The organism is Halomonas cibimaris (genome assembly GCF_039537045.1).
Classification (GTDB): Bacteria; Pseudomonadota; Gammaproteobacteria; order Pseudomonadales; family Halomonadaceae; genus Vreelandella; species Vreelandella cibimaris.
The window spans coordinates 1-55,991 of the sequence record NZ_BAAAZT010000015.1 but is presented as its reverse complement, the minus strand read 5'-3'; the positions used below and the strand labels follow the sequence as shown (position 1 = coordinate 55,991).

Genomic DNA, 55,991 nt, shown 5'->3' with positions numbered 1-55,991 from the left:
GTATAAATATCAGGTGGTGATGGAACCTTCAACCCCGGCACCGCGTTGCGGTGCGCGCTTTTATCACCGCCCGCATGGGGCGATGCTTTACGCGCTATTTGGTAACCCGTTCCATCAGGCGTGTCCGGCGCCTGGGCGCCACCGCTTATTTCAGGTAATAGTCCACCGTGGTGACCACGCGGACGGTCTTTTCCGCCTGCTGGGTCTGGCTGACGCCGGCGGCGTGGTCCCGGGCGCGGATCTGGAACACGCCCTGGTTGGCACGGCGAAGCTTGCCCACCTCGGCGTTGGCGTCTTCGGCAAACTGCTCGGCGGACTGCCGGGCGGCGGCGGTGGCGTTGGCGATCATTTCCGGTTTGATGTCGTTGAGCCGGCTGAACAGATAGCTAGGGCCGCTGTCGCCGTAGTCGGACGACAGCACCACGCCGGCATCCACCAGCTCGCCGATGGCCTGTGCGGCCCGGCGCACGCGATCGATATTCTGGCTGCGCACGGTGAGGGTCTGGTTGATGATGAAGGTCGGCCCGCCGTCGCTGCTCTGGTAGGGGTCGGCGCTGGTATCGTTGACGCTGAGTTTTTGCAGCTCTACTGCGTCGGTGTCGATCTGCTGGCGGTCCAGAAAGGCCATGACGGCGCGCTGGCTCTCCCGGGCGTTGGCCTGAGCGTTTTCCAGGGTGTCGCCGGTTGCCACAAAGCGCAGCGGCCAAAGGGCGGTGTCGGCGGTGACGTCGCGCTCGGCCAGGCCTTTTACCGTCACGTAGCGGTCGCCGGTGCCCAGATCGGTCAGGCCGCTGCCGATGAAGGTAGCGGCGATAATGCCGGCGGCGCCTAAAATCAGCGCGGGAACGATACGCATAGCGACCCTCTGTGTTGGGCTGGATGGATGCTGGATTAGCCAGTGACGTGCGGGGGGCCGATCAGGCGTCGGGAATCTCCAGCGCGTCCTGCACGGCGGGCCAGGCTTGCTGCTCGCCGCTGCGGGTAGTTACGCCGTCGACAAAGGTCTTGACCTGCGCGGGGTGGTTTTGCAGCCACTGGCGAGCGACGTCGTCGGCGGGCTTTTCGTCAAAGCTGTAGCCGTAGATCATCGCGCTCTGGTCGTCGGCGCTGAAGCGCAGCTGGTTGAGAAGCCGGGTGGCGTTGGGCTGCTGCTCGGCAAAGGTCTGGGTGACCAGGGTGCGCACGTTGCTGCGGCCGCTTTCGTCGCCCCAGAAGTTTTCAGGGTCGTCAAGGTAGCGCACGTCGTATTCGATGTTCATCCAGTGCGGCGTCCAGGCGGTGAAGACGACCCACTCTTCGCGCTGTAGTGCGGACTTGACCGTGCTCAGCATGCCCGGAGTGGAGGTTTCGGATACGTTCCACCGGGTCAGATCGTAGGTGTCCTTGTCCCTGTTATCGTCAAGAATCTCACTGATGCCCGAGCCTACTTCGATGGCATAAATCGTATCGCCAAATTTTTCGCGCAGCTCAGGATCCTTGAGGTCCTCACCCGAAGTCACGCCGGCATCATAGACGTAGGTGGGCACGGCAAAGCCCAGCCGTGCGCCGTCGACGTTGTTGCCCAGATCGTTGATCACGCCCTCTTTCATGGCGGTATCGTAGGAGGCGCTCTGGCCGGGCAGCCAAGCGGCGAGGTAGACGTCCACATCGCCCTGGTTCAGCGCTTCGTAGGCAATGGTGGAGCCCAGCTCCTGCTGCTGGGGCGCGTAGCCCAGCGCTTCCAGCAGCTGGCCGGCAAGCTCGCTTTTGACGGTGACCCCGGGCCAGGAAGGCACGGCAAAGCGCACCTCGGCGGGCTCTTCGGCTGCGGCGGCAGCGCCGGCGGCAAGCGCGCCGATGAGCACGGCGGCGCCCAGGGCGGGCGGAACAAAGCGTTGGTGGGAATACATGATGGCTCCTTGAAAATCCGCGAATGAAACGTCCATGCACCGAACGTTGACGAAGAAAAGGTCAGAGCCAAAGCTTACCCGCCCAAGCGCACGGAGGGCAAAAAGCGGCTACAGCAGCAAAAGCGACAGCAGGTAGACCAGCACAATGGCGGTGACGCCCTGTACCAGCGTCGCCAGGGTCTGGGCGCGGTAGGCAAGCCCCACGCTCATGCGGCTAAAGCGCGAAACCACCCAGAAAAAGCTGTCGTTGGCGTGGGAAACGGTCATCGCCCCGGCGCCGATGGCCATCACCGTCAGCGTGCGGCCCATGTCGCTGCCCAGGCCCAGCGCGTCAAGCATCGGCGCGACCAGCGCTGAAGTGGTCACCAGGGCTACGGTGGACGATCCCTGAGCGGACTTCAGCCCGGCGGCGACGAGAAACGGCATGAAAATGCCGATGCCCAGGGCGGAAAGCGTGCTGCCCAGATAGTCGCCCAGCGGCGAGGCGCTGAGCACCGCGCCGAACGCCCCGCCGGCCCCGGTAATCAGCAGAATGGGCGCGGCAGAGACGATGCCTTCGCTGATGCGCTCGCTGAACTCGCTGATCTTGCTGTCGCTTTTCAGCAGCGTTGTGGACAGCAAAAGACCGATGAGCAGGGCGACCAGCGGCTGGCCCAGCAGGCTGAGCACGGCCATGACGCTGCCTTCGCCGAAGGGCGCGGCGGGCAGCCGGGCCACGGTGCCGATGCAGATCAGCGCGATGGGCACGATGATCGGCGCGAACGCCGCCAGCGGCCGGGGCAGGCGACCGTAGCTGGCCTTGAGCGCTTCCCAGTCCTGGTGCTGGTGGCGGGCATCAACTTCCGTCAGGGTATCGTCCACGTCCGGCTGGGTATTGACGAAGCGCCGCGCCCAGAACATGCCGGCAAGGGCGGCTACCGCAGCCACGGGAATGCCGGCGGCAATCACCAGCCCCAGGTTGGATTCAAGCCCCAGGTTGCCCGCAGCGGCAATGGGCCCCGGCGTGGGCGGAATAAAGGTGTGAGTGGCGTAAAGCCCGGTGGCCAGCGCCACGCTCATGGCGATGGGCGAGGTGTCGAGCTTTTTGGCCAGCGACTCCTTCAGTGAATTGAGGATAATAAAGCCGGAATCGCAAAACACCGGAACGGAGACGATGTAGCCGATCACCGACATGGTCAGCGTAGGGAAGCGATCGCCGAGTTTGGCGATCATGACGTCGGCCATGGTGATCGCCGCGCCGCTTTTTTCCAGGATCACTCCGATAATGGTACCCAGCACGATGACCAGACCGATGTAGCCCAGAATGCCGCCAAAGCCGGCGGTGACGGTCTCGACTATCGAGTCGATCGGCAGCCCGTAGGCAAATGCGGTGATAAACGCCGCGCCCAGCAGAGCAAGAAACGGATGCAGCTTGAACTTGCTGGTGGCCAGGATGATACATCCCACCACCAGCAGTAATGTCACGATCAGACCCATGGTGATCCCCGGCAGGTTGCGTTTTTCTGTTGGGCGGCGGAGTCGCCGCGTCGCCGGATGCTTTAATACGCATCCGCCAGGAAAAAGTAAAGAGGCGGCCGCGTTTTGTGCCCGCACTTTGGCGCGGGCACCCGGCGCTTAAAACGCCACGGTAAGGCCTAGATTGTAGCGGCGGCCGTCGAGGACCTTTTCGAAGTCGGCGTAGTTCACGTTTTTGTCCAGGGCGTTGTACACGCCGCCAAACAGCTTGGCGCTGGGCGTGAGCTGATAGGTGGTGCCCACGTCAACGAAGGTGTAGGAGGGGATTTCCCGGCCGCTGCTGCCGTGAAACTGCGGCGCGCCGCTGGAGCGGCCGCGGAAGTTGACCCGGGTCCAGGCGGAAAGCGGGCCTTGCGGCGCCCAGTCCAGGGTGGCATTGGCCATGTGCTCGGGCAGGTTGTTGAGCGATGCGCCCTTGTCATCGCCGCTTTTCTGCTCGGAGTCGGTATAGGTGTAGCTGGCGGTAAGCGAGTAGGTCTCGGCCAGCGGCAGGGTCAGCGTGGCTTCAATGCCCTGGGTCACGGCCTTGTCGATGTTCTTGCGGGTATCGATATAGGCGTATTCGTGGTCGTCGCCTGCCACGATGCACTCCGGTGCTACGTCGTCGCCGCGGTAGGCGCCGCTGTAGCACACCGGGTCCTCGGCGATTTTGTCTTTGAACTTGTTGTGAAAGACGGTGAGCCCTGCCTGAACGCCGCCGTCACTGTCCCAGCGCACCCCCAGCTCTTTGTTCAGGCTTTTTTCCGGCTCCAGATCCGGGTTGCCGATGAGCAGGGCGTTGCCGCCGGGCCCGCCGGTGGCCTGGCCCCAGCTCGGCGCGGTGTAGCGCAGGTCCGGGGCGCGATAGCCGCTGGTCACTCCGCCTTTTATTGTCCACTGCGGTGTTGTGTTCCACACGCCGTAAAGCCGCGGCGTCCAGTGGGTGCCGTAGTTTTCATCCTTGTTCAGGCGCGCGCCGCCGGTAAGGGCGAAGTCTTCGGTGAGCATCCACTCGTCTTCAACGAACAGCGCCCACTGCCAGCGGTCGATCTGCCCTTCGCCGTCTGCCAGGGTGTTGCCCTGGCTGGTGAGCTTTTGCGCCCCGTACTGGCCGCCAAGCGTTAGCATGTGCATGCCCAAAGGCAGCACCGTCTGGGTGTTGAACACGGTGTTTTCGTAGTCGATGCCGCCCCGGGCGCTGGGGTTGCGGACCTTCTCGTGCTGCACGTAGCTGTCTGAGGTGCCGATATCCCAGCTGCCTTGGTGGCTGAGCGTATAGTGGCGGCGGTCGTATTCATCCGTGGAGCGGGTGTTGGGGCCGCGCCGGCCTTCTTCGGCGATGGACTTGCCGGGATTGGTGGTGCGCTCCTGCTCGCTATAGCCGGCTTCCAGGGACAGATCGTGATCCTCGGAGACGTTCCAGCTCAGCTCGGCCGTGGCGTTGGCCAGGCGCTGGTCGCTGTAGCCGTTGACGATGCGGTCTTCGTCGCGCTGTGTGTACTGCCCGTAGACCTTGAGCCCGAGCACGTCTTCTGTGAGCGGCCCACCCACGTAAAAGCGGCTCTGCTGGCGGTCGCCGGAGTCGGCGTCTTCCTGAATGGTGGTGTCGACGGTGACGCTGCCGCCCCATTCCCGTTCGACGCTGCGGGTGATGATGTTGATCACCCCGCCCAGCGCGTCAGAGCCGTAAAGCGATGACATCGGCCCGCGGATGACCTCGATTCGCTCGATGGCGGAAAGCGGCGGCAGCCAGCCCTGCTCGATGCCCGGGCCGTCGCTGCCGGGGCGCGTCTCGCGGGAGCCCTGGCGCTTGCCGTCCACCAGCATCAGCGTGTATTTGGCGCCCATGCCGCGCAGGCTGATGTCCTTTGAGGAGCCGCCGCCGGTGACGATGACGCCGGGCACGTTTTTCAGCGCGTCGGTGACGTCGCGGTAGGCCTTGTCTTCAAGGGTTTGGCGATCGATCACGCTGATTGAGGCCGGCGCATTTTTGGTCTGCTGCTGGTGGCCGGTTGCGGTGACCACCACATCGTCAAGCTTGGCGGTGTCTTGGGCCTGGACAGCGGCGCTGGCGAGTCCGGCCATGGCCAGCGCCAGCCCGCGCTGGGAAAACCGGGAGTGGGGACGTAAGGCCTGCCGGGGCGGAAGAAATGACATGAGGTTCCCTGACGGATGCGGTGTGTGAATTAGCAACGCGCTATAAGCTAATGGGAATACTTTTTATTTGCAATAACTATCGCATCCATACGGGAATTTTTCGTGCTACAGCGCCGCCGCGACGGCGTGGAATCGTTGCCCAGCGTTCGCCGCAAACGTGTGCCGCAAACGTGTGTCGTAAACGTCGAGCACAAAAAACCGGGCCGCGTTGGCGGCCCGGTTAGAGGAACGGCGTTACGCGCTGTGCCGGTTCGCGTCAGCCGGCGTTGCGCGGTGCCGGCTGGGAAAATACCGTGACCTCGGGCAGGTCACCGGTAAATTTCTCAACGTCGGCGACCCCGGTCTGCCCGCAGTTGGCCTGGGCCAGCTTGGAGGTGGCAATGCCCGGCGTCAGCACGTTGACGTCGCCGTAGCTGCACAGGCTGCCGATATTGCGGGGAGTGACCGGGTCGAACCAGCCGCCTTCCTGCACGCGGATGACGCCGGGCATGATGTCTTCGGTGACCACCGCGCCGGCGAGCAGCTGCCCGCGATCGTTGAACACGCGCACAACGTCGCCATCCTTGATGTCGCGCGCGCTGGCATCCCGAGGGTTGAGCCAGCAGGGCTCGCGCCCCTGCACCGCGTAGGTCTCGCGGAAGGAGGTGCCGCAGATTTGCGAGTGCAAACGCCCGCGGGGGTGGTTGCTGGCAATGCTCAGCGGGTAGCGGGTGGTGGGGCCGTCAAGCCGCTCGATGGGCTCAAGCCAGGTCGGATGCGGCGGGCAGTCGTCGTAGCCGTACTCGGCGACGGCGCGGGAGTAGATCTCGAACTTGCCGGTGGCGGTGCCCAGGGCGTTGAGGATCGGGTCTTCGCGGAAGGCTTCGTGCCTGACGAAGTATTTCTGTTCGTCCTTTAACGGGAAAGCCAGCGGCTCGTTGGAGTCCCAGAACACGTCAAAGACCGGCATTTCCATGCCCTTGGCGCGGGCCTCGATCTTGGCGCCTTCGTAGAATCCGCGAATCCAGTCCATCTCGGTGCGGCCTTCGGTAAACTCGTAGCCCTTGCCCATCTTGTCGGCAATGGCGGCGAAAATGTCGAAGTCGTTGCGCGCCTCGAACTGCGGCTCGACGATCTTTTTCATCGCCACGACATGGCTCAGGGCGTAGTCGCCGAGCTGCTCGATGTCGTTGCGCTCGTAGGAGGTGGTGGTGGGCAAAACGATATCCGCGTGCCGCGCGGTGGCGGTCCACTGGAAGTCGTGCACGATAAAGGTGTCCAGCTCCCGCCAGGCGCGGAGCATCTCGTTGCGGTCCTGGTGGTGGGCAAAGGGGTTGCCGCCTGCCCAGTAGGCCAGCTTGACCAGCGGAAGCTCAATCTCGCTGCCGTTGAACTGCATGGTCTCGCCGGGGTTGAGCAGGGTTTCGACGAAACGCGCCACCGGGATCATGATATCGCTGCCGGACTCGTCGACAGAGCCGCCGTCACCGCCGCCGGCGGCATCGCCGATGGCCTTGAGAATCGGGCTTTCGTGAGTCGGTGCGCCGCCGGACGAATAGTGATAGCTAAGGCCGTAGCCGCCGCCGGGCAGGCCGATCTGGCCGAGCATGCAGGCCAGGGTGACCAGCATCCAGGTGGACTGCTCGCCGTGGTGCTGGCGCTGCATGGAATAGCCCAGCGCCAGCATCGTGCGGTGGCCGGCAAAGCGCCGGGCCAGATCGCGAATGGTGTCCGCCTCAAGGCCGCAGATCTCCGCCGCCCAGTCGGCATCCTTGGGCTGGCCGTCGGTCTCGCCGGTCAGGTAGGGGAGGAACTTGTCAAAGCCGCTGGTATAGCGGTCGAGAAAGGCCTGATCGTGGAGGTCTTCGCTGTACAGCGTATGGGCAATGCCCAGCATCAGCGGCACGTCTGTCTGCGGCTTGGGGGCGATCCATTCGCCGTCCAGGTACTCGCAGGTCTGGGTCATCAGCGGGTCGATGGAAATAGCCTTGACGCCGGCTTTCTTGAGCGCCTCCATGCCCTCGAAGGCCCCGTGGTCGGCGATCTGCCAGGAGATCTGGGAGTTGTTGCGCGGATCGCAGCCCCAGTACACCATCAGCTCGGTATGCTCGGCGAGCACCGGATAGGTGGTGCACTGCTCGTAGACTTCGATGGAGCCGCTGACGTAGGGCAAAATCACCTGGGCCGCCCCGGTGGAGTAGTCACCGATGCTTGAAGTAAAGCCGCCGGTCAGGTTCAACATGCGCCGCAAAAGCGTTTTGCAGTTGTGCAGCTTGCCGGGGCTTTTCCAGCCGTAGGAGCCGCCGTACACCGCCTGCTGGCCGTAGGTGTCGCGCACCCGGGTAATTTCCCTGGCGACCAGGTCAACCGCTTCTTCCCAGGTAACGCGGACGAAGTCGCCGTCGCCGCGGCTGTCCGGGTCGGCCCCCGGTCCCTGCTCCAGCCAGGCGCGGCGCACCATCGGGTAGCGGATGCGCGAGGCGGAATAGATCGAATCGCGCACGCCTGCCAGCATCGGGGTGGGGTGGGGGTCTTTGGCCCAGGGCTTGAATTCGATGGCGCGGCCGTCTTCGACGATGCCCTTGAAAGCCCCCCAGTGGCTGCCCGAAAGAATGGCCTGCCGGCCGCTTTGGGCCCAGGCGCCGCGGCTTAGCAGCGACATCGAAAACGGCAGAGAGCCCAGTGCCGCGGTGGCGGCAGAGCCCTGGAGAAAACGGCGCCGGGAGAAGGCGCTGACGGAAGCGTCGGAAAACTTGGTACTCATGCGGACTCTCCTTCAATTCGTTCGGTCGCTATCGCTTCTTCTCCCTCAAGCGCAGCGGCAGACTCACCGATCAGGGCAAGCACTAAATCGCCGGCGGCGGCGTAAAAGCCGTCGGCGTCCTGGCGGGACAGCGCCGCGCAAAAGGCCGGCACCCAGCCCTGAAGCCGGCGGGTCATGGCCCGGGCGAGGGCGGTCTGGCTCTCGCCCAGGGCCATGGCAAGGGCGGCAAGTTCAACGGACAGGTGGTCCGCCGGCTCGCGGTACGCGCCGCTGACGTGCCGGTCAAGGGCGCGCAGGGTGGCTTCCATCTCGGCCACCGGCGTGCCGCCGAGCACCGTGCCATCGGTGCCCGGCTGCCAGGCGCTTTCGTAGGGCAGCACGGCGCTGGGCGGAAAGATGCCCTCGAACAGCGCCGTATAGCGACGCTGCAGCGTGACGGCAAGCGCTGCGGGGGCTTCCCGGGTAAGGGCCCGGTCAATGGCCCGGGCCGTTTCTTGGGCGCGCAGCCGCTCACCGATTTGCGCCCGCGCATCGCGCCCGGCCGGGGCGGCGTTGGCTTCAACCCATTCTGCGTCGGGCGGGGCGGCAAAGGCCCCGCCAAGCCAGTCTGCCGCGGCCATCAGCGTGGCGATGTCGGCTTCGCGGCTCATTGCGGCACTCCTTCGCTGGCGTGCTTGGGCACCGGCTTGCCGGTTTGGTCGGGCGACAGATCGCTTGAGTGGTTTTGCAGGTAGGCAAGGATCAGGCGGTATTCGTCGTCGCTGAAGGTGGTGAAGCGCTCCATGGACTTGAGCGTACCGACCCACTGGTTGGCCGTGTAGTGCTCCTTCGCCGGCAGCGTATGGCAGGACGAGCAGCTGGTCTGGTAGGCGTTTTTGCTGTAGCTCCAGAGCGCATCGAGGTCAACGTTCACGTCGCCGACGTCAGACCAGGCCTGCAGCGTCACCGGGCGCCATAGCTGATCGGTGTCAGGATCGGTTTCGGTTTCGCCGCGCTGGGTGGCCTCAATGGCGTCGTCGCCAAGGGCGGCCATGATGACCCGCTGGCCTTTTTCCTGATAGATCACCATGGGGGAGTTGGCCGGCTGCCAGCCTGTGATCTCGAACTTGAGCCTGTCGTCTTTGCGATCCAACACTTCAAGCGAGGCGCCGCCAAGAAGCTTGCCGTCTTCGTTTTCACCGCGGGAGGCGTCTGCAGAAAGGTACAGCGACTTGGTGCCGGCAACGTAGATGCGCTCGCCCACGTCGATTTTCTGCGGCTTGCTGGTGGGCAGCGGCGGGCGGTTGTCCACCACGTTATCGAGCATCACCACTTCTTCGGTGCGGTTGGGTTCAGGCATGCCCGGCGCCGGATTATCAATGGCCGGCAGGTGGTTCAGGTAAACGGCCATGGCCTGCACGTCTTCCCAGGGGAGCTGGGAGGTGTTTTCGATCACTTCTGCCATGTCGCCGCCGGCCTTGCGGCCGATGGGGCTAATGCCGGTATGCAGGTAGTTGGCAATGGAGGCGGCCGACCAAAAGCCGATGCCGGTTTCGTCCGGGGTGATGTTGGGGAAGTAGCCGGTGCCTTCGGGGTTTTCGCCGCCGGCGTAGCGCATGTCGCCGGGTACGTTACCCATGAAGGTGCGCGGCGAGTGGCATTCAACGCAGTGGCCGGCGCTTTCCACCAGGTAGCGGCCCTTCTCGAACTGCTCGTGGTCCACCCCTTCCGGCAGGCTGTCCGTGCTTACGCCGATCTCTTGGGTGCTTTTGTCGTTAAGAAAGGCAAGCCGCCAGACACCGATGCCCCGGCGCAGGTTGTAGGGGAACTTGAGCTCGTGGTCGGGCACGACCTTGTCGCTTTCCGGAAGCGCCATCATGTAGGCGTAGAGGTCACGTACGTCTTCCGGCGCCATGCGCACATAGGACGTGTAGGGAAACGCCGGATACAGGTTTTTGCCGTCGGGCCAGGGGCCGCCGGGGCCGACGCCTTCGCGCAGTGCGCGGTCAAACTCGGCCAGGCTCCAGCCGCCGATGCCGTGCTCCGGATCGGGCGAAATGTTGGGCATGTGAAACTTGCCGAAGGCGGTATCCAGCACCATGCCGCCGCCCAGCTGTTCGTCGCTCTCTTGGCCGGTGGTGGCGTGGCAGGTGGCGCAGTCGGAGGCGACGAAAATGCGCCGGCCGTTGTCGAGATCGGCCTCGCCCTTGGCGCTTTCAATATCGGGAATGTCGTGTGTCGCCGACCACATCCAGGGGGAGGTGAGGACGAGGAATCCGGCGACGCCGACGGCGGCAAGTGCCACCACCGTCACGGAAATTTTTTTGCCTTTGCTTGGCATGGCATGCTCCCTTGGTTGGCGCAAGACGGTTGCGCGTCGCTTACGCAATACGCGTCTTTACGCAATACACAGCTCGAATAATCGAACTTGAAAAATCGGCTATTGTTGTATTTTCTTAATAGACGGTACGAGTTTTTACGTATTTATGAAACAGTATATAATAGTATCTTAATAAATTACGATGCTGGCGGCAGGTGCGATGCCCCATAAACTGCACTTTGGTTGATGCGCGTCAACGGTGCCGTTTTACTATACGTATTCAGTAAAACAATCCGAAAAGTAAAAGATGCTTTTTATATATGTTTTATTATCAGTTTCTTTTATGTTAGCTGAGAGCGGCCCGCGCGGTGTGCATGAGCCGCTATCGGCAGAAAGGCCAGAACTCCAGCAGGCCGTCGCACCGAAACTCTGCCTCGCAGGCCGCCAGCTGACGCTGATAGCGTGAGGCGCTGCGCGATACCTGACGGGCCGCTTGACGGACCGCCGGCTTGCGCCGATAGGAGCCGCGCTGATAGCCGCCCTGTCCTTCGTGATAGGCCAGATACAGATGCTCGGGGTTATGAAGGGAGAGCCCTGTCATGCGGTGCGTGCGGGCGTTGTACCAACCGATGAAGTCGGTGGCGTGCTTCATGTGGGTGCGGCGTGCAAAAAGGCGCCCGGCGTCGTCTTTGTATTCTCCCCAGACCGGGTCCTGAGCCTGCGCGTAGCCGTAGGCCGACGAGGGGCGCGTCCAGGGAATAAAGCCCAGCAGCCGCCTTCGCGGCGGTTTTACATGGCTGCGAAAGCTGGACTCGCGCTGGATAAATGCCATCTGCGTGGCGATAGGTGTGCCCCATTTCGCCTGCGCGTCTCGGGCGTAGTCGTACCAGTCGGGCTGTTCGCGAAAGATCTCGCAGATATTTTGCTGGTTGGGCGGCGGCGCCGGCGCCAGCATGGCACAGCCGGTCAGCAGGGCGGCCAGCGCCGGCACGCTGACCGTCTTTAAAAGCGATGCCGGACGGCAGCGGGATTGCATGGTCGTAAAGCTCCTTTTTTGCAGCGCACTCGCTTGCAGGCCGGGTATGTTCAAAGGCCTGCAAACAGACCAGAGTGCTTATAATAGGTTAGGATGCTTATAATAGACCAAAGCACTCAAGACGGGCGTTGAAAACGCTGACACTCCCTGCCCGCCGCGCTACGCGCTCATCGTCTTTGACGGCGGATTTTTAATCGGACGCCTTTAGAGGCGATTTGTAATGAACACACGTTACCGAATCGGAGCTGACCATGCCTGCCATGCTGCACGTGTACTTTCCCTTTAACGGCCCCTTTGGCGAGGCCATGCACGAGATGATGGCCGAACTCGCCGCCAGCATCAACGAAGAGCCCGGCCTGCGCTGGAAACTCTGGACGCAGTCTCCTGAGCGCTGCCAGGCCGGCGGGGTGTATCTTTTCGATGATACGGCCAGTGCCGAGGCCTACCTTGCAAAGCACAGCGCGCGCCTTGGCGAGATGGGCATTGCCGGTATCGAAGCGCAGATCTTTGAGGTCAACGAGCCTTTGTCACGCATCAACGGTGGGCCGCTCGGCCGGTAGGCGGCGATCACCCGGCTGGAAAGCAGGCCGGGTGGGCCCGCTGCATCAGTTGCGGGGGTCGTCTACCGGCTTGTTCGCCGCTGCATCGCGCGGTGGCGTAGCGTGGTCATCGGGGCGCACATAGGGGCGGCGCAGGGCAATACGCAGCGCCGGGATGAACGTCAGCAGCAGCAGACCAAACGGCAGCCCGCTGGCAATGGCCGCCGACTGAAGCGCATCCAGCCCGCCGGCGCGCAGTAGAAAGGCGGTCACCAGCCCCACCGCCGCGACCCAAAAGAAGCGCTGCCGCCAGCTGGGGGCGTTACCGTTTGAGGTAAGCGTTGAGACCACCAGCGCGCCGGAGTCGGCCGAGGTGACGAAAAATATCAGCACCACCAGCACGGCCACGCCCGTGGTAAAGGTGCTGAACGGGAGATAGTCGAGCAGGCGATAAAGGCTCTCGTTGGGGGCAACGGTGACGATCTCGGCAAAGCCGGCATTTTCGAAAAGCTCCAAAAACAGCGCGTTGCTGCCAAACACCGTCATCCACAGAAAGTTGAACAGCGTCGGGACAAACAGTACGCCAAGCAGGTACTCGCGAATGGTCCGGCCCCGGGATACCTGAGCGATGAACATGCCCACAAACGGCGACCAGGAAATCCACCAGCTCCAGTAGAAAATCGTCCACTGCGACTGCCATTGGGTGCCGGTGTAGGTTTCATTCCACGTAGACAGCTTAGGCAGGTCGTTTATATAGGTGCCCAGATGCTCACCCAGCGCCTTGAAAATGAAAAGCGGCTGGCCGGCAAACAGTACAAACAGCATCAGGCCTGCCGCGATGATCAAGTTGAGCTTGCTGAGTAGACGAACCCCGTTACCCAGCCCGCTGAGCACGCTGACCATGGCAAGTGCGCACACCACGCCGATCACGCCAAGGTTGAGCCCCAGGCTGGCGTCCAGCCCGGTGAGCTCAGCGATGCCGGCGCTGGCCTGGCTGGCACCGAGCCCGAGAGAGGTGGTGATGCCAAAAATCGTACCGATCACCGCGGCCATATTGGCCACCCAGCCCACCCGGCGCGCCCAGGCGGGGGGCAAAAGCTCACGCAGCGGCGCCTCAAAGCTGAGCCTGTGACCGGTGTTATAGTGAAAAAACGCCAGCGTCAGCCCGACCAGCGCGTAGATGCCCCAAGGGTGCAGCCCCCAGTGCAAAAACGTCATCTCCATAGACACCTGGGCGGTTGCGGCATCGCTATCCAGGTACGGGCCAAATGAAGCGTAGTGCTGCAGCGGCTCGGACACGCTGTAGAACAAAAGCCCGATGCCCATGCCGGCAGCAAACAGCATGCCAAACCAGTCAAGGCGGCTGAACTCGGGGCGTGCGTCAGGCCCGCCCAGGCGAATCCGAGCCAGCGGCGTAAACAGCAGATACAGGGAAAACAGCAGCACCGCGTTCATGATGAGGATGAGCAGCCAGCCGGTAGAGCTTGCCATGGTGTCCTGCAGGCGGGAGAACAGCGCCGCTGCCACGTCACCCTGCCAGCCTACCCACAGCAGCAGCAGGGCAATAACGGTGGCGGAGGTGATAAACAGGCTCATTTTCTTGAGCGATGGCATGGTATCGGGCTTCCGTAAAGCGAGCGTGTTGCGCGCCAATCGCCTGTTTCAAAAAGCACAGGGCACAGAGCATGGCGCCGGCGTCCGAATACTATATCAGACCAACAGAATATATCAGACCAACAGAATATATCAGACCAACAGAATATATCAGACCGGCAGAATACATCAGGCCGGTGAAACACGGCGGCAAGATTTGGGGGGGCGGCTTGAAATAGCGCTTGAAAGGGCAGACGTTGGGGGTAGCCCGGCGCGCCGCCGATGCATCGTTTGCGTCGCCGCTACGCGCTCGACCATCCACAAGGGAGGACGACATGGCAAAGACACATCAAACCATCAACCCGGCCACCGGCGAGCCCATCGCCACCTATGAAATGCTCAGCGACGAACAGGCGCTGCAAGCGGTTCGTGACTCACACCAGGCCTTCCTTGAATGGCGCAAAACCAGCCTTGAAGAGCGCGGCCACATCCTGCGCGAAATCGCCCGGCGGCTGCGGGCCAACAAGGAGGAGTACGTCGCTCTGATGACCCGGGAAATGGGCAAGCCGATTGCCCAGGGCGGCGGCGAGATCGAACTGTGCGCGGCCATCTGCGAATACAGCGCCGATAACGCAGGGAAAGAGCTGGCGGATGAAGAGCGCGAGCTGCAAGGCGGCCGAGCCCTGGTCAGCTACCAGCCCACGGGCGTGATTTTGGGCATTCAGCCCTGGAACTTCCCGTTTTATCAGGTCATACGCTACAGCATCGCCAACATCATGGCGGGCAACACCGTGCTGCTCAAGCACGCCCCCAACGTCTGGGGCTCGGCGGTGGCGATTGAAAAGCTCTTTTGCGCGGCTGGCCTACCGGACAACGTGTTTCGCAACCTGCTGATCGACGCGGATCAGGTCAACCCGCTCATCGAGCACGAATACGTGCGCGGCGTCACGCTGACCGGCAGCCCGCGCGCCGGCAGCGCCGTGGCCGCCAAGGCCGGCGAGTGCCTGAAAAAATCCGTGCTGGAGCTGGGCAGCAACGACGCCTTTTTGGTGCTGGACGACGCCGACATCGACCAGGCAGCGGAAATCTGCGCACAGGGGCGCATCTACAACAACGGCCAGACCTGCGTGGCGGCCAAGCGCTTTATCGTGGTGGATTCGGTCTATCAGCAGTTCCGTGACAAGTTCGTCGAGAAGATGCGCCAGATCGAATACGGCGACCCCACCGACGCAAATACCCAGCTCGGCCCGATTGCCCGGGAAGACCTGCGCGACACCCTGCACGACCTGGTCAAGCGCTCCGTGGACGCCGGGGCGACCTGCGTATTTGGCGGCGAGATTCCCGACGGCCCGGGTTATTTCTACCCCAGCACCGTGCTGGAAGACGTGAAACCCGGCATGCCCGCCTATGACGAAGAGCTGTTCGGTCCGGTGGCCTCCCTGATTCGCGTGAAAGACGAAGCCGAGGCCATCCGCGTGGCCAACGATTCCCGCTACGGCCTGGGCGGCGGCATTTTCTCCAGAGACGAAAAGCGCGCCGTCGACATCGCGCGCAACCTGTTCGATACCGGCATGGTCAACGTCAACGGCTACAACATCGCCCAGCCGCAGCTGCCCTTCGGCGGTGTTAAAGACAGCGGCTACGGCCGTGAGCACGGCGGTTTCGGCATGAAAGAGTTCGTCAACGTCAAATCCGTGATGATTGCGGACCAATAAGCGACGCTTTTCGACAAATTAACGTCGCTTTTTGCACTTTTGTTATAACCTGGACAGGGGACACTGGCATCAACGTTTTGCCAAGAGGTCCCCATGAACCGCAATGTCATCCTCACCTGCGCCGTTACCGGCGCCGGCGACACCACCGGTAAGAATCCCAACGTACCGGTAACGCCCCAACAGATCGCCGACAGCTGCATCGAGGCCGCTCGCGCCGGTGCCAGCGTGGCGCACATCCACGTCCGCGACCCGGAAACCGGCGGTATCAGCCACTCCACCGACCACTTCCGCGAGGTGATGGAGCGGGTCCGCGAGGCGGATACCGACATTGTCATGAACATCACCGCCGGCGGCGGCGGCGACTGGACCCCGGATCCCAACGACCCCACCCGCGGCGGCCCCGGCACCGACATCCAGACCCCGGCCCAGCGCCACGAGCCGGTGGGCGAGCTGCTGCCGGAACTCTGCACCCTGGACTGCGGCAGCCTCAACTTTGCCGACATGGTCTACATCAACACCGCCGACTGGCTGCGCGAGCATGCCCGCCTGGTGCAGGCTGCCGGCGTCAAGAGCAGGATTCGAACCTGCGACCCTCGGCTTCGGAGGCCGGTCTTTCCCAATTTTACTGAGCTCTATTTTGTTCCGAGGTAGTTTCTGAAAACCTGAAAACATCCATTTATCAACTGCTTATAATAAATTTTTGTAAAAACTACCTTTTTTAAGAACCGTATGCAGCACCGATTAACGCCACCCTTCGCCATACGGCTGGACACAGCGTGGCACATAATGTGATTTGGGCGTGTCCGATTTCCGGACACTTTTGACCCTTGGCCAAGCTGTTTTTTGAGGGAAGCGATATCGTCGCACCAAAAAAAATGGTGACGTGATTCCAGCGGTAGCCATTCGTTGCGCTTCGGCCTGTCGCCCGGCAGATTGATATCTGTTTTTGAATGGCCAGCTCGCAGTCTGCGGGCTAGCTTTCGTACACAGTCGAGGTGCTTAATCGGAACGTCACAAGAAGCCACCAGCTATGCCGGCGGGTGAAAATAGACGAAGCATGGACAGTCTGCAAGCCCAGCTTGATAGCTATCGGCCGCTGCTGCCACCGTGCGCAAGTAACTGGCCATAGGTATATGGCCGGCTGACAGGGTGATAATCAGCACGTCGCTGATGCGGCCGTTAAACCGCTCTACCATACCGTTCGTCTGCGGACTCCCCGGTGTATTGGTCTAATGAAACCGGACACTCACTTGGGTGGTAAGCTTGCCACCCTGAACGAGGTGTCTCATGACCAGAAAACGACGTTCCTTTTCCACGGAATTCAAGCAGGAAGCTGCTATCCTGGTGCTGGATCAAGGCTATTCGATAGCGGCAGCCAACCGCTCTCTGGATGTTGGCGAAAATACGTTGCGGCGATGAGCGCGGTGGTATTACACCGGCCTCCAGAACATTGACCCCGGAACAACAGCGTATTCAGGAGTAGGAAGCCCGCTGCCAGCGGCTGGAGCAGGAGAAAAACATACTAAAAAAAGCTACCGCTCTCTTGATGTAGGACGGAATGAATCGTACGCGCTAATAGACCAGTTGAGTGAGCAAATGCCGGTTTCCATGGTCTGTGATGCGTTCAATGTCAGTCGCTCAAGCTACTACGACTACCGCCAGCGGCGGCAAAACATCGATGCCAATCGACTGTCCCTGAGAGCGATGGTTCGTCGCGTGTTTACCCAGAGTCGAGACTCAGCCGGTAGCCACACGATCAAGGTGTTACTCAATCAGGTCGGCATCTCCAACGGACGCTTCAAAGTGCGTCGTCTGATGCGTGAGCTTGGCCTTGCCTCCAGACAGCCAGGGCCATATGCCTATTGGACGGCAACGGTGGAAAAGCCGGATTTTCCCAACTTGCTGGCTCGGGAGTTTACAGTTAGTCGCCCCGACCGTGCCTGGTGTGGCGATATCACTTACATCTGGACAGGGCAGCAATGGAGCTATCTGGCGGTGGTCATGGATCTGTATGCACGACGTGTGGTGGGCTGGTCATCAAGGCGTTGGATCATGCCTGGACATCGCGCGGCAAACCGGACGGTGTCATGTTCCACCCGGATCAGGGTAGCCAGTATGCCAGCCGGTCGTTCCTTCAGCGGCTATGGCATTATCGCATGCAGCAAAGCATGAGCCGTCGTGGCAACTGCTGAGATCCACCGGTGTCTCAAGCGCTACATTGTTCGTGAGCTCTATCCGCCCATCATCAAGGATTTACAGGCTGCCGGTGCCGTGCTTTGACATAGGAGCATCAACGCCCCGATGGAGCTCCTGTTCCGCAGTCTGAAAACGGAATGGATACCTGCGCTGGGTTATACGGCGCTGCACACGACTCGTCAGGATATTGGTGACTATCTGATGGGCTATTACAACCGACAGCGTCCTCATGCCTTCAACGGTGAGATATCGCCCGTGGTAACTGAGGAAAAACTTAACGTACTGTCCGGAATTAATTGACCACTACAGCAAGACGCTGGAAGTTTATGCGGGCGTGCTCAAGAAATCGGTCGCAGGCACAAGTACTCTTCAGTAGCGTTACATGACTGTGTGGCCGAGCTGGGCGACATCAGCCGCTTTGACTCACCGCGACAGCTGATGGCCTACCTGGGCTTGGTGCCCAGTGAGCANGCAGCCTCAGGCCGCACAAGCATAACGGTGGGCTGCCGCCGAATGTGGCAGAAAAGAACTACTGGAATGCTCAAAACTCAGTGGCCAAAAACACTTGACCACTACAATCAGGAGTCAGTAGCACTATGTTGGGGCATCGGACTGGCTAGCCTTCAAGGCGGCGTAGAGGGCCGTCTTGCTGACCTTGATCCGTGCAGCGGCCTCGCGGACATTCAGCCCATTGGCCAGGTGCTCCATTGCCCGCTTCAATTTGTCGTCGGTGACGACGGGTTTGCGGCCTCCTTTACGGCCACGAGCGGCGGCAGCGACCAGTCCCGCCTTGGTGCGATCCCGAATCAGGTCGCGCTCGAACTGCCCCAGGGCGCCGAACACGTGGAAGATCAACCGCCCACCGGGCGTGGTGGTATCGATGGCTTCGGTCAACGACCGGAACCCGACACCACGCATCTCCAAGGTGCTGACCACCTCGATCAGATGCGGCAGCGAGCGCCCCAGTCGATCCAGTCGCCACACGACCAGCACATCCCCGTCGCGTAGGAACTCCAGGGCAGCCGTCAGGCCGGGGCGTTCCGCCTTGGCCCCAGAGACGGTGTCATCGAAGATTCGCTCGCACCCCGCCTTGTGAAGCGCATCGGTCTGCAAGGCGGAGTCCCCCCCAGTGTCAGGATGAGTGTCGTGCCCTCTGGTACCCTGTTCTTATAAACCGATCAGGGGGCAAAAGGAGACGCTCATGCCTCGCTACTCCGAGGAACGCCGACAAGCCGTGGTGGCCAAGCTGCTGCCACCCCACAACCTGACCCCGCACGAGGTGGCGGAACAGGAAGGCATCTCAGTGGCTACCGTCTACAAGTGGCGCAAGGAGGCCCGTGCCGAAGGCCGTTGCCTGCCGGATGCCCTGGGCAAGGGCGCTGACGGCTGGTCCTCTCGAGACAAGTTCACTGCCGTGGTCGAGTCTGCTGCGATGAATGCCGAGGAGATCGCCGAATACGGCCGGCGTCGTGGCCTGTACCCCGAGCAGTTGGAGCGGTGGCGCCATGACTGTGAGCAGGCAGCCAGCCTGTCGCATACCGAACGCCAGCGTGAGGCCGATGAAGCCAGGCAACAGCGCAAGCGCATCAAGCAGCTGGAGAAGGAGTTGGCCCGCAAGAACGAGGCTCTGGCCGAAACCGCTGCGCTGCTGGCCCTGAGAAAAAAGGCGAGGGCGATCTGGGGGGGCGAGGACGAATGATCAGCGGCCCGGATCGCCAACATGCTGTCGAGCTGATCGACGAAGCCCGCGCCAACGGCGCTCGTCTCGAGCCTGCCTGTCGTGCGCTGGGGCTCACCGCCCGTACGTATCAACGTTGGACGCGTGACGGTGGCCTCCAGGAGGATCAGCGCCCTTTTGCCGAACGGCCGGTGCCCGCCAATGCCCTGACGGCCGTTGAGGAGCAGGAGATCCTCGACGTGTGCCACCGGCCGGCATTCGCCAGCCTGCCACCCGACCAGATCGTCGTGCGGCTGCTGGACGAAGAAAGCCGCTACATCGCCTCGGTATCGACGTTCTACCGGGTATTGCGACGGCATCACGAGGTCGTCCCCCGCGGGCGTGCCAGAGCGCCGAGGCACCACGCCAGGCCCACGACCTACCTTGCAACCGGCCCTAATCAGACCTGGTCCTGGGATTGCACCTGGCTCGGTGGGCCGATCAAGGGTGAGCATTATTACCTGGTGATGATCCTCGATATCTTCAGCCGCAAGATCGTTGGCTGGGAGGTCTTCCTGGCCGAGTCAGAGCTCAACTCGCGCACCGTCATCGAGCGGGCCGTGCTGGCCGAGAAGGTGGTCAACCAGCCGCTGGTGCTACATGCCGACAACGGCAGCCCGTTCAAGGGCGCCACACTGCTGGAGAAGCTGCACGACCTCAACATCACGCCGTCCTACAGCCGGCCACGGGTCAGTAACGACAACCCCTACTCCGAGGCGGCGTTCCGTACCTGCAAGTACCGGCCGGATTACCCGGTGGACGGCTTTGCCAGCGTCGCTGAGGCACGGCAATGGGTGCATGGCTTCGTCCACTGGTACAACCATGAGCACCGCCACAGCGGCATCCGCTTCGTGACACCGGCCGAGCGCCATGCTCGTCAGGACAAGGCCATCCTGACGCGGCGTCACGCGCTGAACCTGGCGGCCCGGCAGGCCAACCCGTCGCGCTGGAGCGGAAAGACTCGCAACTGGACACCCATTGAAACCGTCTCGCTCAATCCGGAGCGGGAACCCCAGGTCACGCTGGCTGAACCAGAAAAACAGGCGGCGTGACAATGATCAGACACGACAACTTGCTTGACATCTACCGGTCCTGCTCCGCCGTCGAGACCCGCGCATAGCCGATCAGTGCCATGGACCGCCTTTTTGTCCGTTTATCCGTCCGCCTATCATATTGTCCGAAAACCCATCAAACAAGGTTATTCTCGGACAATGTCCGGCTTGGCCGTCTAATGATCGTTTTCTGGACACCCTTCGTTGCATGTAACGGAAGGGAGCGCTACCCTGTTACATGAAACGGACGGAGGATTCGCCATGGTAGCAACCGACAACGTGAACAACCGGGTGAAGAGGCACCGTGCCGCCTTGCGCGCGGCCGGCCTGCGCCCGATCCAAATCTGGGTACCGGATACTCGCCAACCCGGCTTCGCCGAAGAGGCCCGCCGCCAGTGCGCTGCCGTCGCGGCCGCCGACGCCGGGGATCAGGATCTTCAGGACTTCATGGATGCCGCTCTCCTGGACCTGGACGACGACGAGTGTGACGCATGAGGCGTGGCGACCTGGTGACCATCGCCATTTCGGGTGACTTCGGGAAGCCGCGTCCCGCCCTCATTATCCAGTCGGATCAGTTTGCCGGAACCGGCAGTGTGACGGTGCTGTTGCTCTCCAGTACCCGGGTCGATGCCCCACTGATCCGCCTCGATGTGGCACCCACCCCCGAGAATGGTCTGCAGCGACGCTCCCAGATCATGGTGGACAAGCCCATGACGGTGAAGCGAGAGAGGGTGGGAGAGGCCTTCGGCCACCTCGATGACAGCACCATGGTCGCCGTCAACAGAGCGCTGGCTGTCTTCCTGGGCTTCGCGTGAGCGTGGACCACCATCGCTGCCCCATGCCTTCCTGAGACCTACCCAACGCTCAGCCTGATTGTCTTCTCCAATCGGGATGATCAGCTTGGTCCGAAATTTGGGGACCGCTTCACTGGACCCGATATCTACATTAGCCAGGCCAGCAGCAGCGGCAGGTAGAGCAGCGAAAGCAGGGTCGAGCAGAACACCAGACTGGCGACATACTCCGGTCCACGCCGTGCCTTCTGGGCAAACAGGTAGTTGAACACCGCCACCGGCATGCTCATCTGCAGCACCACGATGCTGTGGGCCAGCGGTGGCAGACCCAGCAGCGTACCGATGCCCCAGGCCAGCGCCGCGGCGACCGGGATGCGCAGCAGGCTGAAGCCGATGCCGGAACGCAGGCTCTTCACCTGAATGTTGGCCAGCGAGACGCCCAGGGTGATCAGCATCAGGGGTACGGTAAAGCCCGAGATCAGCTCGACGCTGTTAGAAAGCCAGCGGGGCAGAGCGGTGCCAGTCAGCAGCAGGGTCAGCGACAGCAGGATGGCGTAGACGGTCGGCGTGCGCGCCAGGGTACGCAGTGGGTTGTCGCTACTACTGGCCATCACCGAACCCAGGGTGAACTGGAACAGCGAGACGGTGACCATTACCGTGATGCCGTAAGCGAAGCCGGCGCTGCCGAAGGCATAGAGCACGACCGGCAGGCCCATGTTGCCGGTGTTGGGATACATGGTCGGGGCCAGCAGCACCCGCCAGTCTTGGCGAAGCAGGCGTGCCAGGGGCCAGGTCATCGCCGCCATGGTGCAGATCACCAGCGCCGTGGCCAGCATGGTGCGGCCGAAGTTGCCGGCCTCAATCTCGGCACCGGAGAGTGAGGCGATCACCAGTGCCGGCGTGCCGATATTGAAGACTAGCCGAGTAACGAACTCTACCGGGTAGGGTTGGCCGAGGCGAACCCAGAAAAAGCCTAGGCCCGCCCCGGCCAGTACCGGGGCCATCACGGCGAAGAGTTCGGCAAGCATGCAGGCGCCTCAGAGTAGTGAAGGGTCCGCCATTGTCTGGAATCGGCACAGAGTTTGGCAAGGCGGTGTTTATAGGGGGGATGCCACGTCGTTAGCACTGCCCGGCGCATCAAGCCAGGCGTCCAGGTGGTGGGGCGTTGGCCATCGAGATAGAGCAGGATGTTCGCCAGCGGCCGAGTTGATCAGCGTTACTGCTCAAAAATTTGGTGTGGTGATAAAGCATCCTTCATAAACCAAACGGGCCAAAGGTCAAAAGTGTCCGACATCCGGACACCCCAAAATCACGGTGTGTGCCAGCTTGTGCCAGGCCGGAAGGCGAAGGGCGGCGTTAATTGGTGCAAAAAGCCGCCGCCGGAAAAGATAAACCCATAAAATTTATGGCGTATTATGCTGATATATATAAGTTTTTGCGTTTCTAGGGTTTATGGAAGCCGGCGGCGCAGGTTAGAAGATGGTGCCGCCGAACCGGCCTCCGAAGCCGAGGGTCGCAGGTTCGAATCCTGCTTGGGCGCACCAGATTTTTCAAGGTCTTACGTTAACGCGTAGGGCCTTTTTTTATGCGTGTGTCAAATCTGTGTCATTTCTGCGCCACGTTTGCTGACACATCGCTTTTCGCTCCATGTTCATCTAATGACCTTTGGCTGCGTTATGGTACGGGGATTGGCACAAGAATCTCGGCGATAGCGAGTCAGGAAGCTGGCATTCACGCCATGGTTTTCGATACACCTGCGACTGCTTGTTGGTCAGCTACACTCCCTCCACCTCAATACCATGACGAGCGAGCCAGCTCTTGCGCTGCTCGTAGTCCGGCATTGCGTGTTCGAGGCGGCGCCAGAAGGCTTGGGTGTGGTGAGGCTCGTGCAGGTGAACCAACTCGTGTACGACCACGTACTCGGCAATATGGCGGGGCAGTAATATGGTCTTCCAATGGAAATAGATCCGGTTGCCCTTGCCGCAGGAGCCCCAGCGGTAGCCAAGATCCTGAACTGCCACGCCGGTGGGCGCGGCATTCATCCGCTGAGCATGCTGCTTGACCCTGGCGCCAAGCCAGTCTCGGGCGCGTGCGCTGTACCAGTGGATGAAATGCTCGCGGGCATTGGTTAGACAATCCTCGCGCAGATAGAAGCGCCCAGCGACTAACTTAAGTGGGGCATCTTGTGAATTGTTGGGCACTCGCTTGAGCCGATAGCTGCGCCCCAGGTAGAGAAAACCCTCACCGTTGACGTACTCCTTGTGGGGCAGTTGGCGACGGCGTTCGGCCTTTTGCGCCAGCTTTTGGTAGATCCATAGCCGTTTTTCGAGCACAAAGTCGCGAAGATGCTGCGCATCAGTGCCGGTGGGCGCTGCGATTATCAGTTCGCTGTCGCGGTCCACGGTAATCTCTAGCGTTTTGCGGCGAGAGCTCTCGCGCACGTCAAAGGTCAAATCGTCCACGACCAGCTGCGTCATGTGTTCACCAGCCTGTTATGGTTGCTGCGGGCCAAGTCAAAAAGCCGTTCGGCGGTGGCTTCGGCTTGATCCATGGGCACTAGGCTGCCCATCATCAGCTGGCTGAACAGCTCCTGCTTGAGGCGCTCCTGATCTGGGATGTGAGATGGCTTCCAGAAATCGGGGATGGCAATCTCCTGCTGGATCGTGGCCACCATGTCCTCAGTAGTACTGAGCAACTTTTGTGCCGTGGCAGCTTCTATCGTCTTCATATCCAGACTGGCGCTGGCCAACAGCTCGCGCCAGAAGGGCTCCGCGTGAGCGGGCATTTCGGGGACTGTCTCGCCATCTAACGTGGCACCATCCCGTAATTGATCGATCAGTGCCTTGAGTGCCGCCACCTGTTTGTCCCACTGGCCATCGAGCTCATCCAGCAGCTGCTCCAGGCGCTCGCTCAGCTGGCCATACTTCACCGGGTCCTCGTCCAAGTGCTTGCGTACGTGGGAGCGCACGGCGTGCTCCATCTCCGAGGCCTTGGCGCGACCGCCCACTTGGCGGCCGATATGCTCGTCGAACTCGGCGTCGGTGAGCTGTACCGGCGGGATGCGTGGGTTGATGCCAAGTGAGATAACGTAATCGTCGATCAGCTTGCGTACCTTGTTGCCGATGTCGCGACCGGGCTCCTGAGTGTCCTTGTAACGGTTGCGCGCCAGCGCGTGGATATAGGCGAGCCGTTTGGCGTCATTGACGAACTCCAGCCCCTCAGGGCGCGGCAGCACATCATCCAGGCTGCGGTTGAACTCCTTGAGCTTGACCAGGAATTCGGCCCGCAGTCGTTCGTCGGCGAGCACCTGCACCGCCTCCTCGGCGTCATCCAGGCTGTCCACGCCCTGGGCGCGAAATACATCGACTACCCGAAGGTGACGGTCACGCAGTAACGGAATCTCGTCCTTGAGGCTCTGCAGGGCGCCCTCGATGTCCTCCTCGCTGTAGGCGGCCAGCGCCTCCTTGAGGTGGTTGGCCACACCGAAGTAGTCCACCACGATGCCGTGGGTCTTGCCATGGCCGGTGCGGTTGACCCGAGCAATGGCCTGCAACAGCTCGGCCTCGCGCAGTGATCGGTCCAGGTACATCACCCCCTCGATAGGCGCGTCGAAGCCGGTGAGCAGCATACTCTTGACGATCAGGAAAGCTAGCGGGTCGTGCTTGGTGGGATCCTTCGGGGACGTGCCACCCAACGGCGGCAGCGGCTTTTTGAAGCGCTTGACGTGGTTCTCGACGGCGGCGCGGTCGCTCCACTTCGCCCAGCTGGGATCGTCGTTGTTGCCGCTGCTGAATACCACCGCAAACTCAAGCTCGCCGAGCACCTGACGATAGCGCCAGGCCTGGATCGCTGCCTTGACCCGCAGGGGCCGATTCAAAAGCTGTGTATCGTCCAGCGCCTTGTCTTCGGGAGAAAGTGCCACCGCCTCCTCCAGCAGATCGACCTTGGCTTGCTCAAGGGCTTCGAAGAAGCGCAGCGCCGCACGGCGGCTGTAGGCTACCAGCTGAGCCTTGTAGCCGTTGGGGAGGATGTGGGTAACGTAGTGACGCAGAATGTCATGGGCTTTCTCCTGAATCAGCTGCGGCGCCTCGAAGATCTGCCCCTTGGTGGCGTACTTCTTCTTGATCGCTTCCAGCTCCTCCTTGCTGTGATCACGGAACAGGTCTTCGAACAGGCCGTCGAGGCTGGCGCCGTCCTTGATCGCCCCCTTGGCAGTGCGCCCCTCATAGAGGATCGGTACCGTGGCACCGTCCTGCTCGGACTCCTTGATGGTATAGCGGTCGATGTACTCGCCGAAGATGTCGTGGGTGCGCTTTTTGTCACCCATGATGATGGGCGTGCCGGTGAAGCCGATGCGCGCAGCGTTGGGCATGGCGCGCATCATATTGGCGTGTAGATCGCCGGCCTGGGTACGGTGAGCCTCGTCCACCAGGATCAGGATGTCCTCGCTGGTATTGAGCACCTCGAAGGGCTCGCTGAGGGTCGGTTTCTTGGTGGGTTCGGCGGCATCACGGCGGCCGCTGTCTAGTCCACCAGCGGGTACGTCATTGCCCGCCTCAGCTTCCGCTTCGCTTTCGGTATCAGAGTCGTGATATTGCTGGTCTCTGTATTTCTGCACCGTACCGAACACCAGACCGGGACCATCGCGGCTCAGCAGCTTCTTGAGTTGGGTGGTATTGCCCGCCTTCTCGACGCTCTCGCCGGTGAGTGCGGCGGTGGCGGAGAGCTGGGCCTGCAGGTCCTTGCGGTCGGTGATGACCACTACCTTGAAACGGCGCAGCGTCGGATCGGTGCGCATCTTGCGCACCAGAAACACCATGGAGAGGCTCTTGCCACTGCCTTGGGTGTGCCAGACGATGCCGCCACGGCGATCGCTCTCACCATCCTCGCGGCGGGTCTTGCCGCTTTTCAGGCGCTCTATGGCTCGAGTGACGCCACGGAACTGCTGATAGCGGCACACCAGCTTGATCGCCTGGCCGCCAATATTCATGAACAGCGTGTAGTGGCGCACGATATCGAGCAGGCTGGTGCGGGTGAGCATGCCGGCGATCAAGCGCTGCTGGGCGGAGAGTTCGGCCACGCCCAGATCGATGGCAACCTCCGCTTCTCGCATCGGGGCCACCGTCTTCCAGCTCAGGTAGTGAGCGAAGCGAGCCCCAACGGTGCCAACGCGGGCCTCATCGAAGTTGCTGGCCACCAGGAACTGGCAGGTCGCGAACAATGCCGGAGCACCTTCGTGCTCCCCGACCTCGTTCTCTAGAAAGCGCTGGTCGTGGTAGCGACGTAGTTGATCCGCCGCCTCACTAAGCCCCTCCGGCACGGTGCGGCTTTTGCACTCCACCACCACCAGCGGAATGCCATTCACGAATAGCACCAAGTCCGGGATCACGTGGCCCTTGGCGGAGTCGTGGCCGGGTGGGCACTTCACCTTGAACTGGTTGACTACGGTAAAGACGTTATTGTCCGGCTCGTCCCAGTCGATATAACGCAACACTTGCCCGCGGCCGCCATCCCAGCCCTTGAGCCCCTCCACCGCCAAGCCATCATGGAGCAGCTCGGTGGCCTGTTTATTGGCCTCCAGCACCTTGCTGGCCGACAGCCGGGTGATGGCCGCTACTGCCTGATCCAGGCGCGTTTCATCGAGCCAGGGCTGGCCATCACGCTGGTTGATCGCCCGCAGCCGCTCGCGCAGCACTGGCTCCATCACCACTTGGGCAAAGCTCTCGCGGTGGGTCACGGCGGGATCATCCACCGAACCGGCCAGGTATTCCCACCCCTGGTGTACCAGCTGGTCGATAAAGGGCTTTTCGACATCCGTGTATTCGGGGGACGACATGGCGGCTCCGTCGTTTACATGAGCGTTATTATATAGTAGCGAAAGCAGTGCTCAGCGGGAACGGCTCGGTGATCTTGCCTGCCTTTTCGCCTCACAGGCGATAGCTCGCTTGACCTCTATCGCGGGGGCTACAGCATTATCGATGGCCTTGGGTGCAAGCTGCTATGCTTGTGTATAAAATAGACGCATCAGATCAGGAGATAGCCATGACGGTACCCAACAAGCAAAACGAACATCGCAAGGTTAGCCGTGAGGCCTTGTTGGCGGCGGTAGCCTCTTCAACCGCCGTTGAAACCGGACAGTCAAGCCAGGATATCCAGGCTCAATTACGCGCTGAGAAGTCTCGCTTTAAGTCCCTGCCGCTTGCCTGATCTGCTCCACCATCGGCTCGTAGTCGCCTGCTAAACCGGCATGAATCGCGCGAATATAATCCATCTTATTCGCCGTCCAATCGTCATAATTCAGCAGCCCCAGTCCCGCCTGGAACGCCATGGCATCTGCCAGCAGGCGAGCCAGGCGACCGTTTCCTTCCCGAAACGGGTGCACCAGAATCAGCTCGACATGCACCTGCGCAATGGCGCGTATCGCTTCCTTGCGTTGCATGCCATGGCAAGGCGTCAACGGCATCAGCCATTTCTTATCCAGCTCGCACAGCAGGTAGGGTAACTGAGCCGCCGCTGCGAATGGAAAGCCATCTTTTTCCATGTTGACCTGTCGCTCTTCTCCGGCCCAGTCGTAAAGGGTGCCAAGCCAGCGGCGATGCCACTGCTTCAGCAGTGCAACATCCAATGGCTTGTCTTCCTCCAGTGACGCGAACACTTCCTCGTAGAGCTTGAATAGAAGCACGGCCTCAGCTTCGTCCAGGCTATCCTGATCGGTGATGCCGAGTTTGTTAGCCATGACTCGGCCATCGGAACCGGGTTCGGCACTGCCTTGGGCCCCTGCGGTGCGATATCTATTCATTCAAGCTCTCCTGAAGACAGAGTTATCTGTGGCTTGCCATCATTTTTAATCGCAGACGGAAAACGCTGGCAAATGGCTTGAGCCGTATCCAGCTCCGGCTCAGGCCTCGGCATTACTGAACGAGAGCATCTTCAGCCATCTCGGCGCCTTCATCCGCCCCCGCCAGCGGCTGTTTGCCCATGGCTTTTGCGATGATTTCCAGCAGCAGGCGCTTACGCTGCTGGTAGAAGGCATCGAAGTCGTCAGCACGCAGGGCGTCGGTAGGAATACGGTGCCCCTCGAGGATGGTGTTCATCGCTGCGTCATCAAGCTGGACCTGCTCGTGGTTCTGCAGGCGGGCCAGATACTGCGACGGCGCATCGCCACCGATCATGCGGTTGGTGCTGGCAGAAATCGGCGTTTTGTTGATGATGGCGTTGTAAACCCGGTGGGAGATTCCCCGAGCTTCGCACCAGGCACGCGGGAAAATATGGTGAATATCGAGATTCACGTCCTGTTTATCCAATTCCTGAATATCGCCCTTCCAGAAAAAATCCTCGGCACCCTCACGCAGGACCAGCACGTTGATGCCCTTATAGGCGGCACTGTTGCGGCTACGCAGGGATTCCAAGCGGGTGGGGTCGAAGGAGGCGTCGGTCACGGTGCGCGGCAGGTCCGCACCGTCCTCGATCCAGTTCATTAGCTCCTCTAAATCAAGGGCAATGCGAGTATCAACGGAGCCGCCGTAGAGCTCGCCCAGCACGCCGCTCCAGAACCAGCGCGAGAGCTTGGCGTGGATAAGCGGTTCGCGCCAGCGGTTGCCGAGCAGTGTCACCACCGCCGCCAGTGGCACCAGCTGGGTGGCGTAGGGCAGTTCGCGTCGGTTATAGAAGCATTCGCCCTTGAGGAAGTAGGCTGCCTCGATAAAGCCTTTCTCCACGGCATCGGCCCAGCGCAGGTAAGCATCGAGCGGCAGGTCGAGCACCGAGGCACGCTTGGCACTGACCGGGCGCACCTGCTTGCCCGTCTTGCCGGCGGCCAGGTCGTCCTGCTTGCGTTCACGGGTATACAGCAGGGTGATGGCCTGCAGCAGATCGGTACTTTCAACGTCTTTCAGCAGTTCATGTTCTGCGAAACGGGCCTTGCGCGAAGGCACTTTGCGGATATCCGAGCCGTACCAGTCGTCGCGCAGGTTGTAGCCTTCGGCGGCGTAGCTGGCGGTGATCAGCTCAAACACCGAGAGCTGCACGCCGCCGGTATTGACCTTCTCGAACACCAGGCAGACGGCTTCCTTGGAGGTCTCCTTCTTTAGCTCAATTACCGGCAGCTGGTAGGACCGAAAAGCATTAATGACACCCTTGCGAAACTTCATATAGGTGCTGAAATTTTCGGGCGCAAATTCCTGCAGCGCCTCTTCATAGTCATCCGAGTTGATGATCTGATCGCAAGGAAAGTAAAGCTGTTCGCACTCCAGCTGACGGGTGGACAGATCCAGGTCCACGTCGCGGGCGAAGTTTTTGCGCGTCTGGCGGTTACTGTCTACCGCGATCACGGCATCTTCCAGGCGATCTTCGCCTTCCAGCGCCATTCGGATATCAAAGTAGTAATGCCGTTTTATGTCCTTGCCTTTGGCGGTGCGAGTATCCACCGGAGAGTCCAGGCCTACCGCCTGGGTTAAACTGGTCAGGCGCTGCTGGCCGTCGAGGATCAGATGATCCGGATCTGCGGTAACCGTGTTCGGGTCGATGCCCTCTACCGGGCGCGTTTGGAAGCGCACCTCGCCGCCGGTTTCCATTAACATCACCGCCCCCACAGGGAAGGAGCGCGCGATACTGACCAACAGACTCTTAACATGGTCGTTGTCCCACACCCAGCCGCGCTGAAAGTCCGGAAGCTGGATCTTGCCGGTGGTGATGTCCTTTAGAAGGTCGGGTAGCGAGCGCTTGGTGCTGTCGAAGGTGGTCATGGCAGCTCTCTTTGCGGGGTGATCCTGGTGGTGTGATATTGATGAAAAAGCCTCGGTCTATGCCGAGGTCTGGGCCTGATCGAGTAGCGGGGTGACACGGACGCGGCCGGTAAGGAGGTCGTCCATGAGAGCACCTTTCAACTGTTTATCCTTTTCTAAAATTTCTGTTTCAGAATTTATTTTGGTATCGACCTTCCTAAGCCTATCAATGATTTCTATCTGCTCTTTCTCAGGAGCTATTAATGTCAGTGTTTTAATAAAATCTTTTTGAGATAAGAAGTCTCGCGCTGACCCCTGGGACATTCTCATATGACGGGAAATAGCGTCAGGTAGTATTGAATAAAGATAGTCTCTTGACATTGGATGTTGCGGCTCTAACCTCCACATGTTCTGGTTTTGTAAGGCGGGACAAATTGAAGCCGGAACACGTCCAAGTTTCCCTGTGGTGGCACCGACCATGACTAACACTATTTCACCACCCAAAAGCTGTTGCTGCTTTTGCATCTCAAAGAAGGTCGAAGGTAAGAAGACCATTTCATCTCTATTTATACTGCTTTTTCCTATATCTGATACACGAAAACTAGGCGTCCCAGAAGAGCAGTAATCAGATGCCGAAAAAGCAAAACCCAAGTTAATAGTCAATATCCTTTCAAGGGGTAGGCACTCCCACTCCCTCGGAATCAGCCCCAGCGGCGATTCCTTGTAGAGCCCTGGCGCCTGCTCGGGGCTGGGGCGCAACTGGCCGTTTTCGTCGATACCGCGGGTCAGCAGGTCGTGGAGCAGGCCCTCCTTGACTTTCTCCAGTTTGGCGATCAGCGCTTCGGTTTTGTGGATCTGGGTGTCGATAGCTTCAAGCACGTCAGCTATTTTTGATTGCTGCTCAACTGGAGGCGCAAACAGCTTGAAGCCGCGCACGTCATTATCAGTGACAGCAGGATAGTTTGAACCGACAGCAGAATTAACCGATTGTCGCAGTATGCCATTGCCAAGCAAGGAGAAAAAAAGGTACCTGCCTTCAGCCGATTCGCAATGAGGACGGATAACAGTAAAGCCAGTGGATGCGACAAGGGGTTCAGTTTGTTTGTTTGGCATATAGCCATGAGATTGGAGGTTAGGCCTAACAGTGCCAAAGAGGGAGTCGCCTGGGTTACAGACGCGGCGAGCACGGCTTGGCGCTTTCTTAAAAGAGAACCTCTGTAATTTTCCCCAGTCAATGCTTCCATTACCAACAGAGCCAAGATCAATGTATAGGAATGCAAAATCCTGATCAGTGTTTGCGGAGAGTGTATCTGGATTGATATCTGCTAGTTTTTCAATTGTCTTCCACTCATACATATCCCAGCCCCTCCAGGTACTGCTGCAGTTCTTTGGCAGCGGCGTCGCGCTTGGTTTCGATGTCGGCGTGGGTGACACGGTACTTGTCCCACCAGGTCTCGAAGGCGGCGATGACGTGCTGGCGCTGCTGGCGGATATAACGCTCGAGGATGCTCTTGAGGTCGTTGAACAGAATAGTGCCCACTAGCTCAGCGGCGGCGTCCTCGTTCAGCGCATCGACGGCAGTATTGAGCTGTTGCTCGAAGCTAGCGATCTTGGCCTTGTGCTGTTTACGCACTTGAGTACGCTCCCTCTTCCACGCTTTGATGTCTTCCGGCATGGGAGCGTCGTCCTCGCTGGCTTCGTCTCCGTCGTCACTGCCTTCGGGGGCGGGCTTGGCCTCGGCGGCCTTGATGCGGGCGTCTAGCTCAGCGGTGTGGGCGGCGAGCGCTTCCAGTTTAGCCACGTAGTCTTCCAGCAGAAAATGCACCAGACGATGATTCAGCGGGTTAGCTTTGCTCTGGTCGTCGTCTAGCAGGCTTGCGATGGCGGTGCGCCAGGCGTCTACCACACCCAGACAACCGCGAGCCTGCAGGGTGCGAAACTCGTTCTTGTTGTCGAACCAGAAGCCCGCGATGATGCCGCGCACCGCGAAGCGGTCGAGCATAGCGGTGGGCTCCAGCGCCGCCGAGAAGCTGCCCAGCAGCACGTCGCGCAGTTGGGTGAGGCGGCCGCCATTGCCGGAAAGACCGGTGATACTGCCGCCATGTTCGTCCCACCAGCGCTCAAAGGCCGTCATCACCCTGCCCTCCTTGGCGATGAGCCCGGTATTCTCCTCAATGGCGGGCTTGAGGTCGCGCTTCTCGCTCAGGTCCTCGGCGAAGTCCACGTAGTCTGGCTCTTGCTGGCGTTCGCTGAAGAGCACCATGGGGTCAAGGCCCTGGGCGTCGAATAGCGCTCTCTTGGCCTCAATCTCAGCCACCGGCACGCCACCTTTCAGGTGGGCGCGCACGTCCTGGGGCTCCGGCGACGGGGTGTTGTCGGCGTAGCGGCGGATGTTGAGGTTGTAGTCGTTCTCGCGCAGCTCTTCGAGAGGCACGGCGCGGGCGAAGCCGGGAACCTCTGTAAAGGACTCGAAGGTGCTAGCGGTTTTCTCGATGTGCTCGGGCAGCAGGTGGTTCTGGGCGCGGCCTTCGTAGTATTCGCGATCGGCGTTGATAAATAGCACCTTACCTCTGCGCGCCTCGGGCTTGGCGTTCTTGGCGCGTAGAATAAGGATGCTGGCCGGAATGCCGGTGCCGTAGAAGAGGTTGGGGGCCAGGCCGATTACCGCTTCGACCAGATCGTCCTCCAGCATGCCCGCGCGGATGCGCTTTTCATCGCCGCCGCGGAACAGCACGCCGTGGGGCATGACGGTGGCCAGGCGGCCGTCCGACTTGAGGCAGGCGACCATGTGTTGCAGAAACATCAGGTCGGCTTTCTTGGCGCCCTCGGGCACGCTGCCGTAGTGGAAACGTTCGGGGAAGTTCTGGCTCGGCGTGTAGCCAATTGAGAAGGGTGGGTTGGTGAGGATCCGGTCAAAACGCACCAGTTCGCCGCCCTCGACGTGCTGTGGGTCGGTGAGAGTGTCGTCGTTGCGTAGATCCGCACTGCTCACCCCGTGCAGCAGCATGTTCATCTTGGCGATGGCCCACACCGAGCCCGACGCCTCCTGACCGAACAGGTTGAGTCGGCGGGGATCGCCGCCCTGTTCCTCCAAGTATTCTTTGGCGTGGATCAGCATGCCGCCGGACCCCATGCAGGGATCATATACGCTGTGATTTTCCTGCGGATCCATTAGCCGCACCATCATGCGGACCACCGGGCGCGGGGTATAGAACTCGCCGCCTTTCTTGCCCGCGGAATCGGCGAAGTCACGGATCAGATACTCATAGGCGGCACCCAGCAGGTCGGGGAACTCGAAGTCCTCGTTGCGCAGCCGGTACTCGCTGAAGTGGCTGATCAGGTCGCGGAGTTTCTTGTCTGGCAGCGTGGTCGAACCCACCTTGCGGGTGAAATCGATGTGCTCCAGCACCCCGGCAAGGCTGGGATTGTGTTCTTCCAGGCCGGCGAGCGCCTTGTTCAACACATTGCCGACGCCCTGATGGGCTTCATTGAGCAGATACGGCCAGCGCGCCTGCTTGGGCACGTAGAAAGTGGCCTTGTACCAGCTTGGCATCTCGATGACCTGGACGATATCGATCTCGCCCTTACCGGCCTGGGCGAGCTGCTCGCGCACTTCCTCCTGACGCTGTTCGAACACATCCGAGCAGCGCTTGAGAAACAGCATGCCGAAGATGTATTCCTTGAATTCCGAGGCGTCCATGCGCCCACGCAGGATATCGGCGGCCTTAAACAGGTGCCGTTCGAGTTGATGAAGGGTGAGAATCATGGAGGTCCTTGAGGAATATGCCTGGGGGAATGCTTGCAGCGCTACTCGGGCTGCTCGTTCATCGGAACGTACTCGATAATCTCTTCAACGCGGCAGTCAAAATAGGCGCATAGGCGGTCTACCTGCTCCGTACCGGTGTTGTATCCACGCTGGTTGGCAATTTTGGAAAGCGTCGTGCGGTGTATGCCGGTGGCCTTGGCTACCTCATCCAGCGTTACCCGGCGGTTTTCCTGAAACCCCTTCTCGGCCAGCATCTCTTTTAAGCGGAATCTAATCATAAGCTTACCTTGGTTGACTAGGCATAGCCTATCAAACTCATGGCGCAACCGCATCTTATGTAGCGATGAAGCAACAAAAGATGCTTGACACCTTCTTTCTGTCGCCTACTATGTAGCGTGAAGGCTACGTAAGGCCACTAAGGAGGACATACGATGTCTACTAGCTACTTAACCACCAGCGAGCTCGCCGAGCGGATCAAGTACGACATCCGCACCATTCGCGAGTGCCTGAAAGACGATGTGCTGATCGAAGGCATCCATTACATCCGCCCATTTGGCGGCCGCAAGATTCTGTACCTGTGGGAACCCATCGAGCGTGATATGCAGTTGCATTCCAAGGAAGAAAGCCTTGGCGTGCCAATGGCGGGTGGAGGTGCATGCCATGGGTATTGCCGTACGTAAAGAGACGGGAAAGCTGTTTTTCGATTTTAACTATCTGGGCAAGCGCTGCCGTGAGCAAACGGCGCTATCCGATACAGCAGCGAACCGCAAAAAGCTTGAGCGGATTCTAGAGAAAATCGAGGCGGAAATTACGCTTGGCTCGTTTGATTTCGGCCGCTATTTCCCTGATAGCCCGCGTGCCACAACGCTAAGCAAGCGCGCGTTGACCAGCGTAGGCGGCTATCACGCGACGCCGCTGTTGCGCGAATTCGCCGAGACGTGGTTTGCCGAGAAGGAGATTGAATGGCGTGATACGCAGATCGTGACGGTGCGGGGGTGCTTAGATCAGCACATTGTGCCGGCCCTGGGGAATAAAGAGGTCGGCAGCATCACCCGCGCAGAGATTCTTGAGTTCCGAGCCTCGCTCGCCAAAGTCCGGTCCCGGAACGGCAAGACGCTCTCTGCTAGCCGTATCAACCACATCATGACGCCTTTGCGCATGATGCTGAATGAAGCCGCCGACCGCTACGATTTTAGCTCATCGTTTCGCGGGATTAAATCGCTCAACGTGCCGCGCACCGACGTGGAGCCTTTCACGCTGGAAGAGGTGCAGCAAATTCTCCACCGGGTGCGTCCGGATTTTCGTGAGTATTACGCCGTGCGCTTTTTTACTGGCATGCGTACCGGCGAGATCGACGGCCTGACCTGGGAGCACGTGGACTTTTCTCGGCGTCAAATTCTGGTGCATCAGGCGCTGGTCGCGGGTGAATTCGTCCCCACCAAAACCGACGGGTCGTTTCGTTCCATCGATATGTCGCAGCCGGTGTTTGACGCTCTCAAAATGCAGTACGAGGTGACCGGCAAAACCGGACTGGTATTCACCACGCGTAAGGGCACGCCGCTCTCGCATCGCAACGTGACCAAGCGGGTGTGGTACCCGCTGTTGGAAGAGCTGGGGCTGCGCCCTCGCCGCCCATATCAGACTCGCCATACTGCCGCGACGCTGTGGCTGGCATCCGGTGAAAGCCCGGAATGGATCGCTCGGCAAATGGGCCATACCACCACCGAGATGCTCTTCCGCGTGTATTCGCGCTTTGTGCCCAACTTGACGCGTCAGGACGGCTCGGCCTTTGAACGCATGCTGGAACAAAAACAGGCGTAAGGAGACGATGATGTATACCCTGGATGCCATCAAAAAAGCCCGCGAAGATATCGAGATGTCGCTGCAGGCTTCGCAAAAAACGAAAATTCAGCGCCGTGTGGAGCGGCGCCTGGCTGAGTCCCTGGCGGCGGCTACCAGCATTGCCAGCGGCAGCGGGCTGGTGATGTGGCTGGGCAACGGTGATGAAAAAAGCAATTTGGATGCGCTGGTGACATGGACAAGCTTCACGCTCAAGCAGCTGGGTCTTGAAGCCAATCGGCAGGCCATTCCACACCTGCTGGCCGAGTTGGAACGTACTCTGTGGGCCTGGGAGGATCAGTCATGGCACTAACGAAAACTGCACAGACGCCGCAGGGCGGGCGCACTTTTGAAGGTGAGCTTTATATCGCCGGCGTGGAGGGCCCAGAGTGGCTGATGGAGCACCGAGTCTGGGCGCTGTATGTGATCGGCGCCAAGGGCGGCTGCCGCTTTTATCTTACCGATCGCCACGTTAATGCGCATGGCGTACCGCAAATGGGGCAGCGCATTCAGGCCACGGCTAAATGGGCCAAATTCATCAGCATCCGGCTGTGCTTTCTCACGGCGTATCACGTAGTGAGCGACCCGCTGCCACGCTAATGCTACTTTGACTACGTGTCGGGTCCCGTGTGATTGACAACTCGTTTGGTAAATAGCTCAGGTCGCTTGGCCTGCCACTCCTTCATCGCCGTGATCGGTGATTGATGATGCAGCGCCTTCTGAGAGATGTGGTGATTGTACAGCCAAGCGTAGCGTTTGAGCGTCTGCTCCAGGTCCTCGCCTGAGGTATAGCGCCGGGTCGCCAGCACGTCGCTGATGCGGCCGTTGAACCGCTCTACCATACCGTTTGTCTGCGGCCTTCCCGGCTTGATCAGGCGATGGTCGATACCATGGGTCTGGCACTGCTGGTCGAAGGGGTGGCGGCCGCTGGGCTTGCGCTCACCTGCCCGCGTAAAGCGATCGGTGAACGACTTGCCGTTATCAGTCAGCACCGTCTGGATCGTGAAGGGAGCCTTCTCCTCCACACGCTTCATGAACGCCTTGGCATCCTTGGCGGACTGGCTGCTCCTGACCTCCAGATAGACCCAGCGTGTGGCACGGTCGATGGCGACATACAGGTAGCGCTTCTGCTCCTCGTCGGGCATCTGGGGCAGGTGCTTGATGTCGATATGCACGTACCCGGGCTCGTAGTCCTTGAAGGGCTTGTGCCGGGGCTTGTCATCATCTCCGGCATCCTGACGGGCCAGTTCTGCCAGTGTCGGCACCTCGCGGCGCTTGAGCATGCGATGCAGGCCTGAGCGGGACAGTCGAGGGTTCAAGAACTCACGTGCCACGACAAGCAGGTCATCCAGACCGAGGCGCAGGAATTCGCGGGCGGCGATCAGCACCTCCTCCTGCTCGGACGTGAGCGTGGCCAGCAGGTTATGACGCGTATGGGGCCGATCATAAACATCCTCACGGTACCGCCAACGCCGGATGGTCGCGGTGGAGACGCCAAACTGGCGGGCCAGCTCGCTATCCGTGATGCTGGAGGGTGCCGCCTGGATCTCGGCACGAATCTTCGGTGTCGTCGTGGCCTGCTTATGCAGCTTGATGTCCATGAACCTGCTCCCGAATGAATTGCTGTAGAAGCTCTCTGGCTGCGAGCAGAGGATAACTCCTATAGCTCATTTGATCATCCGGGACCCTACAGATAGCCTCGAAAGCGACTCGGCTACCGGAAACCGGCACAGATCTTCCTGGGGAAGATTCAGGATCGCTGAACACCGCAGATGCTGCACTCATTATTTGAATTCAGGGGTTAGAACCGGTACTTCAGGCTCCCAACTACGCTGCGCTCTTCCCCATAATAGCACCAATACTCACATCCGCTGACGTACTCCTCGTCGGTCAAGTTGTTGACGTTGACCTGGGCGGTCCACTGTGGAGTAAGATCATAGCTGGCCTTAGCGTCCCACAAGGTATAAGAATCTACCTGAGTATCCGAGTATTGCGGGCTATCCTTAGATTCGCCCACATAACGTACGCCACCACCGATATTCAGGCCGCGTAACAACCCCTGGGCCTCATAATCCATCCACAGTGAAGCCTGATTGCGAGGAATCAGGCCGGCGCGAACATCTTTCTGAGCCTGGCTGAGATCAACGCGCACGTCGGTATAGGTATAGGCTGCAGTAACCTTGAGTTCATCGGTAACATAACCCACGCCCTCGACTTCAAAGCCCCGGGACTTACGCTTGCCACCTTGACGATTCGACGACTCGCCGCTGACGTAGAGGGTGTCAGATTCTTCGAGATCAAAGACCGACGTAGTCACATAGCCGTCGAGCCAGCTCGGCGCGTACTTAACGCCCAGCTCCCACTGCTCACCTTCACTCGACTGGTAAACATTACCGTCAGGGTCGGTACCAATCTGCGGCGAGAATGACTCACTATAGCTTAAATAGGGTGAAACACCGTAGTCGCCGAGGTACATCATACCGCCAGAAAAGGTCATCTCATCCTCGCGACCCCCGCCATTATCCTGACCGTCAATACGATTGGTCACGTCAACGCTGTCATGACGAAGGCCGGCGAGAAAGATCCAGCGATCATCCATACGCAGCTGATCTTGAGCGTAGAAGCCAAGCTGCTCCTTGCCCTCCTGGTGTTCAGTGCCACTGCGTGACGACGGTGTGAAGTTGCCATAGTCAGGATCGAAGATATCGAAGGGACCACCGAAAGCAGCATCGTCGTAATTGTCGTAGTTGATATCCAGGTCTTGATAGTCGAAGCCAAGCAGCAAGGTGTTCTCTAGACGATCAGTATACCAGTGGCCGATCGCGCGGCTATCCACTGTGATGGCATCGTAGTCACCATCGCGGTAAGTCATTCCACGCTGAGCATGGCGATCATCGAGCATATACGACACATAGACATCACGCTCGAGCAGATCCAGATGACTATAGCGCAGGTTCTGCTCAAGGTCCCAGGTATCGTTGAGGCTGTGACTCAGCTCATAGCCCAGCGCCCACTGCTCGTGCTCCTGCCTCTCATAGCCGGGCTCGCCCAGGTTGTCCTCGGGATCAAGCTTGCCAAACGGCGTATTGTTCACAGTGCCATGGGGCAATTTGAAGCCGTTGGTCGGCGTCCCGTGATCTTTCAGATAGCTGGCAAGGAAGGTAATGCCGGTGTTATCCGAAAGGTCCACCTCTAGACTTGGTGCCAGATAAACGCGCTGGTTGTCAGTATCCTCAATGGCGCCATCACCTTCGCGGAATAACCCAACCATGCGATAGCGAGCGTCATCGCGGTCGGCCACGGGGCCAGACACATCGATACCCACCTGCTTATGATCATTGCTTCCGGCCTGCAGCTCGACCAGGCCCCGACGCTCTTCGGTAGGCCGCTTGCTGACAGCGTTGATCACGCCGCCCGGAGGGGCTTCCCCATACAGGATGGAGGCAGGCCCCTTGAGTAACTCGACGCTTTCAAGACCAAAGGGTTCGGTGCTCCACCAGAAGTAGCCGCCTTCGCGAAACTGGCGCAGCCCATCCTGATAGGTGGAATCCTCGGCGTTGAAACCGCGAAGGTAGAACCAGTCGGCCTTGTTGTCCTGCCCAAAGGGCTGAGACAGCACGCCGCTGCGGTATCGAAATACCTCGTCATACTTATTGACCTGGCGGTTATCAAGCTCTTCGCGAGATACCTGGGAAGTGGAGCGCGGCGTCTCCAATATCGGCGCATCGACCTTGAGCGCTGTGCCGGTTACAACCATGGTATCGGTATTGACGTCGGCAACGGCGTCAGATTGCGCAAGGGCCAAAGGCGAGATGCCTAGCAAGGAGAAGGAGAGCGTTAGCCCCATGCCACGGCGAATCGCTACGGTTACGGGAGACAGCCCGGAAAATGGCGGGAAAGTTTGCATCGACAAAGGCCTTGATATGGCAGCGGGAAAAGATCATGGCCGGCTTACCGGGTCGCATGTGAAACATGCTCCGGGATGCTAATCGTTTTTATTTGCAGGCGCAATCACGCGTATTCCAGCGTCGTCTGCTGGCAACGATTACCTCACCATACGGGCGCGGATTTCTGACATTGGCATAAAGGCGCCGAAAGCTCCGAAACCGATAGCCGGACGCTGCGGGTCTCTCACAGGTCTTCGTTCAGCCTCGCGACGGCGTCTTTACTGACTCGCTCACGACTGGCTCCGGTCAGTTCGCTCAAGTGGCCCGCTCGCATTTCGTAGAGACGATCAGCATGGTGAAAATAATGATCGTCGTGGCTGATCGCAAATACCGTCTTGCCCATGTCCTTGAGCAGCGGCAGCAGGTCGCGATAGAAGAACCGACGGAACTGCGGATCCTGATCGGCGGCCCACTCGTCGAGCAACAGAATATCGCGCTCTTCGGCCACCGCCATCAGCAGAGCTAGACGCTTGCGCTGCCCCTGGGATAGCGCTGGGTTGGTCACCCGCTGACCGTCAAAATGAAGTTTCTCGCGCATGGCAAGATGCTCAAGCCAAGTATCAACCAGAGACGAGTCAGCTGCCTCACCGCTGGGGCCAACAAGCCTGTCAAAGGGATGAAAATCGGTGAATACGGCCGAAAAGCGCTGGCGAAAGGCCTCCCACTCGCCCTCGCCAATCGCATACCCGTCAAGGCGAATCTCACCACCCTGGGGACGATACAGCCCCGTCAGCAGCTTCGCCAGCGTCGACTTGCCACTCCCGTTTCCGCCGATCAAGAAGACCATCTCGCCGCGTTTCAGCGTCAGATCAATGGGCCCAACAGCAAAGCCTTCACGGGCTTCGCTCGCGGCGTAACGAAAGCTGACGCCCTTCAGCGTCAGGGACTCCCAGGCATCATCCCGGGTTTCTCTGCCGGCAAAGCCCCCGCGGTACTCGGTCAGAGCAAGGCTATGAAGCTTGTCGAAGGCCACCTGAGCGCTGAGCAGCGTTGGCAGCGCACCGACAGCCGAGATCAGCGGCGTGCGCAGGAATAGAAGCGTCAGCGAAAAGGTGGCGGCCACCTCGGTCGTCGCCCAACCGAGGCCGTTGGCAAGATAGAAGACCACGCCAATCGCACCAAGCATCATGATGTTGGACCAGTTCAGCGCACTCAAATGAAAGGTATCAGCGCGAATAATGTGATGACGATAGTGACACGCATCGCGGTCGTAGTCGTCCTCGTAGAGGCTTTGTGCACGCGCTCGGTTAAGCGCCAACTCCTTTCGCCCATGAATCACCGCCTCGAAATCAGCGTAGAGTCTGTCCTCGGTTTCTCGCACCTGAGCGAGGTGGCGATAAACCCGCGCCACCAGCCAGGAGCCACCGGCAATGGTGGCGCCTACCCAAACCGCCGTGACCCCGAGCAGGCTAGGCGACAGCCACGCCAGATAAGCCGCGGAACCAAGGGTCAGCACGACGCCTTGAATCAGCTCGGGCAACCGCACAAAGGCGATAGTGATATTGCGTATATCGCTGGACAGGCTGGCCAGCAGCTCGGCGCTGCCGAGGTGCTCCAGGCGCTCGATGTCGGTATCAAGAACCTGCTTCACCAAGCGCCCACGCAAACCGTAGACGAAGTGGTGACCCAGGGTAGTCAGCGCCAGCTGGGCACCCAGGGTCACCACAAGCAGCAATACGATCACCCCCAGAAACATCGGCAGCACATGGCCTGGATTTCCCACGCTCTCGATCAATCGCTGATTGATGAAGGCAATAGCACCGATGCCAAGCGCTGCGCTAACCAAGCTCAAGACCATCACTGCAAGAAAAGGCCAGCGATAGTGGCGATAGACGACGCGTAGAAGGTCCACGGCAGCACCCGACGTTGTTGGAGGCGATAAAAGATAAGGCGCCGCTCAGTTCCTGAAGAACGGCGGCGGCGTATTGTGGCTCAGTGGAGTAGACCGAGCAAAGCCCCTATCCCCCGCCAGCCCGGCGCTATCCCTCTACTCCCCTGAAAGCAGCGTGCTGTCGAGTCCAGATGATCGCTTAGATCGTTTTCCACCGATGCCGGATACGACCACCTCTGACTGAATTCAAGCAACAAATACAGCACCCGAGGTGGTGAAATTAATGCAAGACATCGCTATTGAATTTAATAACTATTCGCATTTAGTATATGTAGGGTCCCGCTGAAAACTTTACCTAACCACTGTGGTGGTCTCCCGCCCGCTTTCGGATACGCCATGACGCTCGCCCTTTCACACCTCTACTACGGTCCCCTTGAGCACTTTACGCCCCCGGTCATCGGTGAGGCCTTTCCAAGTGATGCCATCTGCGGCGAATCCTTGTTGGACGCCTCCGTGCTCAGTGATCTACTGGCTCGTTTTGCTCTCCAACACGAAGGAGACGACCTCAAGGCTATCGCTTCGCTATGGTCAAAGTGGCATTTCGCCAACGTAGCAGCGCCGGCGCTGGCTGCTAACCTGCTGCTAGCACGGGAACTGCCGCTGGCGCTCGACGAAATGGCCATCATCACCAATGAAGAAAGCCGTACCACGCAGCTTGTCCTGCTTCACGAAGGCAAGCCGCTGGGCTCTCTTGATGCCTTTACCCGCTTCGAGCAGCTTCTTCAGGGCCACATTGCCCCTTTGATAGAAAAGCTAGCCGGTCTCTCGGGTGCTTCACCCAAAGTATTCTGGAGTAATTTCGGCAACTACTTCGAATACTTTTCCCACGCTACGGCGGAGCACCCCATGGCCCTGTCAGGTTTGGCCGAAGAACCTCTACGCCTGATCAAGCATCGCGCCTATCCCGATGGACGACGCAACCCGCTGTTCATGCCGGTGCGTTATCTGGCCGATAAAAGTGAAAAGAGCTGCCGCACTCGGCGGCTCTGCTGTCTTCGCTACCGCCTGCCCGAATTTTCCTACTGCGGCAACTGCCCGCTGGAATGCACACGGTCTCAATCCACCTCAGGGGACGCACCGCGTGCAGATCTACGCTGAAGACTTGAAAAAATTTGGCGCGCGCCACGGCATCCTCTATCGCTTTGGCGACAACGATTTCCTCGGCGAGAACCAGGCAAGTCAGATGCCGTCGCGCCCGATCCTTAGCGGTCACGTGCTCGAAGAAACGCCCCGCCCCGGCTGGCTGATGACCTTTTCCGACGTCGACGTACTTGAACCCTACGACTCCTGTTCGCGTCTGGTCGCCCCGCTATTTATCTGTATCGTTCTAAAGGGGTCGATCGACGTCTGCATCGGCTCGCGGCGACATCGGCTAAATGCCGGCAATGCCATGAGCGCCCGTCTCGCCGAGCAGTTGCCGCTACAGGTCCACCAGGCCGCCGGCCAACGCCTGATAACGCTCAATCTGGCGCTGGAAGGTGACGCTATCGAGGCGCTGAGCCAGCAACCCGCCATCGGGCCACTGCTTGCAGCCGATAGGCCGCACCTGCATCTGTGGACGCTGCCAGGCTATGTGACGCCAATGCTTGAGCAAGTCACTGCCCCTCAGCCGTCTGCCGGCCAGCACTGCCTGCTGCTAGAGGCGATCTGCCTGCAGCTGCTATCCCACGGGCTGCCCCACCGCGACTACATCCGCTGTTCAGGCATCTCACCCGGCGAGCGCGAACGTCTTGAACGAGTCAGACGCCGGCTCCATAACGCTCCCACCGAGTCTCATACTTTGGCAGATCTCGCGCTCCAGGCCTCGATGAGTCAAACAAGCCTACGCACCAAGTTCCAGCGCTGCTTCGGTCTGTCGCTATTCGACTACCTGCGCGAACGTCGGCTGCAGCTTGCCTATCAACTCCTCCAACAGGGTTATAGCGTGCAACAGGCGGCTCACTTGGGCGGCTACAATCACGCTACTAACTTCTCCACTGCCTTCCGCCGCCGCTTCGGCATGTCGCCAAGCGCCTTGGCCTGACGCTTATGTCATCTCGCATAACGCTTGCGTCATTGCGCATAGCCGCAAATGGCCCTCGAAATGTAATAATTTGCATTACCAATAAAGTTCAATCTCGGCCTCAATCCGTCGGCCCCAAGGCGAGAGGCCCCGACCGGTAAGTGAATGACATGCACTTTTGCCCATTGCTCTCCTCTCGACGGCCTTACTCCGTGAAAGTCGGACCTGCCCTGCTGGCGGCCAGCCTCTCTTCGGCAGCGTTGGCGCAAGACACCGCGTTTGATGCGGCCACCGCCAATAGCAGCGGCTCTGCGGCTGACGCCTCAGCGCTCACTCCCATGACCGTGACTGGCCAGGCTGCGACCAAAACCGAGACACCGTTTCGCGAAACGCCGCAGGCGACGTCCACCGTCACCGCCGAGGACATTGAGCAGCGCGGCGCCCAGACCGTTCAGCGCGCACTCGACTACTCTCCCGGCGTCTATACCAACCAAGTCGGTGCCTCGAACCGCTACGATTACATCGTGCTGCGCGGGTTTTCCGATGGCAGCCTGAGCAACACCTTTCTCGATGGCCTGAAACTGATGGGAGATACCAACTCCTACAGCTCGCTGAGTATCAATCCGTACATGCTTGAGTCTATCGAAGTGGTCAAGGGGCCGGCGTCGGTCCTCTATGGCCGAGCCTCCCCCGGCGGTCTGGTAGCACTGAGTAGCAAACGCCCAGAGTTCACCGCCACACCCACCGGCGAGGTGCAGATCGGATTCGGCGACAATAACCAAAAACGCGCTGCTTTTGATATCACCAGCAGCATCGATGACCAACAGCGCGCTGCCTTTCGCCTCACCGGTGTTGCCCAGGGCGCAGACACCCAGTTCGGGCCGGTCGAAGAAGAGAGCTATGCCATTGCACCGTCGTTGACCTGGGACATTACCGATGCCACGACTCTGAATCTGTCGGCCTATCTGTCCAGAGAGCCGGAGGGTGGCTATCACTCCGGCCTCCCCTATGAAGGCGCAGTGGACAGCCGTTTCGGGCCTCATATCGACAATGAGTTTTTCGAAGGCGAAGACGACTACGACAAATTCGAGAGCGACCAGGTCCTGGTTGGCTACGATATCGAGCACCGCTTCAGCGACGACATCAGTGCTCGTCAGAAGGTGCGCTACCTGAAGTCTGACGTGGAGCTCAACCAAGTCTACGCCTTCGGCTGGGCCAGCGACACTGAGCTCAACCGCTACTACTCCGGCGGCGACGAATCGCTCAAGGCTTGGACCGTCGACAACCAGTTTGAGGCCAGCGTTGCCACCGGCCCCATCGAACATCGTGTGCTCACCGGCCTCGACTACCAGACCCGCGACAATGACGTGGTCTGGATCTCCGGCACTTTTCCTGCCATTGATGCCTTCAACCCGAGCTACGGTGCCGATCCCATCGGCGACATCGCCGTCACCACCCGTGAGCAGCACAAGCTCGAGCAGACCGGCGTCTACCTGCAAGACCAGCTGAGCTGGGACCGCTGGCACCTGGCGCTCGGCGGGCGCTACGACTGGGTCAACATCGAAAACGAGAATCGCGATACCGGTGCCGTAAGCAAACTGGACGACACCCAGCTCAGCGGCCGCGCAGGCTTGCTGTACGCCTTCGATAACGGCATCTCTCCCTACGTGAGCTACTCCACCTCGTTCACTCCAACGAGCTTCGTCGACGCCGCGGGCAATCTGCTCGAGCCGACAGAAGGTGAACAGGTCGAGACCGGGCTCAAGTTTGAACCCAACGGCACCCAGGACCAATATTCGGTCACGCTGTTTCATATCAACCAGAAGAATGTAGCAACCAAGGAGCAACCTACCGACCCCTACCGCGCCGTGGGCGAGATCGAATCCCGGGGCATCGAGCTCGAGGCGAACACTCAGCTGACCGAAGCGCTACGCCTGCAGGCGGGCTATACCTACACTGATATTACCTACTCAGAGAGTGACGATGGCAACGAGGGCAACAGCGCTATCTACGCGCCGAAACACAGCGCTTCCGTGTGGGGCTACTACGATTTCATGAAGGGGCCGCTTACCGGCCTTAACACTGGACTTGGCGTACGCTATCACGCCGATATTCAGGCCGACCGCGCCAATACCGAGATGGTGCCGGACTATACGCTGGTCGATGCGACCCTGGGCTACGACTTCAGCCAGGTTGGCCTTGAGGGCATGTCCGCCCGCCTCAACGTCAACAATCTGCTGGACAAGGAGTACGTGGCGTCATGCAACTCGCTGGACTTCTGCTACTTCGGCGCCGAGCGTAACGTCAATGCCACTCTGAGCTATCGTTTCTAGCGGCCGAAAAGAATGGCGTATTGACATTTCCGCTGGAATTGATAACCATTACCTTTTCGTGTTTTTCAACTCCTCCTACAGCATCATCTCTCGCGCGGGAGATGATGCGGAGACCATGATGCTCGACGTTCACGCCGCAAGCTTTGAAATCCAGGGTAAACGCCTGCTACACCCTACAACGTTGAGCTTCAAGACGGGACGTATCCATGGCCTAATCGGCCACAATGGCTCAGGCAAATCCACTCTACTCAAGCTGCTTGCCCAACAGCAGCAGGCTACCCGTGGTGCCATACACTTCGCTGGCCGCGAGCTGTCTACCTGGGGCCAGCGTGCCTTCGCCAGGGAAGTCGCCTACCTGCCTCAGCATCTGCCCAGTGCCGAAAGCTTGACCTGTCGCGAGCTGATTGCCTTTGGCCGCTATCCATGGAAAGGCTTGCTTGGTCGCTCCCGCCGCGACGATATTGAGCGCATAAACCGTGCCATGGCGTTAACTCATACCGGGTCTTTCGCTGATCGCTTGGTGGACACCCTTTCCGGTGGTGAACGCACGCGGGTGTGGCTAGCCATGCTGCTTGCACAGGGCAGTCGCCTGCTGCTGCTCGACGAACCCTTGGCGGCCCTGGATGTTGCCCATCAGGTTGAAGTCATGTCGCTGGTGCAGACCCTATCCCGGGAGCTGGAACTGGGCGTTGTTATCGTGCTGCACGACATCAATATGGCTTCGCGCTACTGCGATCATCTGGTCGCCCTGCATACCGGCCGGGTCATTGCCGAAGGCTCACCGGCACAGTTGATGCATAGTGACCTGCTGGAAAAGATCTACGGTATCCCCATGCAGGTCATGCCCCACCCTAGTGGGGAGCATGCCGTTGCCCTTGTGCACTAACGCCCCCTCTCTGTCAACACCATGATTTATCGCTACTATCACGCCTTTATAACTCTGCCCCTAACGCTGGCTTTGGTCATAGCGCTGGCGTCCCCGGCCTTTGCCGGTCCCCGGATCGCCAGCCTCGACTGGACCCTGGCCGAGACTCTCATCGCGTTAGACGCGCCGCCGATAGCGCTGGCTCAGACCGACGACTATGCAAGCTGGGTGGGTCAATCAACGCCTATGTCGGTCACCGACATAGGCCTGCGCACCCAACCCAACCTCGAACTGCTGGCGAACCTCGCTCCCGATCGCATCCTGATTTCGCCGATGTTCGCCAATCTCGCACCGCGCCTCTCCACCATAGCGCCGGTGGAAACGCTTTCGATCTATACCCCCGACAAACCGGTGTGGCCAGAGCTTGAGGCGCTGACACGCAAGCTGGGGGAGCTAAGCGATCACGAAAAAGCCGCGGAACGGCTGGTTGCATCCTCCAGAGCTGAGATCGATTGCCTGGCCTCACGCCAGCCGGCAGCACCCCGGCCGTTGATGATCGTCCAGTTCATGGATGCTCGCCATGTCCGTGTATTCGGTGCCAACAGCCTGTTCGACGCTGTCATCAATCAGCTTGGCCTGACTAATATCTGGAAAGAGCCGACTAACGCCTGGGGTTTCAGCCTGGCGGGCCTTGAGCGCCTAATCAGCCTCGAGCAAGCACGCCTGGTCATCATCGAGCCCTACCCCGCGGGCGTGGCCGAAGCGCTGAAAACCAGCGGTCTGTGGCAAAGCATCCCCAGTGTAACCCGCGACGACGTTATCACCCTGCCGCCAACCTGGAGTTTCGGCGGCTTACCGTCGGCGATGCGTTTCGCCAAAACACTGACAGCGGCACTGAGCGACGCTCAATCACAAACGCTCGGCGCCTGCGCAAACGGTAAACCGCCAGAATGAGCGTCCAGCACCTCGCCAATCATCTGCAGGTTTGACACCACCCCAGACGTCACCACGGAGAACGCCCATGGCAACGAGTGAGCGGCGGCCGCTATCGGTATTGACTGCGCCAATCCTGGCCGGCAGCCTACTTCTGACGGCCTTCCTCTTAGGGCTGGTGGTGTCGCTTGCGCCATTGAACGGCCTAATAACGGCATTCAAGAGCCTGTTCACCCCCGCTGTCGGAGTGGATGGCTTAGTGCTGCACTACAGCTGGTGGCCGCGCCTCACAATGGCATTGCTCGCCGGCGGCGCCTTAGGGCTTGCCGGCGTGCTGATGCAACAAACGCTGCGCAATCCTTTGGCATCACCCACGACCTTGGGCGTCGCCAGCGGCGCTAACCTAGCACTGATGACGGCAACTCTTGTAGCTCCCGGCCTGCTTGTCGCCGGTCGCGAGTGGGTCGCCCTGGGCGGCAGTGCCAGCACCATGGCTCTGGTCTTCAGTATTGGCTGGCGACGTGGGCTGTCACCGGGCGTCGTCGTGCTCGGCGGCCTGGTAGTGAATCTCTACGCTGGCGCCCTCGGCATGGTGCTCCTGCTTTTCCATCAGGAAGAGTTAAAGGGCCTGCTGGTGTGGGGCGCTGGGTCATTAGCCCAGAATGACTGGTCGTCAGTGGCCTATCTGGCACCGCGACTGGCCATTGCCGGGCTCGCATCGGCCTGTCTGATCCGGCCCTTGGCGCTTCTAGAGCTCGACGACGCCAGCGCCAAGAACCTCGGCATTTCGCTCAAGTGGCTGCGCTTGGGCGGGCTTGGCCTCGCCGTATTCCTCACCGGCTGCGTGGTCAGCGTGGTTGGCATCATCGGCTTCATCGGCCTTGCGGCACCCAATATCGTGCGCTTGGTCGGGGCCCGGCGTCTCAAGGCACGACTCATCGGCTCGGTTCTCCTTGGGGCCCTGCTACTCGCCACAACCGACCTACTGCTGCAAGGATTTGCCGGCAGGCTGCCGACGCTGCTTCCTACTGGCGCCACCACTGCTGCCCTCGGTGCCCCCCTGTTATTATGGCTAATTCCACGCCTGCGTATGACCGCCCGCCGCCCGCCCAGCGCCAGCAGCAACGAATCCTTTCGTCACCCCCTGCCGGGCCGGTTGATGATCGTCTTGATGGTGCTGATCGCCGTTGCCGCCCTCGCCGGCCTAACTATCGGCCAAGGCCCCAATGGATGGGATCTGGCACTCGATCCTCCGGTACTTGAGTGGCGCTGGCCACGCCTACTGGCCGCCGCCGGAAGCGGTATCCTGCTGGCGATTGCCGGCACCCTGATTCAGCGTGTGACCGCCAATCCCATGGCGAGCCCTGAGCTACTCGGCATCAGCGGCGGGGCCGCTATTGCTCTGATCATCACGCTATTTTTGATCCAGGGGCCCAGTAATTTGCTGCTGGTAGGCAGCGCAACACTAGGCGCTCTGATCACCCTTGGCGTACTGTTGGCACTTAATCACTCCAGTGGATTTCAGCCAGAACGACTATTGCTATGTGGCGTCGCCATTACTGCGCTGTTTGATGCGGTACGCTCCATCACGCTCGCCGGCGGCGACCCACGAGGTCAGCAGGTGGTAGCGTGGTTATCTGGCTCTACTTACTACGTTGACCCTATTTCGGCGCTGGTGGTGCTGATCGCTGCTTTACTGCTGGCTCTAGCCACACAGCCGCTGGGGCGCTGGCTGGATATTCTCCCGCTTGGCGCAGCGGCCGCGCGAGCGCTAGGCATTCGCGTGGAAAGCGCCAGGCTCGCTCTGCTTTCCTTGGTAGCGCTACTCACCGCCGGAGCCACGCTGATTGTCGGGCCCCTGTCGTTTGTCGGCCTACTGGCGCCGCACATGGCGCGCATGCTTGGTTTCTCGCGGGCTCGCAGCCACATGGCAGGCGCGGCTCTGCTCGGCGCCCTGTTGATGGTCGTGGCTGACTGGCTCGGGCGCCAGCTGCTGTTTCCCCAGGAAATTCCGGCCGGCCTGGTTGCCTCACTGATCGGCGGTAGCTATTTTATGTGGGGGCTGAGGAAGCTTTAAGATCATCAACAAAAAGAGGCGGAAAAGTGCTGACGGGCAAGGCCCTGTATTATGTAGTCTCTTGTGCTTTCTTTATATTTCTGTAATTCTCGACATATGGACACGAATAAAGCTCTCGAAGCCTTCGCGGCGCTTTCCCAGGCGACCCGCCTAAACACCTTCCGCGTACTGGTGCGCCACGAGCCGGAAGGCCTTCCGGCCGGTGAGATCGCACGCCTGCTGGACGTGCCGCATAACACCATGTCAACTCATCTGGGCGTGCTGTCTCGCGCGGGGTTAGTCGTTTCGCGCCGCCAGAGCCGCTCGATTATTTACCGAGTCAGCCTCAACCACATGCGCGAAACGCTCGGCTTCCTGGTGCGCGACTGCTGTGCCGGGCGCCCCGAGCTCTGCGAGCCGCTGCTCGAAGACCTGAAGCCCTGCTGCCCACCGTCGAAGGAAACCGTTTCATGACGCACGACCCACTCCCCAACATCGATCCGGAGCAACTGAATGCCATCGATATCAACGCTCTGGTGGGCCCGGACGAGCCGCGTCATGCCCCGCGTATCCTGGTGCTCTACGGCTCGCTGCGCGAGCGCTCCTATTCGCGCCTGCTGTCCGAGGAGGCTTCCCGCCTGCTGCGCTGGTACGGCTGCGAAGTGCGCACCTTCAATCCCGCCGGCCTGCCGCTGCCCGACGATGCCGACAGCGATCACCCCAGGGTGCAGGAACTGCGCGAGCTGGCCGAGTGGAGCGAGGGTATGCTGTGGGTCAGCCCCGAACGTCACGGCGCCATGACCGGCATCATGAAGGCCCAGATCGACTGGATCCCTCTGGCGCTGGGCGGCGTGAGACCGACCCAGGGCAAGACCCTGGCGGTGATGGAGGTCTCCGGCGGCAGCCAGAGCTTCAATACCGTCAACCAGCTGCGCCTGCTCGGCCGCTGGATGCGCATGCTGACCATCCCCAACCAGTCCTCCGTGCCCAGAGCCTTCAACGAGTTCGACGAGGCCGGGCGCATGCTCCTGTCACCGCTTTACCAGCGCGTGGTCGACATCTGCGAGGAGCTGGTGAAGTTCACCTGGATGACCCGAGGGCGGTCGGCCTACCTGACCGATCGCTATTCGGAGCGGGTCGAGAGCGCCGAGGCCGTGTCTCGGCGCGTCAACCAGTCAACGCACTGAGACCACCCACCGGAAAAGGAGCCCTGCATGCTGGCGTTCGCCATCTTTGTTATCACCCTGGTGCTGGTGATCTGGCAGCCCAGAGGGCTGGGCATCGGCTGGAGCGCGCTGGGCGGGGCCGCGGTGGCACTGGCCACCGGCGTGGTCGGCTGGGGTGATGTGGGCATCGTCTGGCAGATCGTCTGGGATGCCACCTTTACCTTCGTGGCGCTGATTATCATCTCGCTGATTCTCGACGAGGCGGGCTTCTTCGCCTGGGCCGCCCTGCACATCGCCCGCTGGGGCAACGGCCGGGGCCGCCTGCTGTTCCCGCTGATCGTGCTGCTCGGCGCGATGATCGCCGCGCTATTCGCCAACGACGGTGCCGCTCTGCTGCTGACGCCCATCGTCGTCGCTATTCTGGCGCGGCTCGATTTCCGCCCTGAAGCCGCTCTGGCCTTCATCATCGCCACCGGCTTCGTCGCCGACTCAACCAGCCTGCCGCTGGTCATCTCGAACCTGGTCAATATTGTCAGCGCCAACTACTTCGACATCGGCTTCAGCCGCTATGCCCAAGTGATGCTGCCGGTCGATCTGGTATCGCTTCTCGCCACGCTGGTGGTGCTGGGCCTCTACTTCCGCCGTGACATTCCCGCCCGCTACGAGGTTGAACGACTCGAGGCACCCGCCACGGCGATCCGCGACCGTCAGGTTTTCCGCGCCGCTTTCCCGCTACTTGCCGTGCTGCTGGTCGCGCTGTTTTTAACCACCCGCTGGCCGATTCCCTTCGCCGCCATCATGGGGATAGCGGCGCTGGTGCTGATGGCGATTGCCGGGCGCTGGTTCAGCTCGAGCCACGTGCACGTCATCTCGCTGAAGAAGGTCATTGGCAACGCCCCCTGGCAGATCGTGCTGTTCTCGCTGGGCATGTATCTGGTGGTCTACGGCCTGGGCAACGCCTGGCTCACCGCCGAGGCCGCCCGGGTACTGGAGTGGCTGGGCCACCAAGGCACCTTCGTGGCCACCCTGGGCACCGGTTTCGCCTCGGCAATTCTGGCGTCGCTGATGAACAACATGCCCTCAACCCTGGTGGGTGCCCTGGCGATCGACCAGGCCCAGGTGTCAGCGACGACCCAGCAGCTGATGCTCTATGCCAACGTTATCGGTAACGACTTGGGGCCCAAGTTTACGCCTATTGGCAGCCTCGCCACCCTGCTATGGCTACACGTGCTGGCCGGCAAGGGCTACCGCATCGGCTGGGGGCAGTACATGAAGGTTGGTCTGGTTATCACCCCACCCGTGTTGCTGGCTGCGCTGGTCGCCCTGGCGCTCTGGCTGCCCATGCTGCCGCTCGGCTAATGTGCACTGCCTAGCACCGGCTTGATGGCATTGAGCATACGCTCTGCTCTCGCCGAAAGCGGCCACTCGGCGCGATGCAGCAACCATAACGTATCCACGACGGCCGGTTCGCCGGTGACAACGCGTATCGCCTCAGGGCGAGAAAATGCCTGACGCGCGAATCGGGGCAGCACGGTAAACCCTAGCCCCAGCGCCACCGGTTCAAGAATCAAGCCAACTTGATTGGTAAAGCCGTGATTCGGCAGACTGCACACGCCGGAAAAGCCGGGAAAACGACGGCTTAGCAAGCGCGTGGCCATCTCATGACCGTCGGGATGATCGATAAAACCCAGCCGTGCAAGATCGGCCCACTCATCAGCCTTGGCATGGGCCGGCACCACAAGCTCCAGCGCCTCACGCGCAAAGACCGATACGGCCAAACGTGGATCATCCTGCGGCAGCGTCACGATCCCCAGCTCAAAACGATTTTCGAGAACGCCCGCCACTATCTCCTGAGTCGGGGCGAAGCGATGGTAAATGGATAGTCCAGGCGTCGTGCGCTGTATTTCCAGCAGGTGAGGGTATAGCGCTAACCCAATGCTTCCCGGCGTGATTAGGCTGACTTCTCCTTGCTGGCCATCGTCGTCCGTCAGCCGTTGGTGCAAACGGTGATTCGCTACGCCCACCTCGCGACTGTACTCGCATAGCGCATGACCCGATGGCGTGAGTTCCAGCCGGCGCGGATGGCGGATAAACAACGCCCCCACTTCCCCTTCCAGACGCTTGATGTGCTGACTGACCGCTGCCTGAGTCAAGTCCAGCCGTTCGGCGGTACGCGTGAAGTTACCCAGCTCAACCAGGGTGGTAAAAGTACGGAGCCACTGAGGATTAATCATAACGAAAACTTATCATTATCATAACGACATGTCGATTCACCTTATAGCAAAGGCCGCATAAAATCTGACGAATCCCCACGAATATGTTGCTACTCGCCGCATAGGCTCTGCTCCCTGACTTCCTCGCGAAGTCGTGCTCGGAGGGTTGTCCAAGCAGGCCAAGGCACGGCGTCGGGTTGATGACGACGAAGACATTCCAAGCCCAGGCGCCACACGGAAAGCACGCTCCGGTGCCGGATACTGTTGCTCTGATAGCGCCGCTGTTGCCCCCGGGCTCGGACATCCAGGCCGGCCACCATCATGGCCACGTTCGCCAACATGGCGATCAGCAGCAGGACCTCGATGCGCTTGCCCTGGCGAGACTGATGCATGCCGAAGCCCAGCCCGAACAAGGGGCTTTTGACATCGCGGAACCCTTCCTCAATCTGCATGCGCTGTCGGTAGATCGTTACCACTTTATTCGCCAGCGTTGAGCGGTCCGGCAGATTGCTGACCAGCACCCAGGGCTCCTGCTGACGCCGGGCGATCGTCCGGCTGCCGCCGTCCCGAGAGATCCGGCCTTGTTTATTGCGATGCTTACGTCCCCGTGGCGGTCGATAATAGAGCACCATCTGAGCGCGGAACGGATGGTTTTCGGCGATCCGGACGGAGCCCCACGCCTGCGGTTCCGATGTCGCGTGTTGAAACAGGGTCTTCACGGGTTGCCATGCTTCGCCTGACGCCTGGTAACGGGCGGGCTGACGGACCCGTCCAACGATATACCAGCCGCGCGCTTCAACGGCCCGAAACCACGGGTTACGAAAGCCGGCATCGGTCACCAGGATCGGCGTGGCCTTGTCGGGCAGGATCCTTGCCAGCGCATCCAGCAGATAGGCTTCACAGTATGGGCATCCTTCCTTGTGATGAACCTTCTCGAAGATGGGCAGCGATCGCCCGGCGAAGGGCACCGCCGCACGCAGCAGGAAATGCCTGCCGCGGTCATCAATCGGCGACCAGTCCACCAGAATCAGTGGGCGTGTTGTATGGCCGATCAGCAGCGAGGCCATGAGCCAATAGAACAGCGGTCGTTCCTGATGAAGGTGAGGGTTGCCTAATAGTCGATCGACTCGTTTGATGGCGTGCTTGGCATCCGTCGAGCTCGGCAACGCACGGCCAATGGCCGTTAATCCCAGACGTCGCTCGCCCAGCAGAGCGCCAACGGTATCGAGGACGGTCTGTAGCCGCTTGGCATGGATCACGGAGAGTGAAGACGTCAGCAAGTTATGCAAGAATCGAGGGGCCTGCATGGGTCTCCTTCGCATGTTGTTGTGTGTCGTAACTCACAACATGCATGACTCATGCAGGCTTTTTCAATCCTATCATGCTGATTTTATTACCCATTTCATGGGGATTCCTCAGGCATAAAATGGCATTCGTTAGCTGATTCACCTCCCTTGCCAACAGGAGCTTTTATGCCTCAGGTTTACCCCCGCACGTTTTCCCATATCGGCATTTCCGTGCCCGACGTTCAAGCAGCCATCGACTTCTATACCCAGGTATTGGGCTGGTACTGTAGTGGTCAAGTATTTTTGGCCACGGTATTTTGAGCATTCCAGTACATGGTTTCAGCCGCATTGGGCGGCATCCCATCGTTATGGGTGTGCGGCCTCAGGTCGCTATAATAATGGATGATGTAATCCGTGATCGATTGCCTTGCCGCCGCCATGTCACGGTAGCCGACCTTCGGGATCCATTCGCTCTTCAGGCTCCGGAAAAAGCGCTCGGTCGGCGCGTTATCCCAGCAATTTCCTCGGCGGCTCAGGCTTTGTGTCATCTGATAACGCCAAAGGCTCTGACGAAAATCCAGGCTGGTGTACTGGCACCCCTGATCAGAATGAAACATGACATGGGCCGGCTTACCACGTGACTCCTGAGCCATCATCAATGCCTTGCTGACCAACTCCGTATTCGGCGAGCGGGACAGCGCCCAGCCGATGGCTTTGCGCGAAAAAAGATCAAGCACCACCGCCAGATAGGCCCAGCGCGCTCCTGTCCATATAAACGTGATGTCGCCTGCCCAGGTTGTGTTGGGTCTTTCGACATCGAATTGACGATCCAGGTGATTGGGGATATCCAGATGCGGCTGGTGGGCCTTTTTATAGGCATGCCGTGGGGGCTGCGTGCTTACCAGTCCCAGCTGCTTCATTCGTCTACCCGCGCGGTACCGGCTCAGCGGCGTTCCCGCCTGTGTCACCATACGGGCAATACTGCGTGCACCGGCAGAGCCCTTGCTGGCAGCGTGTGTTGCGGTGATTTTCTGCCGCAATGCCTGTTCCGTCTGACTCGGCGCTGCATGGCGGCTACGCCATGCGCGATAACTGCTGCGGTACACCCCAAACAGGCGACACAGGCGCTTCACCGCGTAGCTCTCTTGAAGTCGCTCGATTAGCGAGAACTGCTCGTGGAGTCCGACATCAAGAGAGCGGTAGCCTTTTTTAGAATGGTTTTTTCCTCTTCAGATCGACGCAGGCGGCGTTTTAAATCCTGAATTTCGCGCTGCTCCGGGGTCATGGCTTCGCCTTTTTGCGGTGCTTTACCCGCTCGTTCGGCGCGGAGCTTGCGAACCCAGGATTCCATGGTGGTTTTTCCGACGCCCATCGCGGTGCTGGCGGCCTTCACTGTGTAGCCCTGATCAACCACCAGTTGCGCTGCTTCCAGACGAAACTCCGGGTCAAAATTTCTTTTCCTGGTCATTCTGTCCACCTGATTTTTTCTCTGTGAGTGATCATACACTCAAAACCAGCTGGCCAAACTCACTATGCCACTACACTATGCCACTACAGTCCAGTCCACCACTTCTTAATCACCCAAGCATCTGATTCGGCATTCTGATAAGCCGCCAGCTCTTGGGGTGCCGCCAGCTGCCCGGGCGTAAGTGCCTGATCCAAAATATTCGTGCATAATGGGTGCCCAAATTTCTGACAAAAAGCGGACAGAATAATGGCAAGGCGCTTCGTCGAATCACTATCTGAATCT

The 55,991-nt window shown here is 60.1% G+C and carries 43 protein-coding genes, 1 tRNA gene and 5 pseudogenes; 23 read left to right on the top strand and 26 right to left on the bottom strand.

Features of this window, described 5'->3' with window-relative positions:
* Window positions 1-145: 145 nt before the first annotated feature.
* The 8 genes from ABD654_RS01925 to ABD654_RS01890 form a co-directional block, all read right to left on the bottom strand.
* Entirely contained in the window at window positions 146-856 is a 711-nt protein-coding gene (locus ABD654_RS01925; protein WP_344701729.1) for an SIMPL domain-containing protein, read from the bottom strand.
* A 61-nt stretch (window positions 857-917) separates the two neighbouring features.
* A complete protein-coding gene (locus tag ABD654_RS01920) occupies window positions 918-1,889 on the bottom strand; it encodes a glycine betaine ABC transporter substrate-binding protein (RefSeq protein ID WP_344701727.1) in 972 nt (323 codons plus the stop codon).
* 108 nt (window positions 1,890-1,997) lie between these two features.
* The gene (locus ABD654_RS01915; protein WP_344701725.1) at window positions 1,998-3,365 is read right to left on the bottom strand and encodes a GntP family permease; all 1,368 of its coding nucleotides are present in this window, start codon (window positions 3,363-3,365) and stop codon (window positions 1,998-2,000) included.
* A gap of 138 nt (window positions 3,366-3,503) precedes the next feature.
* The gene (locus ABD654_RS01910) at window positions 3,504-5,540 is read right to left on the bottom strand and encodes a TonB-dependent receptor domain-containing protein (protein WP_344701722.1); all 2,037 of its coding nucleotides are present in this window, start codon (window positions 5,538-5,540) and stop codon (window positions 3,504-3,506) included.
* 256 nt (window positions 5,541-5,796) lie between these two features.
* Window positions 5,797-8,283, bottom strand: coding sequence for a trimethylamine-N-oxide reductase TorA (gene torA / locus ABD654_RS01905; RefSeq protein WP_344701720.1), 2,487 nt, complete (start codon window positions 8,281-8,283; stop codon window positions 5,797-5,799).
* The gene (locus ABD654_RS01900) at window positions 8,280-8,933 is read right to left on the bottom strand and encodes a TorD/DmsD family molecular chaperone (RefSeq protein WP_344701718.1); all 654 of its coding nucleotides are present in this window, start codon (window positions 8,931-8,933) and stop codon (window positions 8,280-8,282) included. The genes torA and ABD654_RS01900 overlap by 4 nt, the downstream gene beginning before the upstream one ends.
* Window positions 8,930-10,603 carry a c-type cytochrome gene (locus tag ABD654_RS01895; RefSeq protein ID WP_344701716.1) on the bottom strand — a complete coding sequence of 558 codons (1,674 nt, stop codon included), beginning with the start codon at window positions 10,601-10,603 and terminating at the stop codon, window positions 8,930-8,932. The genes ABD654_RS01900 and ABD654_RS01895 overlap by 4 nt, the downstream gene beginning before the upstream one ends.
* Window positions 10,604-10,964: 361 nt before the next feature.
* Window positions 10,965-11,618 carry a transglycosylase SLT domain-containing protein gene (locus tag ABD654_RS01890; protein WP_344701714.1) on the bottom strand — a complete coding sequence of 218 codons (654 nt, stop codon included), beginning with the start codon at window positions 11,616-11,618 and terminating at the stop codon, window positions 10,965-10,967.
* A 251-nt stretch (window positions 11,619-11,869) separates the two neighbouring features.
* Between ABD654_RS01890 and ABD654_RS01885 the strand changes: the two genes are divergently transcribed.
* Complete coding sequence (locus tag ABD654_RS01885; protein WP_344701712.1) at window positions 11,870-12,178, top strand: monooxygenase; 309 nt, start codon at window positions 11,870-11,872, stop codon at window positions 12,176-12,178.
* 45 nt (window positions 12,179-12,223) lie between these two features.
* Here the strand turns inward: ABD654_RS01885 and ABD654_RS01880 are convergent, their stop codons facing one another.
* Complete coding sequence (locus ABD654_RS01880; protein WP_344701710.1) at window positions 12,224-13,771, bottom strand: BCCT family transporter; 1,548 nt, start codon at window positions 13,769-13,771, stop codon at window positions 12,224-12,226.
* 314 nt (window positions 13,772-14,085) lie between these two features.
* Here ABD654_RS01880 and ABD654_RS01875 point away from each other — a divergent pair, with 314 nt between their 5' ends.
* Entirely contained in the window at window positions 14,086-15,465 is a 1,380-nt protein-coding gene (locus ABD654_RS01875; RefSeq protein WP_344701708.1) for an NAD-dependent succinate-semialdehyde dehydrogenase, read from the top strand.
* Window positions 15,466-15,558: 93 nt separating this feature from the next.
* A pseudogene (locus ABD654_RS01870) lies at window positions 15,559-16,056 on the top strand (beta-keto acid cleavage family enzyme); the annotation flags it as partial.
* Here the strand turns inward: ABD654_RS01870 and ABD654_RS01865 are convergent.
* Window positions 16,032-16,107 (bottom strand) — tRNA-Ser (locus ABD654_RS01865). The pseudogene ABD654_RS01870 and the gene ABD654_RS01865 overlap by 25 nt on opposite strands.
* Window positions 16,108-16,752: 645 nt before the next feature.
* On the opposite strand from ABD654_RS01865, the pseudogene ABD654_RS01860 reads away from it, so the two are divergent.
* A pseudogene (locus ABD654_RS01860) lies at window positions 16,753-17,961 on the top strand (IS3 family transposase).
* Window positions 17,962-18,051: 90 nt separating this feature from the next.
* Window positions 18,052-18,147: pseudogene (locus tag ABD654_RS01855) on the top strand (transposase); the annotation flags it as partial.
* A 108-nt stretch (window positions 18,148-18,255) separates the two neighbouring features.
* On the opposite strand, the gene ABD654_RS01850 reads toward ABD654_RS01855, so the two are convergent.
* Window positions 18,256-18,774, bottom strand: a complete 519-nt coding sequence (locus ABD654_RS01850; protein ID WP_344701706.1) for a recombinase family protein — start codon at window positions 18,772-18,774, stop codon at window positions 18,256-18,258.
* An 88-nt stretch (window positions 18,775-18,862) separates the two neighbouring features.
* Between ABD654_RS01850 and ABD654_RS01845 the strand changes: the two genes are divergently transcribed.
* The 3 genes from ABD654_RS01845 to ABD654_RS01835 all read left to right on the top strand — a co-directional run bounded on the left by ABD654_RS01845 (window position 18,863) and on the right by ABD654_RS01835 (window position 21,245).
* Window positions 18,863-20,430, top strand: a protein-coding gene (locus ABD654_RS01845) for an IS3 family transposase (protein ID WP_344701704.1) whose coding sequence is annotated in 2 segments (ribosomal slippage) — window positions 18,863-19,328 and window positions 19,328-20,430 — 1,569 coding nt in all. Because the reading frame shifts where the segments join, the coding sequence is not laid out codon by codon here.
* A gap of 261 nt (window positions 20,431-20,691) precedes the next feature.
* A complete protein-coding gene (locus ABD654_RS01840) occupies window positions 20,692-20,925 on the top strand; it encodes an antitoxin MazE family protein (RefSeq protein ID WP_254276018.1) in 234 nt (77 codons plus the stop codon).
* Entirely contained in the window at window positions 20,922-21,245 is a 324-nt protein-coding gene (locus ABD654_RS01835; RefSeq protein ID WP_344701699.1) for a type II toxin-antitoxin system PemK/MazF family toxin, read from the top strand. The genes ABD654_RS01840 and ABD654_RS01835 overlap by 4 nt, the downstream gene beginning before the upstream one ends.
* Before the next feature lie 125 nt (window positions 21,246-21,370).
* Here the strand turns inward: ABD654_RS01835 and ABD654_RS01830 are convergent, their stop codons facing one another.
* The 3 genes from ABD654_RS01830 to ABD654_RS01820 form a co-directional block, all read right to left on the bottom strand.
* On the bottom strand, window positions 21,371-22,249 hold the full coding sequence (locus ABD654_RS01830) for an AEC family transporter (protein WP_344701697.1): 879 nt from the start codon (window positions 22,247-22,249) through the stop codon (window positions 21,371-21,373).
* Window positions 22,250-22,996: 747 nt separating this feature from the next.
* Window positions 22,997-23,698 carry a M48 family metallopeptidase gene (locus tag ABD654_RS01825; protein WP_344701695.1) on the bottom strand — a complete coding sequence of 234 codons (702 nt, stop codon included), beginning with the start codon at window positions 23,696-23,698 and terminating at the stop codon, window positions 22,997-22,999.
* Window positions 23,695-27,057, bottom strand: coding sequence for a type I restriction endonuclease subunit R (locus ABD654_RS01820; protein ID WP_344701693.1), 3,363 nt, complete (start codon window positions 27,055-27,057; stop codon window positions 23,695-23,697). The genes ABD654_RS01825 and ABD654_RS01820 overlap by 4 nt, the downstream gene beginning before the upstream one ends.
* 206 nt (window positions 27,058-27,263) lie before the next feature.
* Here ABD654_RS01820 and ABD654_RS01815 point away from each other — a divergent pair, with 206 nt between their 5' ends.
* Entirely contained in the window at window positions 27,264-27,428 is a 165-nt protein-coding gene (locus ABD654_RS01815; RefSeq protein WP_344701691.1) for a hypothetical protein, read from the top strand.
* Here ABD654_RS01815 and ABD654_RS01810 read toward each other — a convergent pair.
* The 5 genes from ABD654_RS01810 to ABD654_RS01790 form a co-directional block, all read right to left on the bottom strand.
* A complete protein-coding gene (locus tag ABD654_RS01810) occupies window positions 27,406-28,020 on the bottom strand; it encodes a Fic/DOC family protein (protein WP_344701689.1) in 615 nt (204 codons plus the stop codon). The two genes, ABD654_RS01815 and ABD654_RS01810, sit on opposite strands and share 23 nt — an antisense overlap.
* A 112-nt stretch (window positions 28,021-28,132) precedes the next feature.
* Window positions 28,133-29,965, bottom strand: a complete 1,833-nt coding sequence (locus ABD654_RS01805; protein ID WP_344701688.1) for a GmrSD restriction endonuclease domain-containing protein — start codon at window positions 29,963-29,965, stop codon at window positions 28,133-28,135.
* 57 nt (window positions 29,966-30,022) lie between these two features.
* A complete protein-coding gene (locus ABD654_RS01800; protein WP_344701686.1) occupies window positions 30,023-31,300 on the bottom strand; it encodes a restriction endonuclease subunit S in 1,278 nt (425 codons plus the stop codon).
* Window positions 31,293-33,710, bottom strand: a complete 2,418-nt coding sequence (locus tag ABD654_RS01795; protein ID WP_344701684.1) for a type I restriction-modification system subunit M — start codon at window positions 33,708-33,710, stop codon at window positions 31,293-31,295. The genes ABD654_RS01800 and ABD654_RS01795 overlap by 8 nt, the downstream gene beginning before the upstream one ends.
* Window positions 33,711-33,751: 41 nt before the next feature.
* A complete protein-coding gene (locus ABD654_RS01790) occupies window positions 33,752-33,988 on the bottom strand; it encodes a helix-turn-helix domain-containing protein (RefSeq protein WP_344701681.1) in 237 nt (78 codons plus the stop codon).
* A gap of 153 nt (window positions 33,989-34,141) precedes the next feature.
* On the opposite strand from ABD654_RS01790, the gene ABD654_RS01785 reads away from it, so the two are divergent.
* From ABD654_RS01785 to ABD654_RS01770, 4 genes are read left to right on the top strand one after another with little or no spacing between them, the layout of a single operon-like run.
* Window positions 34,142-34,390, top strand: a complete 249-nt coding sequence (locus ABD654_RS01785; protein ID WP_344701679.1) for a hypothetical protein — start codon at window positions 34,142-34,144, stop codon at window positions 34,388-34,390.
* The gene (locus ABD654_RS01780) at window positions 34,371-35,531 is read left to right on the top strand and encodes an Arm DNA-binding domain-containing protein (RefSeq protein ID WP_344701677.1); all 1,161 of its coding nucleotides are present in this window, start codon (window positions 34,371-34,373) and stop codon (window positions 35,529-35,531) included. Before ABD654_RS01785 ends, ABD654_RS01780 begins: the two co-directional genes overlap by 20 nt.
* A gap of 10 nt (window positions 35,532-35,541) precedes the next feature.
* Window positions 35,542-35,862, top strand: coding sequence for a hypothetical protein (locus ABD654_RS01775; RefSeq protein WP_017429313.1), 321 nt, complete (start codon window positions 35,542-35,544; stop codon window positions 35,860-35,862).
* Complete coding sequence (locus ABD654_RS01770) at window positions 35,853-36,149, top strand: hypothetical protein (RefSeq protein ID WP_344701674.1); 297 nt, start codon at window positions 35,853-35,855, stop codon at window positions 36,147-36,149. The genes ABD654_RS01775 and ABD654_RS01770 overlap by 10 nt, the downstream gene beginning before the upstream one ends.
* 11 nt (window positions 36,150-36,160) lie before the next feature.
* On the opposite strand, the gene ABD654_RS01765 is transcribed toward ABD654_RS01770, so the two are convergent.
* From ABD654_RS01765 to ABD654_RS01755, 3 genes are all read right to left on the bottom strand, one after another.
* A complete protein-coding gene (locus tag ABD654_RS01765; protein WP_344701672.1) occupies window positions 36,161-37,150 on the bottom strand; it encodes an IS481 family transposase in 990 nt (329 codons plus the stop codon).
* Window positions 37,151-37,350: 200 nt separating this feature from the next.
* Window positions 37,351-39,456 (bottom strand): TonB-dependent siderophore receptor, encoded by a 2,106-nt coding sequence (locus ABD654_RS01760; protein ID WP_169330545.1) that lies wholly within the window; start codon window positions 39,454-39,456, stop codon window positions 37,351-37,353.
* Between the two features lie 224 nt (window positions 39,457-39,680).
* Window positions 39,681-41,348 (bottom strand): multidrug ABC transporter permease/ATP-binding protein, encoded by a 1,668-nt coding sequence (locus ABD654_RS01755; RefSeq protein ID WP_026106057.1) that lies wholly within the window; start codon window positions 41,346-41,348, stop codon window positions 39,681-39,683.
* Between the two features lie 375 nt (window positions 41,349-41,723).
* On the opposite strand from ABD654_RS01755, the gene fhuF reads away from it, so the two are divergent.
* From fhuF to ABD654_RS01710, 9 genes and pseudogenes are all read left to right on the top strand, one after another.
* Complete coding sequence (fhuF, locus tag ABD654_RS01750) at window positions 41,724-42,485, top strand: siderophore-iron reductase FhuF (protein ID WP_017429320.1); 762 nt, start codon at window positions 41,724-41,726, stop codon at window positions 42,483-42,485.
* The gene (locus ABD654_RS01745; RefSeq protein WP_017429321.1) at window positions 42,469-43,410 is read left to right on the top strand and encodes a helix-turn-helix transcriptional regulator; all 942 of its coding nucleotides are present in this window, start codon (window positions 42,469-42,471) and stop codon (window positions 43,408-43,410) included. The genes fhuF and ABD654_RS01745 overlap by 17 nt, the downstream gene beginning before the upstream one ends.
* A gap of 317 nt (window positions 43,411-43,727) precedes the next feature.
* Complete coding sequence (locus ABD654_RS01740; protein ID WP_017429322.1) at window positions 43,728-45,722, top strand: TonB-dependent siderophore receptor; 1,995 nt, start codon at window positions 43,728-43,730, stop codon at window positions 45,720-45,722.
* 115 nt (window positions 45,723-45,837) lie between these two features.
* A pseudogene (locus ABD654_RS01735) lies at window positions 45,838-46,347 on the top strand (ABC transporter ATP-binding protein); the annotation flags it as partial.
* 282 nt (window positions 46,348-46,629) lie between these two features.
* Window positions 46,630-47,541, top strand: coding sequence for an ABC transporter substrate-binding protein (locus tag ABD654_RS01730; protein WP_017429324.1), 912 nt, complete (start codon window positions 46,630-46,632; stop codon window positions 47,539-47,541).
* A 67-nt stretch (window positions 47,542-47,608) separates the two neighbouring features.
* On the top strand, window positions 47,609-49,597 hold the full coding sequence (fhuB, locus tag ABD654_RS01725; RefSeq protein WP_017429325.1) for a Fe(3+)-hydroxamate ABC transporter permease FhuB: 1,989 nt from the start codon (window positions 47,609-47,611) through the stop codon (window positions 49,595-49,597).
* Window positions 49,598-49,693: 96 nt separating this feature from the next.
* Window positions 49,694-50,050: an ArsR/SmtB family transcription factor gene (locus ABD654_RS01720; RefSeq protein WP_017429326.1), complete on the top strand. Its 357-nt coding sequence runs from the start codon at window positions 49,694-49,696 to the stop codon at window positions 50,048-50,050.
* Window positions 50,047-50,763 carry an arsenical resistance protein ArsH gene (gene arsH, locus ABD654_RS01715; protein WP_017429327.1) on the top strand — a complete coding sequence of 239 codons (717 nt, stop codon included), beginning with the start codon at window positions 50,047-50,049 and terminating at the stop codon, window positions 50,761-50,763. The genes ABD654_RS01720 and arsH overlap by 4 nt, the downstream gene beginning before the upstream one ends.
* 27 nt (window positions 50,764-50,790) lie before the next feature.
* Complete coding sequence (locus ABD654_RS01710) at window positions 50,791-52,101, top strand: arsenic transporter (protein ID WP_017429328.1); 1,311 nt, start codon at window positions 50,791-50,793, stop codon at window positions 52,099-52,101.
* Here the strand turns inward: ABD654_RS01710 and ABD654_RS01705 are convergent.
* Both ABD654_RS01705 and ABD654_RS01700 read right to left on the bottom strand, forming a co-directional pair.
* On the bottom strand, window positions 52,098-52,976 hold the full coding sequence (locus ABD654_RS01705) for a LysR family transcriptional regulator (protein ID WP_017429329.1): 879 nt from the start codon (window positions 52,974-52,976) through the stop codon (window positions 52,098-52,100). The two genes, ABD654_RS01710 and ABD654_RS01705, sit on opposite strands and share 4 nt — an antisense overlap.
* A gap of 89 nt (window positions 52,977-53,065) precedes the next feature.
* Window positions 53,066-54,262, bottom strand: a complete 1,197-nt coding sequence (locus tag ABD654_RS01700) for an IS4 family transposase (protein ID WP_311882096.1) — start codon at window positions 54,260-54,262, stop codon at window positions 53,066-53,068.
* A gap of 165 nt (window positions 54,263-54,427) precedes the next feature.
* Between ABD654_RS01700 and ABD654_RS01695 the strand changes: the two are divergent.
* A pseudogene (locus tag ABD654_RS01695) lies at window positions 54,428-54,526 on the top strand (VOC family protein); the annotation flags it as partial.
* 8 nt (window positions 54,527-54,534) lie between these two features.
* On the opposite strand, the gene ABD654_RS01690 reads toward ABD654_RS01695, so the two are convergent.
* Window positions 54,535-55,709, bottom strand: a protein-coding gene (locus tag ABD654_RS01690) for an IS3 family transposase (protein ID WP_344701659.1) whose coding sequence is annotated in 2 segments (ribosomal slippage) — window positions 54,535-55,454 and window positions 55,454-55,709 — 1,176 coding nt in all. Because the reading frame shifts where the segments join, the coding sequence is not laid out codon by codon here.
* A gap of 83 nt (window positions 55,710-55,792) precedes the next feature.
* A partial coding sequence (locus ABD654_RS01685) for a hypothetical protein (protein WP_425552691.1) occupies window positions 55,793-55,991 on the bottom strand: 199 nt, incomplete at its 5' end.

Excerpts from the sequence above, each read along its gene's own strand:
- ABD654_RS01925 (WP_344701729.1), bottom strand. The coding sequence starts at position 856 with ATGCGTATCGTTCCCGCGCTGATTTTAGGCGCCGCCGGCATTATCGCC.
- ABD654_RS01920 (WP_344701727.1), bottom strand. The coding sequence starts at position 1,889 with ATGTATTCCCACCAACGCTTTGTTCCGCCCGCCCTGGGCGCCGCCGTG.
- ABD654_RS01915 (WP_344701725.1), bottom strand. The coding sequence starts at position 3,365 with ATGGGTCTGATCGTGACATTACTGCTGGTGGTGGGATGTATCATCCTG.
- ABD654_RS01910 (WP_344701722.1), bottom strand. The coding sequence starts at position 5,540 with ATGTCATTTCTTCCGCCCCGGCAGGCCTTACGTCCCCACTCCCGGTTT.
- torA (WP_344701720.1), bottom strand. The coding sequence starts at position 8,283 with ATGAGTACCAAGTTTTCCGACGCTTCCGTCAGCGCCTTCTCCCGGCGC.
- ABD654_RS01900 (WP_344701718.1), bottom strand. The coding sequence starts at position 8,933 with ATGAGCCGCGAAGCCGACATCGCCACGCTGATGGCCGCGGCAGACTGG.
- ABD654_RS01895 (WP_344701716.1), bottom strand. The coding sequence starts at position 10,603 with ATGCCAAGCAAAGGCAAAAAAATTTCCGTGACGGTGGTGGCACTTGCC.
- ABD654_RS01890 (WP_344701714.1), bottom strand. The coding sequence starts at position 11,618 with ATGCAATCCCGCTGCCGTCCGGCATCGCTTTTAAAGACGGTCAGCGTG.
- ABD654_RS01885 (WP_344701712.1), top strand. The coding sequence starts at position 11,870 with ATGCCTGCCATGCTGCACGTGTACTTTCCCTTTAACGGCCCCTTTGGC.
- ABD654_RS01880 (WP_344701710.1), bottom strand. The coding sequence starts at position 13,771 with ATGCCATCGCTCAAGAAAATGAGCCTGTTTATCACCTCCGCCACCGTT.
- ABD654_RS01875 (WP_344701708.1), top strand. The coding sequence starts at position 14,086 with ATGGCAAAGACACATCAAACCATCAACCCGGCCACCGGCGAGCCCATC.
- ABD654_RS01840 (WP_254276018.1), top strand. The coding sequence starts at position 20,692 with ATGGTAGCAACCGACAACGTGAACAACCGGGTGAAGAGGCACCGTGCC.
- ABD654_RS01835 (WP_344701699.1), top strand. The coding sequence starts at position 20,922 with ATGAGGCGTGGCGACCTGGTGACCATCGCCATTTCGGGTGACTTCGGG.
- ABD654_RS01830 (WP_344701697.1), bottom strand. The coding sequence starts at position 22,249 with ATGCTTGCCGAACTCTTCGCCGTGATGGCCCCGGTACTGGCCGGGGCG.
- ABD654_RS01825 (WP_344701695.1), bottom strand. The coding sequence starts at position 23,698 with ATGACGCAGCTGGTCGTGGACGATTTGACCTTTGACGTGCGCGAGAGC.
- ABD654_RS01820 (WP_344701693.1), bottom strand. The coding sequence starts at position 27,057 with ATGTCGTCCCCCGAATACACGGATGTCGAAAAGCCCTTTATCGACCAG.
- ABD654_RS01815 (WP_344701691.1), top strand. The coding sequence starts at position 27,264 with ATGACGGTACCCAACAAGCAAAACGAACATCGCAAGGTTAGCCGTGAG.
- ABD654_RS01810 (WP_344701689.1), bottom strand. The coding sequence starts at position 28,020 with ATGAATAGATATCGCACCGCAGGGGCCCAAGGCAGTGCCGAACCCGGT.
- ABD654_RS01805 (WP_344701688.1), bottom strand. The coding sequence starts at position 29,965 with ATGACCACCTTCGACAGCACCAAGCGCTCGCTACCCGACCTTCTAAAG.
- ABD654_RS01800 (WP_344701686.1), bottom strand. The coding sequence starts at position 31,300 with ATGTATGAGTGGAAGACAATTGAAAAACTAGCAGATATCAATCCAGAT.
- ABD654_RS01795 (WP_344701684.1), bottom strand. The coding sequence starts at position 33,710 with ATGATTCTCACCCTTCATCAACTCGAACGGCACCTGTTTAAGGCCGCC.
- ABD654_RS01790 (WP_344701681.1), bottom strand. The coding sequence starts at position 33,988 with ATGATTAGATTCCGCTTAAAAGAGATGCTGGCCGAGAAGGGGTTTCAG.
- ABD654_RS01785 (WP_344701679.1), top strand. The coding sequence starts at position 34,142 with ATGTCTACTAGCTACTTAACCACCAGCGAGCTCGCCGAGCGGATCAAG.
- ABD654_RS01780 (WP_344701677.1), top strand. The coding sequence starts at position 34,371 with ATGGGTATTGCCGTACGTAAAGAGACGGGAAAGCTGTTTTTCGATTTT.
- ABD654_RS01775 (WP_017429313.1), top strand. The coding sequence starts at position 35,542 with ATGTATACCCTGGATGCCATCAAAAAAGCCCGCGAAGATATCGAGATG.
- ABD654_RS01770 (WP_344701674.1), top strand. The coding sequence starts at position 35,853 with ATGGCACTAACGAAAACTGCACAGACGCCGCAGGGCGGGCGCACTTTT.
- ABD654_RS01765 (WP_344701672.1), bottom strand. The coding sequence starts at position 37,150 with ATGGACATCAAGCTGCATAAGCAGGCCACGACGACACCGAAGATTCGT.
- ABD654_RS01760 (WP_169330545.1), bottom strand. The coding sequence starts at position 39,456 with ATGCAAACTTTCCCGCCATTTTCCGGGCTGTCTCCCGTAACCGTAGCG.
- fhuF (WP_017429320.1), top strand. The coding sequence starts at position 41,724 with ATGACGCTCGCCCTTTCACACCTCTACTACGGTCCCCTTGAGCACTTT.
- ABD654_RS01740 (WP_017429322.1), top strand. The coding sequence starts at position 43,728 with ATGACCGTGACTGGCCAGGCTGCGACCAAAACCGAGACACCGTTTCGC.
- ABD654_RS01730 (WP_017429324.1), top strand. The coding sequence starts at position 46,630 with ATGATTTATCGCTACTATCACGCCTTTATAACTCTGCCCCTAACGCTG.
- fhuB (WP_017429325.1), top strand. The coding sequence starts at position 47,609 with ATGGCAACGAGTGAGCGGCGGCCGCTATCGGTATTGACTGCGCCAATC.
- ABD654_RS01720 (WP_017429326.1), top strand. The coding sequence starts at position 49,694 with ATGGACACGAATAAAGCTCTCGAAGCCTTCGCGGCGCTTTCCCAGGCG.
- arsH (WP_017429327.1), top strand. The coding sequence starts at position 50,047 with ATGACGCACGACCCACTCCCCAACATCGATCCGGAGCAACTGAATGCC.
- ABD654_RS01710 (WP_017429328.1), top strand. The coding sequence starts at position 50,791 with ATGCTGGCGTTCGCCATCTTTGTTATCACCCTGGTGCTGGTGATCTGG.
- ABD654_RS01705 (WP_017429329.1), bottom strand. The coding sequence starts at position 52,976 with ATGATTAATCCTCAGTGGCTCCGTACTTTTACCACCCTGGTTGAGCTG.
- ABD654_RS01700 (WP_311882096.1), bottom strand. The coding sequence starts at position 54,262 with ATGCAGGCCCCTCGATTCTTGCATAACTTGCTGACGTCTTCACTCTCC.